General features: G+C 57.0%; 48 protein-coding genes (2 of these 48 cut by a window edge). 19 read left to right on the forward strand and 29 right to left on the reverse strand.

From position 1 onward, the window contains the following. Positions 1–33, forward strand: partial view of a peptidase domain-containing ABC transporter gene (locus ACA373_RS16890; protein WP_301730564.1) — the final stretch only. The gene continues 2,064 nt to the left of window position 1, outside the view; 33 of the gene's 2,097 nt are visible here — the last part of the coding sequence; the start codon falls outside the window, past its left edge; its stop codon occupies positions 31–33. Between the two features lie 47 nt (positions 34–80). Here the strand turns inward: ACA373_RS16890 and ACA373_RS16895 are convergent, their stop codons facing one another. The 6 genes from ACA373_RS16895 to rpmH all read right to left on the reverse strand — a co-directional run bounded on the left by ACA373_RS16895 (position 81) and on the right by rpmH (position 4,889). Continuing rightward, positions 81–659, reverse strand: a complete 579-nt coding sequence (locus ACA373_RS16895; protein WP_253456791.1) for a hypothetical protein — start codon at positions 657–659, stop codon at positions 81–83. A gap of 389 nt (positions 660–1,048) precedes the next feature. Then, positions 1,049–2,413, reverse strand: a complete 1,365-nt coding sequence (mnmE, locus tag ACA373_RS16900; RefSeq protein WP_370734849.1) for a tRNA uridine-5-carboxymethylaminomethyl(34) synthesis GTPase MnmE — start codon at positions 2,411–2,413, stop codon at positions 1,049–1,051. Positions 2,414–2,504: 91 nt separating this feature from the next. Beyond that, positions 2,505–4,148 (reverse strand): membrane protein insertase YidC, encoded by a 1,644-nt coding sequence (gene yidC / locus ACA373_RS16905; protein ID WP_125289196.1) that lies wholly within the window; start codon positions 4,146–4,148, stop codon positions 2,505–2,507. Between the two features lie 11 nt (positions 4,149–4,159). Continuing rightward, a complete protein-coding gene (gene yidD, locus ACA373_RS16910; protein WP_125289197.1) occupies positions 4,160–4,408 on the reverse strand; it encodes a membrane protein insertion efficiency factor YidD in 249 nt (82 codons plus the stop codon). Then, positions 4,372–4,731 carry a ribonuclease P protein component gene (rnpA, locus tag ACA373_RS16915; protein ID WP_125289198.1) on the reverse strand — a complete coding sequence of 120 codons (360 nt, stop codon included), beginning with the start codon at positions 4,729–4,731 and terminating at the stop codon, positions 4,372–4,374. Before rnpA ends, yidD begins: the two co-directional genes overlap by 37 nt. 17 nt (positions 4,732–4,748) lie before the next feature. After that, complete coding sequence (rpmH, locus tag ACA373_RS16920) at positions 4,749–4,889, reverse strand: 50S ribosomal protein L34 (protein WP_003849659.1); 141 nt, start codon at positions 4,887–4,889, stop codon at positions 4,749–4,751. A gap of 603 nt (positions 4,890–5,492) precedes the next feature. Between rpmH and dnaA the strand changes: the two genes are divergently transcribed. The 6 genes from dnaA to ACA373_RS16950 all read left to right on the forward strand — a co-directional run bounded on the left by dnaA (position 5,493) and on the right by ACA373_RS16950 (position 14,171). Further along, positions 5,493–6,878 (forward strand): chromosomal replication initiator protein DnaA, encoded by a 1,386-nt coding sequence (gene dnaA, locus ACA373_RS16925; protein WP_253456786.1) that lies wholly within the window; start codon positions 5,493–5,495, stop codon positions 6,876–6,878. A gap of 4 nt (positions 6,879–6,882) precedes the next feature. Continuing rightward, positions 6,883–7,983, forward strand: coding sequence for a DNA polymerase III subunit beta (gene dnaN / locus ACA373_RS16930; protein ID WP_253456783.1), 1,101 nt, complete (start codon positions 6,883–6,885; stop codon positions 7,981–7,983). A gap of 146 nt (positions 7,984–8,129) precedes the next feature. Then, positions 8,130–9,215 (forward strand): DNA replication/repair protein RecF, encoded by a 1,086-nt coding sequence (gene recF, locus ACA373_RS16935; protein WP_370734850.1) that lies wholly within the window; start codon positions 8,130–8,132, stop codon positions 9,213–9,215. Positions 9,216–9,232: 17 nt separating this feature from the next. Continuing rightward, a complete protein-coding gene (gyrB, locus tag ACA373_RS16940) occupies positions 9,233–11,641 on the forward strand; it encodes a DNA topoisomerase (ATP-hydrolyzing) subunit B (RefSeq protein WP_370734851.1) in 2,409 nt (802 codons plus the stop codon). Positions 11,642–11,996: 355 nt separating this feature from the next. Then, positions 11,997–12,806 (forward strand): sugar-phosphatase, encoded by an 810-nt coding sequence (gene yidA / locus ACA373_RS16945; RefSeq protein ID WP_253456775.1) that lies wholly within the window; start codon positions 11,997–11,999, stop codon positions 12,804–12,806. A gap of 90 nt (positions 12,807–12,896) precedes the next feature. Beyond that, on the forward strand, positions 12,897–14,171 hold the full coding sequence (locus ACA373_RS16950) for a DUF3748 domain-containing protein (protein ID WP_370734921.1): 1,275 nt from the start codon (positions 12,897–12,899) through the stop codon (positions 14,169–14,171). On the opposite strand, the gene ACA373_RS16955 is transcribed toward ACA373_RS16950, so the two are convergent. Continuing rightward, complete coding sequence (locus tag ACA373_RS16955; RefSeq protein WP_301251579.1) at positions 14,143–14,520, reverse strand: YceK/YidQ family lipoprotein; 378 nt, start codon at positions 14,518–14,520, stop codon at positions 14,143–14,145. The two genes, ACA373_RS16950 and ACA373_RS16955, sit on opposite strands and share 29 nt — an antisense overlap. A 277-nt stretch (positions 14,521–14,797) precedes the next feature. Between ACA373_RS16955 and ibpA the strand changes: the two genes are divergently transcribed. Next, entirely contained in the window at positions 14,798–15,214 is a 417-nt protein-coding gene (gene ibpA / locus ACA373_RS16960) for a small heat shock chaperone IbpA (protein ID WP_125289205.1), read from the forward strand. A 301-nt stretch (positions 15,215–15,515) separates the two neighbouring features. Here ibpA and ACA373_RS16965 read toward each other — a convergent pair whose 3' ends face one another. Next, a complete protein-coding gene (locus ACA373_RS16965) occupies positions 15,516–16,784 on the reverse strand; it encodes a valine--pyruvate transaminase (RefSeq protein ID WP_253456769.1) in 1,269 nt (422 codons plus the stop codon). A gap of 347 nt (positions 16,785–17,131) precedes the next feature. On the opposite strand from ACA373_RS16965, the gene ACA373_RS16970 reads away from it, so the two are divergent. After that, positions 17,132–18,337: an aldose 1-epimerase family protein gene (locus ACA373_RS16970; protein WP_253456766.1), complete on the forward strand. Its 1,206-nt coding sequence runs from the start codon at positions 17,132–17,134 to the stop codon at positions 18,335–18,337. A gap of 227 nt (positions 18,338–18,564) precedes the next feature. Further along, positions 18,565–19,326, forward strand: a complete 762-nt coding sequence (gene kduD / locus ACA373_RS16975) for a 2-dehydro-3-deoxy-D-gluconate 5-dehydrogenase KduD (protein ID WP_370734852.1) — start codon at positions 18,565–18,567, stop codon at positions 19,324–19,326. Between the two features lie 139 nt (positions 19,327–19,465). Here kduD and ACA373_RS16980 read toward each other — a convergent pair whose 3' ends face one another. The 8 genes from ACA373_RS16980 to ACA373_RS17015 all read right to left on the reverse strand — a co-directional run bounded on the left by ACA373_RS16980 (position 19,466) and on the right by ACA373_RS17015 (position 29,615). Next, the gene (locus ACA373_RS16980; protein WP_370734853.1) at positions 19,466–22,207 is read right to left on the reverse strand and encodes an inverse autotransporter beta domain-containing protein; all 2,742 of its coding nucleotides are present in this window, start codon (positions 22,205–22,207) and stop codon (positions 19,466–19,468) included. 593 nt (positions 22,208–22,800) lie between these two features. Continuing rightward, on the reverse strand, positions 22,801–23,775 hold the full coding sequence (gene ghrB, locus ACA373_RS16985; RefSeq protein WP_301251571.1) for a glyoxylate/hydroxypyruvate reductase GhrB: 975 nt from the start codon (positions 23,773–23,775) through the stop codon (positions 22,801–22,803). Positions 23,776–23,822: 47 nt separating this feature from the next. Next, on the reverse strand, positions 23,823–25,106 hold the full coding sequence (locus tag ACA373_RS16990) for an MFS transporter (protein ID WP_301251569.1): 1,284 nt from the start codon (positions 25,104–25,106) through the stop codon (positions 23,823–23,825). A 103-nt stretch (positions 25,107–25,209) separates the two neighbouring features. Beyond that, on the reverse strand, positions 25,210–26,163 hold the full coding sequence (locus ACA373_RS16995) for a sugar kinase (protein WP_301251568.1): 954 nt from the start codon (positions 26,161–26,163) through the stop codon (positions 25,210–25,212). Between the two features lie 3 nt (positions 26,164–26,166). Beyond that, positions 26,167–26,895 carry a sugar phosphate isomerase/epimerase gene (locus ACA373_RS17000; RefSeq protein ID WP_301251566.1) on the reverse strand — a complete coding sequence of 243 codons (729 nt, stop codon included), beginning with the start codon at positions 26,893–26,895 and terminating at the stop codon, positions 26,167–26,169. A gap of 189 nt (positions 26,896–27,084) precedes the next feature. After that, positions 27,085–28,107, reverse strand: coding sequence for a LacI family DNA-binding transcriptional regulator (locus ACA373_RS17005; RefSeq protein WP_370734854.1), 1,023 nt, complete (start codon positions 28,105–28,107; stop codon positions 27,085–27,087). 171 nt (positions 28,108–28,278) lie between these two features. Next, a complete protein-coding gene (locus tag ACA373_RS17010; protein WP_370734855.1) occupies positions 28,279–28,941 on the reverse strand; it encodes an OmpA family lipoprotein in 663 nt (220 codons plus the stop codon). Positions 28,942–29,051: 110 nt separating this feature from the next. After that, on the reverse strand, positions 29,052–29,615 hold the full coding sequence (locus ACA373_RS17015; RefSeq protein ID WP_370734856.1) for a DNA-3-methyladenine glycosylase I: 564 nt from the start codon (positions 29,613–29,615) through the stop codon (positions 29,052–29,054). 154 nt (positions 29,616–29,769) lie between these two features. Here ACA373_RS17015 and ACA373_RS17020 point away from each other — a divergent pair, with 154 nt between their 5' ends. Continuing rightward, the gene (locus ACA373_RS17020; protein WP_370734857.1) at positions 29,770–31,755 is read left to right on the forward strand and encodes an autotransporter outer membrane beta-barrel domain-containing protein; all 1,986 of its coding nucleotides are present in this window, start codon (positions 29,770–29,772) and stop codon (positions 31,753–31,755) included. On the opposite strand, the gene torA is transcribed toward ACA373_RS17020, so the two are convergent. The 5 genes from torA to fdhE form a co-directional block, all read right to left on the reverse strand. After that, positions 31,739–34,234 carry a trimethylamine-N-oxide reductase TorA gene (gene torA / locus ACA373_RS17025; RefSeq protein WP_370734858.1) on the reverse strand — a complete coding sequence of 832 codons (2,496 nt, stop codon included), beginning with the start codon at positions 34,232–34,234 and terminating at the stop codon, positions 31,739–31,741. The two genes, ACA373_RS17020 and torA, sit on opposite strands and share 17 nt — an antisense overlap. Then, positions 34,224–35,369: a NapC/NirT family cytochrome c gene (locus ACA373_RS17030; protein WP_253456727.1), complete on the reverse strand. Its 1,146-nt coding sequence runs from the start codon at positions 35,367–35,369 to the stop codon at positions 34,224–34,226. Before ACA373_RS17030 ends, torA begins: the two co-directional genes overlap by 11 nt. A 106-nt stretch (positions 35,370–35,475) precedes the next feature. Next, entirely contained in the window at positions 35,476–37,314 is a 1,839-nt protein-coding gene (gene selB / locus ACA373_RS17035; protein WP_370734859.1) for a selenocysteine-specific translation elongation factor, read from the reverse strand. 70 nt (positions 37,315–37,384) lie between these two features. Beyond that, complete coding sequence (locus ACA373_RS17040; protein WP_301251558.1) at positions 37,385–37,993, reverse strand: glutathione S-transferase; 609 nt, start codon at positions 37,991–37,993, stop codon at positions 37,385–37,387. 42 nt (positions 37,994–38,035) lie between these two features. Next, complete coding sequence (fdhE, locus tag ACA373_RS17045) at positions 38,036–38,962, reverse strand: formate dehydrogenase accessory protein FdhE (protein ID WP_253456717.1); 927 nt, start codon at positions 38,960–38,962, stop codon at positions 38,036–38,038. A gap of 555 nt (positions 38,963–39,517) precedes the next feature. Here fdhE and fdhD point away from each other — a divergent pair. Continuing rightward, positions 39,518–40,333: a formate dehydrogenase accessory sulfurtransferase FdhD gene (fdhD, locus tag ACA373_RS17050; protein ID WP_301730573.1), complete on the forward strand. Its 816-nt coding sequence runs from the start codon at positions 39,518–39,520 to the stop codon at positions 40,331–40,333. Position 40,334: 1 nt separating this feature from the next. Here fdhD and ACA373_RS17055 read toward each other — a convergent pair whose 3' ends face one another. Beyond that, on the reverse strand, positions 40,335–40,997 hold the full coding sequence (locus ACA373_RS17055; RefSeq protein ID WP_370734860.1) for a hypothetical protein: 663 nt from the start codon (positions 40,995–40,997) through the stop codon (positions 40,335–40,337). 58 nt (positions 40,998–41,055) lie between these two features. After that, the gene (locus tag ACA373_RS17060; RefSeq protein WP_370734861.1) at positions 41,056–41,832 is read right to left on the reverse strand and encodes a DeoR/GlpR family DNA-binding transcription regulator; all 777 of its coding nucleotides are present in this window, start codon (positions 41,830–41,832) and stop codon (positions 41,056–41,058) included. Between the two features lie 160 nt (positions 41,833–41,992). On the opposite strand from ACA373_RS17060, the gene ACA373_RS17065 reads away from it, so the two are divergent. Further along, a complete protein-coding gene (locus ACA373_RS17065) occupies positions 41,993–43,333 on the forward strand; it encodes an aspartate aminotransferase family protein (protein WP_370734862.1) in 1,341 nt (446 codons plus the stop codon). A gap of 106 nt (positions 43,334–43,439) precedes the next feature. Here the strand turns inward: ACA373_RS17065 and alsE are convergent, their stop codons facing one another. Genes alsE through ACA373_RS17085 form a run of 4 tightly spaced genes read right to left on the reverse strand, consistent with a single transcriptional unit; the run spans position 43,440 to position 46,163 of the window. Then, the gene (gene alsE / locus ACA373_RS17070; protein ID WP_253456703.1) at positions 43,440–44,120 is read right to left on the reverse strand and encodes a D-allulose 6-phosphate 3-epimerase; all 681 of its coding nucleotides are present in this window, start codon (positions 44,118–44,120) and stop codon (positions 43,440–43,442) included. A gap of 23 nt (positions 44,121–44,143) precedes the next feature. After that, positions 44,144–45,406 carry a PTS ascorbate transporter subunit IIC gene (locus ACA373_RS17075; RefSeq protein ID WP_253456701.1) on the reverse strand — a complete coding sequence of 421 codons (1,263 nt, stop codon included), beginning with the start codon at positions 45,404–45,406 and terminating at the stop codon, positions 44,144–44,146. 32 nt (positions 45,407–45,438) lie between these two features. Then, positions 45,439–45,705, reverse strand: coding sequence for a PTS sugar transporter subunit IIB (locus ACA373_RS17080; RefSeq protein WP_253456698.1), 267 nt, complete (start codon positions 45,703–45,705; stop codon positions 45,439–45,441). Next, on the reverse strand, positions 45,702–46,163 hold the full coding sequence (locus ACA373_RS17085; protein WP_370734863.1) for a PTS sugar transporter subunit IIA: 462 nt from the start codon (positions 46,161–46,163) through the stop codon (positions 45,702–45,704). Before ACA373_RS17085 ends, ACA373_RS17080 begins: the two co-directional genes overlap by 4 nt. Positions 46,164–46,476: 313 nt before the next feature. Between ACA373_RS17085 and ACA373_RS17090 the strand changes: the two genes are divergently transcribed. From ACA373_RS17090 to ACA373_RS17115, 6 genes are all read left to right on the forward strand, one after another. Continuing rightward, positions 46,477–47,502 carry a LacI family DNA-binding transcriptional regulator gene (locus ACA373_RS17090; RefSeq protein ID WP_301730578.1) on the forward strand — a complete coding sequence of 342 codons (1,026 nt, stop codon included), beginning with the start codon at positions 46,477–46,479 and terminating at the stop codon, positions 47,500–47,502. 812 nt (positions 47,503–48,314) lie between these two features. Beyond that, complete coding sequence (gene sodA / locus ACA373_RS17095) at positions 48,315–48,932, forward strand: superoxide dismutase [Mn] (protein ID WP_253456685.1); 618 nt, start codon at positions 48,315–48,317, stop codon at positions 48,930–48,932. A 1,503-nt stretch (positions 48,933–50,435) separates the two neighbouring features. Then, positions 50,436–51,941, forward strand: coding sequence for a sugar ABC transporter ATP-binding protein (locus ACA373_RS17100; RefSeq protein ID WP_301730580.1), 1,506 nt, complete (start codon positions 50,436–50,438; stop codon positions 51,939–51,941). Beyond that, complete coding sequence (locus tag ACA373_RS17105; protein WP_253456679.1) at positions 51,938–52,942, forward strand: ABC transporter permease; 1,005 nt, start codon at positions 51,938–51,940, stop codon at positions 52,940–52,942. The genes ACA373_RS17100 and ACA373_RS17105 overlap by 4 nt, the downstream gene beginning before the upstream one ends. Before the next feature lie 8 nt (positions 52,943–52,950). Next, positions 52,951–54,012, forward strand: coding sequence for a sugar ABC transporter substrate-binding protein (locus tag ACA373_RS17110; RefSeq protein ID WP_370734864.1), 1,062 nt, complete (start codon positions 52,951–52,953; stop codon positions 54,010–54,012). Between the two features lie 438 nt (positions 54,013–54,450). Further along, entirely contained in the window at positions 54,451–56,835 is a 2,385-nt protein-coding gene (locus tag ACA373_RS17115) for an autotransporter outer membrane beta-barrel domain-containing protein (protein WP_370734865.1), read from the forward strand. A gap of 32 nt (positions 56,836–56,867) precedes the next feature. Here the strand turns inward: ACA373_RS17115 and ACA373_RS17120 are convergent, their stop codons facing one another. Further along, positions 56,868–57,230, reverse strand: a complete 363-nt coding sequence (locus ACA373_RS17120) for a YibL family ribosome-associated protein (protein WP_253456670.1) — start codon at positions 57,228–57,230, stop codon at positions 56,868–56,870. A 70-nt stretch (positions 57,231–57,300) separates the two neighbouring features. After that, positions 57,301–57,671 carry the 3' portion of an MltR family transcriptional regulator gene (locus ACA373_RS17125; protein WP_253456667.1) on the reverse strand. It continues 169 nt past the right edge of the window, so the window shows 371 of its 540 coding nt (coding positions 170–540); its start codon lies off the right edge, out of view; its stop codon occupies positions 57,301–57,303.

Here is a 57,671-nt window from a genome sequence, read left to right on the forward strand (position 1 = left end):
ATCGCCAGCGCGGACAGGGTGATTGAGCTGTAAGCTTTAGCAAAAAACGCCTGTAATTACAGGCGTTTTCTATGTTGCCCTTATTCTAAGGTAATCGCTTTTTTGATGTTATTGACCTGAAACTGCAAATCTGTGCCGGGGATTTTAGACCCGACAGCAAACGGATTAACATAGTTTCTCAACGCCGAATAGGGCGCTGTTGACATAGCGGTTCTGACAATTTTAAAGGGAACGGAAAGTTCAACCTCCGTATAGGTACCCACTGTGCCGCCGCTGGTATAGGCATAGGTAGAAACTTTTTTCCCCGTAGGGATATTAACGGGGGCTGCTCCCGGCTCGGTATCGCCGTAGCCAACATAAATGGTCAGCCCATACCCCAACTCGCCTGCAGCATTACGTTTGAAGTAGACTTCCGCGTCTTGCCCATACTGCTTAAGCTGATCTAACGCACAATTAAATTTTACGTCCATTTTTCCGCTATAGATTACGGTGTCGACAGGCGTATCTGCCGATAATTTCAAGCCTAATGTTTTTAAATTAAGCGCTGTTATCGTACTCGAATTTTTACAATTTAGCGTCGTGTCATCAGCTGCACAGGCCGTCATAGTAACAGAGCAAAAAAATAGTGCGGCCAGGCCATTAATGAAGGTTTTTTTCATGAGGATTGTCCTTAATATATCATATGGAAAATTTATCTTTATTTGTAAGGTGTTTTTAACTTATTCTTCCCTATAAAATACAGCCTCCTTTCTTTATGAGTATTCTATGTAATTCATTGTTTTTATTGTATAAATACAATAAAAATATTAATTTCTTTCTTTATATTAATAAATTATCCCGGCGGTATCTCACCGCTTTGTCTGGCCTGAATGCATAAGTGAAGCTGATGCAATAATAATTACTTTAACGCTAAAAAATTGCGACATTCGTCTGAGTAATGGTAAAAAATTATTCTGTCTTAATGAGTGAAAGTAAAAAGATATAAGTTCAGGTGGGAGTGAAATATAAATAAAAACGGTGCCCACAGCAGGAGCACCATTTTAAATGATTATTTACCAATACAAAAACTGGAGAAAATCCGTCCCAGCAGATCGTCGGAGGTGAACTCGCCGGTGATCTCGCTTAACGCCTGCTGCGCGACGCGCAGCTCTTCCGCCAGCAGCTCGCCCGCTTTGGCGCCCAGCAGCTGCTCTTTGCCCTGAAGTAAGTGAACGGCCGCTAACTCCAGCGCCTGAAGATGGCGACGGCGCGCCAGGAAGCCGCCTTCGGTATTGCCTGCAAAGCCTATCGTTTCCTTCAGATGCTCGCGTAGCACCTCAACGCCTTCACCCGTACGCGCGGAGAGACGAATAAGTGAGTGATCGTTTACTTGCGTCAGCCCCAGCGTTTCGCCTGTAACATCCGCTTTGTTGCGCACCACGGTAATCGGCAGGCTGGCGGGCAGACGGGCGATAAAGTCCGGCCAGATTTCCGCCGGTTCGGTCGCGCCGGTGGTGGTGCCGTCAACCATAAACAGCACGCGGTCGGCCTGCTCGATTTCATGCCAGGCACGCTCAATACCGATCCTTTCCACCTCGTCGCTGGCTTCGCGCAGCCCGGCGGTATCGATAATATGCAGCGGCATCCCGTCGATATGGATATGCTCACGCAGCACGTCACGCGTGGTACCGGCAATGTCGGTAACGATGGCCGCTTCACGGCCCGCCAGCGCGTTGAGCAGGCTGGATTTTCCGGCGTTGGGGCGGCCGGCAATCACCACCTTCATGCCTTCGCGCAGCAGGCTGCCCTGACGCGCTTCGGCGCGCACGCCGTCCAGATCGGCTATCACCTGATTCAGCTGGGCTTCGATTTTGCCGTCCGACAGGAAGTCTATCTCCTCGTCGGGAAAATCAATCGCGGCTTCCACGTAGATGCGCAGGTGAGTAAGTGCTTCCACCAGCGTGTTGACGCGTAGCGAAAAAGCGCCCTGAAGCGAGTTCAGCGCCGAGCGTGCCGCCTGCTCCGAACTGGCGTCAATCAGATCGGCAATAGCCTCCGCCTGCGCCAGATCGAGCTTGTCGTTAAGGAAGGCGCGCTCGGAGAACTCGCCGGGACGAGCGATACGCACGCCGGGAATAGCCACAATGCGCTTCAGCAGCAGATCCAGAATTACCGGCCCGCCGTGGCCCTGCAGCTCCAGCACGTCTTCGCCGGTAAAGGAATTCGGGCCGGGGAACCAGAGCGCAATTCCCTGATCCAGCGTGGTGCTATCGGCGTCGCGGAAGGGCAGATAGTCGGCGTAGCGGGGCTTCGGCAGCTTGCCCAGCAGCGCCTGGGCCACCTCGGCGGCTTTGGGGCCGGAAACGCGCAGAATACCCACGCCACCGCGGCCTGGCGGCGTCGCCTGGGCGACGATAGTCTCGCTATGACTCATGTTCGACTCTCTTTTTAAGGCAAAAAAATAAGGCGGTCAGTTGACCGCCTTATGATAACCCTTGTCCGCGCCGTTGGCGACGGGACGTCGGTTAAGCTTTTTTCTTGTCGCGGCTGTGCAGACCGCGTTTTTCCAGCCCGCGGTAGATCAGCTGCTGCTGCAGAATGGTCACCAGGTTGCTGACGATGTAGTACAGCACCAGACCAGACGGGAACCACAGGAAGAACACGGTGAAGATAACCGGCATAAAGGTCATGATCTTCTGCTGCATCGGATCGGTCACGGTGGTCGGCGACATCTTCTGAATGAAGAACATCGTTACGCCCATCAGGATCGGCAGGATGTAGTACGGGTCCTGAGCAGAAAGGTCATGGATCCACAGCGCGAACGGCGCATGACGCAGCTCGATAGAGCCCATCAGCATGTAGTACAGCGCAAGGAAGATCGGCATCTGGATAACCAGCGGCAGACAGCCGCCCAGCGGATTCACCTTCTCTGCTTTATACAGCGCCATCATTTCCTGGCTCATGCGCTGCTTGTCGTCGCCTAAGCGCTCGCGCATCGCCTGAATCTTCGGCTGCAGCATACGCATCTTAGCCATCGAGGTGTACTGCGCTTTGGTCAGCGGGTACATGATGCCGCGCACGATAAAGGTGATGACGATAATGGAGAAGCCCCAGTTACCGATAAAGCTGTGCAGGAACTTCAGCAGCTTAAACAGCGGCTGAGAGATAAACCACAGCCAGCCGTAGTCCACGGTCAGATCCAGGTGTGGGGCGATAGCCGCCATTTTATCCTGAATTTCCGGGCCAACCCACAGCGTGGCGTTGAGGTTCTGCTGCGCGCCTGCCGCAACGGAAACCGGCGTAGACTTGTAGCCTACCGCAGCGATGCCGTTACCCAGATTGCTGGTGTACAGCGTGTTGGCGCCGTTGGTGCGCGGCACCCAGGCGGTAGCGAAGTACTGCTGCAGCATCGCCACCCAACCGTTGTTGGTATTGACGCTCAGGTTTTCGTTATCGCTGATTTTATCGAACTTGTACTTCTCGTAGTTGGTCTCACTGCTGGAGTAAGCCGCGCCACGGAAGGTGTGCAATGCAAAGTTATTGCTGCCGGTATCGCGATGCTTAGGCAGATCGATAGTCTGCTTCAGCTGGCCGAACATCGCCACTTCCAGCGGCTGCTGGGTAGTGTTGTTGATCTGGTAATCGACGTCGATGGCAAACTCGCCGCGCTTCAGCACGAAGGTTTTGGTATAGGTCGCGCCGTTTTCCGCCGTAAAGGTCATTGGAATACGCAGCTCGCTCGCGCCGTCAGCCAGCTCAAAGCTGTCCTGGGTCGTGGTGTAAAGCGGGCGGGCGCCGTTGGCCGGGTTATCCGGGCCGTTGCGTCCGGTCAGGCCGCTTTGTGCCTGATAGAGAAAGCCTGGCGAGGTTTCCAGCAGCTGGAAAGGCTGTGAAGAACCCAGTTTGTCCGGGTAAGTCAGCAGCTGCGCCTGCTCAATATCGCCACCGCGAGTATTGATCTGTAAAGACAGGACGTCAGTCTTAACGGTGATCGTTTTGCCCTGGCCGCTGGCGGGTACACCCTGGTTTGCGGCATCACCGGCTGCTGTCGTGTTTTGCGTGGTCTGGGTTTGCTGCGGCTGCGGAGCATGGTCCGTCTGCCAGGTCTGCCAGATCATAAAAGACACGAACAGAAAAGCGATGAGAAAAAGATTGCGTTGCGAATCCATCGTTAATGTTCTCAGTTATCGTCGGTTTTTGGCGGCACCGGATCGTCACCACCCGGGTTCAAAGGGTGGCATTTTAATACGCGTTTCATCGTCAACCAACTGCCTTTTACCACACCAAACCTGCGCAATGCCTCAATACCGTATTGCGAACAGGTTGGGTGGAAACGACAGTGGGGTCCTAAAAGCGGGCTGATCGCGCGTTGATAAACGCGGATCAGCGCAATCAGGAGCCGCGAGCCAGGCGACAGTGACGACGCCACATCTTCTCCAACGCTTCCATCAGCGCACGGTTATCCAGATCGGCCACGCCTTTTTTCGCCACCACTACAAAATCCATAGCGGGCAGGTCGTGCTGACGCAGACGAAAGCTTTCGCGGGTCAATCGCTTGATCCGGTTGCGTTCATGCGCGCGCTTAACATGTTTTTTGGCGACGGTAAGACCGATGCGGGGATGCCCCAGCGAGTTAAGGCGGCCGAGGATGGTGATTTGCGGCGTACCGGCTCTTTGTGGCTGCTGGAAGACGAAAGTGAAATGAGTGGGAGTTAACAAACGTAACTCCCTGGGAAATGCGAGCTTAACCACTCAGCGGTTAGCTTTTATTACTTAGAAACGGTCAGACGTGAACGGCCTTTAGCACGACGACGTGCCAGAACCTGACGACCATTTTTTGTTGCCATACGAGCACGGAAACCATGTGAACGGTTGCGCTTCAGTACGGACGGTTGAAAAGTGCGTTTCATGGCGATTTCTACCTAAACTTGGAAAATTTCACTTAGTGACGCGCTTGAAAGGTCCGAAAACCAACCGACGCCTCAGTGTATCTTTAATAAAGAGGCGGGATTGTAATAATTGTACAGTCCGGAGTCAATTTACTTCGCTTTTAAAGGCGCGTCTGGATATCCCGTTCGACCGCAAAACCAGCCGGTACGGGCCAGAGCGCAACACGCCGGGGCACGAATTATACGGCCTCTGTCGTAAAGCGCAAGGATCGTTCAGGATCTTCCGCCGATCTTATTGCAAGCGCGTTGCGTAAATAACGTGACGGCGCCTTAAATTTTCATCTTATGCGCAGGATCCTGAATGTCTTTTGAGCGCGAACGAGTAAACTTGTCCCTGCGCGCTTTGCCCTGTGGATAAATTGGAACAAAACTGTGTAGAAAGTGAAGATCTCTGCTGCGCTTTGCGCTATGATCCGCCCTTCCGTTAGCGATCCTTCGGGTCAGTCAGCGGCGGAGAAACCGCGGACAGCGGTTCGTATGTGCGTCATCTGCATGCGTCAACAATGATGAATTTATCGCTTCAGCGCCTTTTTTCTTATCGAATATTTTCGAGTGGAGTCCGCCGTGTCACTTACGCTTTGGCAACAGTGTCTTGCCCGTTTGCAGGATGAACTACCTGCCACCGAATTCAGCATGTGGATACGTCCGCTCCAGGCTGAATTGAACGACAACACCCTGGCCCTGTATGCACCAAACCGCTTTGTGCTCGACTGGGTTCGTGACAAATACCTTAACAATATCAATGCGCTGCTTAATGATTTTTGCGGCGCCGATGTGCCGCTGCTGCGCTTTGAAGTCGGCAGCAAGCCGGTAACGCGTCCGGTCAGCCAGCCGGTGATGAGCAGCGCCAGCGCGCCGCCGCCGATGAACCGACCGGCACCGGTACGTCCAAGCTGGGACAGCATGCCTGCGCCTGCGGAACTGTCGTATCGTTCAAACGTGAACACCAAGCATAACTTCGATAACTTCGTTGAAGGTAAATCGAACCAGCTGGCGCGTGCGGCCGCTCGTCAGGTCGCCGACAACCCCGGCGGCGCCTATAACCCTCTGTTCCTCTATGGCGGCACTGGCCTGGGGAAAACTCACCTGCTGCATGCTGTGGGTAACGGCATTATGGCGCGCAAGCCCAACGCCAAAGTGGTCTATATGCACTCGGAACGTTTTGTGCAGGACATGGTGAAGGCGCTGCAAAACAACGCCATTGAAGAATTTAAGCGCTACTACCGTTCGGTAGACGCGCTGCTGATCGATGATATTCAGTTTTTCGCCAACAAGGAGCGCTCGCAGGAGGAGTTTTTCCACACCTTCAACGCGCTGCTGGAAGGCAATCAGCAGATCATCCTGACGTCGGATCGCTATCCTAAAGAGATCAACGGCGTCGAAGATCGTCTGAAATCCCGCTTTGGCTGGGGCCTGACGGTGGCGATCGAGCCGCCAGAGCTGGAAACCCGCGTGGCTATCCTGATGAAAAAGGCGGATGAAAACGATATTCGCCTGCCGGGCGAGGTCGCCTTCTTTATTGCCAAGCGCCTGCGGTCCAACGTGCGTGAGCTGGAAGGCGCGCTGAACCGCGTGATCGCCAACGCCAACTTTACCGGCCGCGCCATCACCATCGACTTTGTGCGTGAAGCGCTGCGCGATCTGCTGGCGCTGCAGGAAAAGCTGGTCACCATCGATAATATCCAGAAGACGGTGGCGGAATATTACAAGATTAAGGTAGCCGACCTGCTTTCCAAGCGGCGTTCGCGCTCCGTCGCGCGTCCTCGCCAGATGGCGATGGCGATGGCGAAAGAGCTGACCAACCACAGCTTGCCGGAAATCGGCGACGCTTTCGGGGGTCGTGACCATACTACGGTGCTGCACGCCTGTCGCAAGATCGAGCAGCTGCGTGAAGAGAGTCACGATATTAAAGAAGATTTCTCAAATCTAATCAGAACATTATCTTCCTGACGCTATGAAATTTATTGTTGAACGTGAGCAGTTACTTAAACCTTTACAGCAGGTCAGCAGCCCGCTGGGCGGACGGCCGACGCTGCCGATCCTCGGCAACCTGCTTTTACAGGTTAACGACGGCAGCCTGCTGCTGACGGGAACGGACTTAGAGATGGAAATGGTGGCCCGCGTCGCGTTGACGCAGGATCACGAGCCGGGCGCGACCACCGTGCCCGCGCGTAAATTTTTCGATATCTGCCGCGGGCTGCCTGAAGGCGCAGAGATCACGGTGATCCTGGATGGCGAAAGAATGCTGGTGCGCTCCGGCCGCAGCCGCTTCTCGCTTTCCACGCTGCCGGCCAGCGACTTCCCGAACCTGGACGACTGGCAAAGCGAGGTGGAATTCACGCTGCCGCAGGCCACGATGAAGCGCCTGATCGAAGCCACCCAGTTTTCTATGGCCCATCAGGACGTACGCTACTACCTGAACGGGATGCTGTTTGAAACGGAAGGCGAAGAGCTGCGCACCGTCGCCACCGACGGCCACCGTCTGGCGGTTTGCTCGATGCCGGTAGGCCAGTCGCTGCCCAATCATTCGGTGATCGTGCCGCGTAAGGGCGTGATTGAGCTGGTGCGCCTGCTGGACGGCGGCGAGACGCCGTTACAGGTGCAGATCGGCAGCAACAATATTCGCGCGCACGTCGGCGACTTTATCTTCACCTCCAAGCTGGTGGATGGCCGCTTCCCGGACTATCGTCGCGTGCTGCCGAAAAACCCGGACAAAACGCTGGATGCCGGCTGCGATCTGCTGAAGCAGGCTTTTTCGCGCGCGGCAATCCTCTCTAACGAGAAGTTCCGTGGCGTTCGCCTGTATATCAGCGAAAACCAGCTGAAAATCACCGCCAACAACCCGGAACAGGAAGAAGCGGAAGAGATCCTGGACGTCACTTATGGCGGCACCGATCTCGAAATCGGCTTTAACGTCAGCTACGTGCTGGACGTGCTTAACGCGCTGAAGTGCGAAAACGTACGTCTGCTGCTGACCGACTCCGTTTCCAGCGTGCAGATTGAAGACGCGGCCAGCCAGTCGGCGGCCTATGTCGTCATGCCAATGCGTTTGTAGTAAAATTATCGGGCTGACTTGGTCCGGCGCCCGCCGCCCTCGCGTGCTTTCACGCGGCGGCGGCTCGCCCGCACCGTAACGCTCTGGCCTTGTATAACAGCACGTGCCGTTTTATCCGATCTACTGCCCGCGGAATGACTCCACTTATGGCTTTAACCCGCCTGCTTATCAAAGATTTTCGCAACATTGAAAATGCCGATCTGGCGCTGGCGCCCGGCTTCAACTTTCTGGTCGGCGCTAACGGCAGCGGCAAAACCAGCGTGCTGGAAGCGATCTATACGCTGGGCCACGGCCGCGCTTTCCGCAGTTTGCAGGCAGGCAGAGTGATCCGCCACGAGCAGGACGCTTTTATTCTGCACGGCCGCATTGAAGGGGCCGAGCGTGAAACCACCGTCGGCCTGACCAAAAATCGTGCGGGCGACAGCAAGGTGCGGGTTGACGGCACCGATGGTCATAAAGTGGCCGAGCTGGCGCAGATGCTGCCGATGCAGCTGATTACGCCGGAAGGCTTTACGCTGCTTAACGGCGGCCCGAAGTACCGGCGCGCCTATATCGACTGGGGTTGTTTTCATAACGAACCGGGCTTTTTCACCGCCTGGAGCAACCTGCGGCGGCTGCTGAAGCAGCGCAACGCGGCGCTGCGCCAGGTCACGCGCTACCAGCAGATCCGCGCCTGGGATCAGGAGCTGGCGCCGCTGGCGGAGCAGATAAGCCAGTGGCGCGCCGCCTACAGCGAAGCCATTGCTGAGGATATCACCGCCACCTGCGCGCAGTTTCTGCCTGAGTTTGCGCTGAATTTCTCTTTCCAGCGTGGCTGGGATAAAGAAACGGACTATCGCGATCTGCTGGAGCGTCAGTTTGAGCGCGATCGCGCCTTAACCTACACGGCCAGCGGCCCGCACAAAGCGGACTTCCGCATTCGCGCCGACGGCACGCCGGTGGAGGATCTGCTGTCGCGCGGCCAGTTAAAGCTGTTGATGTGCGCCCTGAGGCTGGCGCAGGGTGAGTTTCTCACCCGACAGAACGGGCGACGCTGCCTGTATCTGATAGATGATTTTGCCTCCGAGCTGGATGAGATGCGGCGCCACCTGTTGGCATCGCGCTTAAAGGCCACTCGGGCCCAGGTTTTTGTCAGCGCTATTAGTGCCGATCATGTGTTCGATATGGCTGACGAAAAGGGCAAGATGTTCCACGTGGAACAGGGTAAAATAGCGGTTCAACCTGAAGATTAAACGAGCGAGAAACGTTGATGTCGAATTCTTATGACTCCTCAAGTATCAAAGTTCTGAAAGGGCTGGATGCGGTACGCAAGCGCCCGGGTATGTATATCGGCGATACGGATGACGGCACCGGTCTGCACCATATGGTATTCGAGGTTGTGGACAACGCCATCGACGAAGCCCTCGCAGGTCACTGTAAAGACATTCTGGTCACCATCCATGCCGATAACTCCGTTTCCGTGCAGGATGACGGTCGTGGTATTCCAACCGGCATTCACGAAGAAGAAGGCGTTTCCGCTGCGGAAGTGATCATGACCGTGCTGCACGCAGGCGGTAAATTTGATGATAACTCCTATAAAGTGTCCGGCGGCCTGCATGGCGTAGGCGTGTCGGTGGTTAACGCCCTGTCTGAAAAGCTGGAGCTGACCATCCGTCGCGAAGGCAAAGTTCACCAGCAGATCTACGTTCACGGCGTGCCTCAGGCCCCGCTGCAGGTAACCGGCGAAACCGACCTGACCGGGACGCGCGTGCGTTTCTGGCCAAGCCACGAAACCTTTACCAACGTTACCGATTTCGAGTACGAAATCCTGGCGAAGCGTCTGCGCGAGCTGTCGTTCCTTAACTCCGGCGTCTCCATCAAGCTGGAAGACAAGCGCGACGGCAAGAACGATCACTACCACTATGAAGGCGGCATCAAGGCGTTTGTGGAGTACCTGAACCGCAACAAAACGCCTATCCACCCTAACGCGTTCTATTTCTCTACCGAGAAAGACGGCATCGGCGTGGAAGTGGCGCTGCAGTGGAACGACGGTTTCCAGGAAAACATCTACTGCTTTACCAACAACATCCCACAGCGCGACGGCGGCACACACCTGGCCGGCTTCCGCGCGGCGATGACGCGTACCCTGAACGCCTACATGGATAAAGAAGGCTACAGCAAAAAAGCCAAGGTCAGCGCCACCGGCGACGACGCGCGCGAAGGCCTGATTGCCGTGGTTTCCGTTAAGGTACCGGATCCGAAGTTCTCTTCGCAGACCAAGGACAAGCTGGTCTCTTCCGAGGTGAAATCAGCCGTTGAGCAGCAGATGAACGAGCTGCTGGCAGAGTACCTGCTGGAAAATCCGGGCGATGCCAAAATCGTCGTGGGTAAAATCATCGATGCAGCCCGCGCGCGTGAAGCAGCGCGTCGCGCTCGCGAAATGACCCGTCGTAAAGGCGCGCTGGATCTGGCCGGCCTGCCGGGCAAGCTGGCGGACTGCCAGGAGCGCGATCCGGCGCTGTCGGAAATCTATCTGGTGGAAGGGGACTCTGCGGGCGGCTCCGCCAAGCAGGGCCGTAACCGTAAAAACCAGGCTATCCTGCCGCTGAAGGGAAAAATCCTGAACGTGGAAAAAGCGCGCTTCGATAAGATGCTCGCTTCGCAGGAAGTGGCGACGCTGATCACCGCGCTGGGCTGCGGCATTGGCCGTGACGAATATAACCCGGACAAGCTGCGCTACCACAGCATCATCATCATGACCGATGCGGACGTGGATGGCTCGCACATCCGTACGCTGCTGCTGACCTTCTTCTATCGTCAGATGCCGGAAATCATCGAGCGCGGCCACGTGTATATTGCGCAGCCGCCGCTGTACAAGGTGAAGAAAGGCAAGCAGGAGCAGTACATCAAGGATGACGAGGCGATGGATCAGTATCAGATCGCCATCGCGCTGGACGGCGCAACGCTGCACACCAACGCCGATGCGCCTGCGCTGGGCGGCGAGCCGCTGGAAAACCTGGTAGCCGAGTTCAACAGCACCCGCAAGATGATCAAGCGTATGGAGCGCCGCTATCCGCTGGCGTTGCTGAACGCGCTGATCTATCACCCGACGCTGAGCGATATCTCCGCAGAGGCGCCGGTTCAGCAGTGGATCGACGAGCTGGTGGCGCGTCTGAACGAGAACGAGCAGCACGGCAGCACCTATGCCAGCCATGTGCGCCAGAACCGCGAGCAGCATATCTTTGAACCGGTAGTGCGTATCCGTACGCACGGCGTTGATACCGATTATCCGCTGGACAGCGAATTTATCTCGGGCGGCGAATACCGCAAGATCTGTACGCTGGGCGAGAAGCTGCGTGGCCTGATTGAGGAAGATGCCTTTATCGAACGCGGCGAGCGTCGTCAGCCGATCGCTAACTTCGAGCAGGCGATGGACTGGCTGGTGAAAGAGTCGCGTCGCGGCCTGTCGGTACAGCGTTATAAAGGACTGGGCGAGATGAACCCGGAGCAGCTGTGGGAAACCACGATGGATCCGGACAGCCGCCGTATGCTGCGCGTTACGGTGAAGGATGCGATTGCCGCTGACCAGCTGTTCACCACGCTGATGGGCGATGCGGTGGAGCCGCGCCGCGCCTTTATCGAAGAGAACGCGCTGAAAGCCGCCAATATCGATATCTGATAAAGCAGGACGCAGGCCCTCCGGCCATGCAACAGCGTTTGAAAGGCAGATCGTTCGATCTGCCTTTTTTTTCAGCTTTTCTGCTGTGCCGGATCGCCAAACGCGCGCTGATAAAACTGACCATTATTTTCATTTCCGGCCTGCGCGCTTATGGGCAGTGAGGGTTTTACTGCTACTTTTCAGGGCTTAGCTGACAGGCCCGTTTCCCGCTTTTTTCGCCCAAAGGCCGTAAGCGCGAGCACATTTACCGGAAGATTTACCAAATCGAACTTAAAATTACCGGGCATGATTCGTCTGGTCATGGCTGGCTGAATCGCGTTAGCATGAAAGAAACCGTGAAGCTCAAGAGGAAGTTATGGCGATAAAACTGATTGCGATTGATATAGACGGCACGCTGCTTAATCCTCAGCATGAGGTGACGCCTGGCGTTAAGCGGGCTATTCAGGCAGCCCGTGATAAAGGAATAGCGATTGTACTGGCGAGCGGCCGGCCGTTTATCGGCGTGGAGCGTTATCTGATGGAGCTGGATTTACAACGGGAAGGGCAGTATTGCATTACCAATAACGGCGCGCTGGTGCAGAAAGCGGAATCGGGCGAGTGCGTGGCGGAAGTCACGCTGAACTTTGACGACTACCTCTATGTGGAAAAGCTGGCGCGCGAGCTGGGCGTACATTTTCAGGCGCTGACGAAATCGCTGCTGTTTACGCCCAACAAGGACATCAGCGAATACACCGTCCACGAAGCTTCGCTGACCGGGATGCCGCTGCGTTACCGCGCGGTGGAAGAGATGGATAAAACCGCCACTTTCCCTAAAGTCATGATGATTGATACGCCAGAAACGCTGGATGAGGCCATTACCCGCATTCCGCAGGAAGCTTACGATCGCTATACCATTATGAAAAGCTCGCCTTATTTCCTGGAAATCCTTAATAAGAAAGTCGATAAGGGCGCGGGCGTCAAAGCGCTGGCCGAGCGTTTAGGGCTTTCCCGCGATGAAGTGATGGCCATCGGCGATCAGGAAAACGATCTGGCGATGCTGACCTTCGCCGGCACGGGCGTGGCGATGGGCAACGGTATCGACAAGGTAAAAAACATTGCGCAGTTCGTTACCAAAACCAATATGGAAGACGGCGTGGCGCACGCTATCGAAAAATTCGCGCTCTGACAGGGCGGCGGTATCACGCTTTAAGCGCCAGTACCGCAAAAGCGCGTAATGCATTACCCTTAGCAGCAAACCTCGCTAAGGGTAAGCATGATGACGGAAAAACAGCTCACTTTTGCTCAGCGCAATCACCAGCTCACCAATATCAACGTCTGGACGGCCGACAGCCACTGGCTGGTCTACGACGTTCGCAGCAATGCCTCCACCTTCAACAGCTTAACCGTCGAGCGCGTTAATCTCAGCGGCCAGACGGAAATCCTTTACCAGGCGCAGGCGGGCGCGCACGTTGGCGTGATCACCGTCAGCCCGGATTTGCCGCCGCGCTACGTTTGCATTCACGGCCCGGAACATCCTGACAGCCAGTGGCGCTACGACTTTCATCATCGTCGTGGCGTTATTATTCAGAACGGCCTGGTGGAAAATATGGACGCCTGCGATATTACGCCGCCCTTTACGCCCGGCGCGCTGCGCGGCGGCTCGCACGTGCACGTGTTCAGCCCCGACGGCACCAGGCTGAGTTTTACCTATAACGATCATGTGATGCACGAGCTGGACGTGAAACAAGATTTGCGCAACGTCGGCGTGGCCGTGCCGCTACATGCCGTTTGTCCGCCGTTGCAGCATCCCCGAGAGTATGCAGGCAGCCATTTCTGCGTGCTGGTCAGCGCCACCACCGCCACGCCGACGCCCGGCAGCGATGAGATCAATCGAGCCTATGAAGAGGGTTGGATCGGCGAAGAGGGCTACCTGAAAAGCGACGGCCACCGGCAGCGTTGGGCGCTGGCGTTTATCGGCGATACGCTCAGCGAAAAAGGCGAGAAGGTGCCGGAAGTGTTTATTGTCGATCTGCCGGAAAAGATGGCCGACTATGCGCTGGAAGGCGACGCTCCGCTGGCTGGCACCGCCGCCACGCTGCCCGCTCCGCCGCTGGGCGTCAGGCAGCGTCGGCTGACTTTTACGCACGATCGCCCCTTTCCGGGCCTGGCGACCTCGCCACGCCACTGGCTGCGTAGCTCACCCGACGGTCGCGCCATCGCCTTTTTAATGAAGGACGACGAAGGCGTGGTGCAGCTGTGGACCATCGCGCCCGGCGGCGGCAAGCCTCGTCAGATCACCCACGCCGCCAGCGATATTCAGTCCGCCTTCAGCTGGCATCCCGACGGCAAGTCGGTGGCTTTTATTAACGATAACAGCGTGGTGTTATGCGATACGGGCAGCGGTAAAATGCGGAGGCTGACGGCCCGCACCGCCGAAGCGCCTTTGCCGGAAGCGGTCGTCTGCTCGCCGGACGGGCTTTATGTAGCCTATTTGCGTAACGTGGCAGGCTTTCAGCAGATTTTTATTGCTGATGTCGAGGCGACGTATTGATCACCAGCGGCGCGGCCTGCGAAAGGCTGTCGCTGGTATGGTTCTGCTGCTCGCTGCGCAACACGCGTTCACGCGGTGAATCGCCGGTTTTATCGCGGCCTGAGCGGTAGTAGTCAAACGGCAGCAGCAGCGTATCCAGCACGGCGGAGAAAGGCAGGTCAATAGCCGCCAGCGGGCGCATGACCCAGCCGCTGTCGCTGTCGCTAACAATTTTTGCGCTGGCGCGCGTACCGGGATAATAGCCCTGATCGGGGCCGGAATGGGACATAAAGCTGGAGCAGCCACCCGTGCCGGCCAGTGACAGACAGGCCAGCAGGCCAGCGAAACGACTTTTTTTTAGTACCATCATATTCTTTATCCCTTCAGCAGCGGCAAAACCGCTCTGCTTATCATGATCAGCATGTGCCCGCTGCTTTAACGCTCCGATTAATCTCTTTCTGAGTGTATGACATTCGCACCGGATTGGCCGAAAAATTTCCTGAACGGGCCCTTGAAAGCGATCTTAATGTCACCATTTTATGTTCAGGGTCACAAAACGTATGCCGACAGGATACCGCTTGTAGCCCGACGATCTGTCCATAGTGGAAGGTCGCATTACACCCTCGCTGATAATCAGGAGCTATACCATGCGTAATTTCGATCTCGCCCCGCTGTACCGTTCTTCTATTGGTTTCGACCGTCTGATCAACCTGCTGGAATCCAACCAGGGTCAGAGCAACGGCGGCTACCCTCCTTATAACGTGGAGCTGGTGGCGGAAAACCAGTACCGAATCACCATTGCCGTGGCAGGGTTCGCGCAGAGCGAACTGGAGATCACCTCTCACGACAATATGCTGACCGTGCGCGGCGCCCATCCTGAAGAGCAGCAGGAAAAAACCTATCTCTATCAGGGTATTGCGGAACGCAACTTCGAGCGTAAATTCCAGCTGGCCGAGCACGTCAACGTGCGTGATGCACGCCTGGAAAACGGCCTGCTCTACATCGATCTGGAGCGCATCGTGCCGGAAGCCAACAAACCGCGCCGCATTGAAATTCTGAAATAAGACCGCGCGTAAAATTAAGGCCGCACTTTGTGCGGCCACATACTGCTGACAAAGACAGAAGGGTTGTGCGGGCTGGATTTTTTACAGCGAAATGGTAGCTTCGCAGCAGCAGAGGCTGAGCGGATAAGCGGACCGTTTTCGCGCATGGACGCGCGAAACGAGCCTACAGGGACGTATCTACGGCGTGTCCGTGTTCCGATCTGCCTCTGCTGCTTTTCACCGGCCCGAACGCGCCTTGATGACAGAGGATGAGTTTGTCAGCAGCCTAAGGCCGCACTTTGTGCGGCCTTTTTCGTTTGCATCAGCAGAGGGCTCTGCCGCCCGATTCGCTGTGCGCCCGCTCAATCTCTTCCGCCAGAATGGCGATCCCTTTCTCAATTTTGTCGCTGTCCGGCACATAGTTCATGCGCATGCACTGGTGCGTGTGCGGCCATTCGTGCTCCAGTCCCGGAAAGAAAAAGTGGCCCGGCACCATCAATACGCCGCGCGCTTTTAAACGCTGATAAAGGATCTCCGTCGAAATGGGCAGATCTTTAAACCAGAGCCAGAGGAAAATAGCACCCTCCGGCTTGTGGATAAGGCAGCGTTCTTCGGGTAAATAGCGCCGGATAACGGCGATAGTCTGCTTAACCCTTTCCTGATAAAACGGCCTGATCACCTCTTCCGACAGGCGCAGCAAATCACCACGCTGGATCATCTCATGCGCGATGGCCGGGCCGATGCTGCCCGGCGCCAGACTGATAATGCCGTTCATATTGCCGATGGCGGTAATCACTTTTTCATCAGCAACAATGATGCCGCAGCGTGAGCCGGGCAGGCCCAGCTTGGAAAGGCTCATGCACAGAATAATATTTGGGTTCCACAGCGGGCGAACGTCGCTAAAGATGATGCCGGGAAAAGGCACGCCGTAGGCGTTATCAATCAGCAGCGGTACCTCATGCTGCTGCGCCAGCGCATCCAGCTTCATCAGCTCTTCGTCGGTAATCACGTTGCCGGTTGGATTGGTCGGCCGGGAAACGCAAATCAGCCCGGTATCTTCGGTAATATGCAGCTGCTCAAAATTAACGTGATATTTGAACTGGCCTTCAGGCAGCATTTCGATATCGGGACGGGCGGAAACAAACAGCTCTTCGTCCAGCCCGGCGTCAGCGTAACCCAGATATTCGGGAGCCAGTGGAAACAATACGCGCTTTTTGCGCCCGTCTGCGCGGCGGCCCGCGTAAAGATTAAACAAATAGAAAAAGGCGCTCTGGCTGCCGTTGGTCAGGGCGATATTCTGCGGCCCTACCTGCCAGCCCAGCTCGTCGCGCAGCAGCGTGGAAAGCGATTCCAGCAGCGTGCTTTTTCCTCTTGGGCCGTCGTAGTTGCAAAGCGCATCGGCCAGCTTGCCCTCGTCATGCATCTGCTGCAGCAGCTGCTGAAAATAGTCGTTCATCGCCGGGATCTGGGCCGGATTACCGCCGCCCAGCATCACCGAACCGGGCGTGCGCAGCCCTTCGCCCATATCTTCCATCAGGCGGGTGATCCCTGAGGCGCGTGTGAATTTGTTACCGAAAGCGGAAAAGCTCATAACGTATTAACTGCTTATCGTAGGCAAGTGAAAGCTAACCTTAACGCCACGCCAGGCGTGATGCAACGTCAGCGGGCAGCCGTGTCGGCCAGCAACAGCAGGCGGTGGTCAGGCAGGCAGCGAAGGCTAAAGGTGAATCGTTTCAACTGATTAGCTTTTTTTCGCCGTTAGCCCTGCCGCTTTTTTCCTTCAACCGGCTATTTCAGTTAATAATTTGTGATGAACTGCACGACTTATTGATAAAAATTTCTTAAAAATCCGTGCGGTGACGCCAGTCACAGTCCTGATACCGCATGCTTTGTAGGCTGGCTGCTCTTCAGCTTAATCATTTCAGCAAGGACAACAAAATGCATAAGACTCTTCTGGCGGGCGCGGTGATAGCAATGTTCAGCGGGCAGGCGGCGGCGCAAAGCTGGGTGTTAACCGATACGCAGGGCACGGAAAAAGGCGACTGGCGGATCGACAGCAGGCAGCTCAAGCTGAGCGGCGAACCCTTTACGCTGGAACAGCAGGTGCTGCACGGCGGCAAGCAGGAAGGCTCGAAGGTGCTGACGTTGACCAGCAAAAACGGCCTGACTATCGCGCTCAGCCCGACGCGCGGTATGGATCTGCTGCACGTTAACGGTCACGGCGTGCGGCTGGGCTGGGATTCGCCGGTTGATGAGGTGGTGAACCCGGCCTATATCAATCTGGAAAGCCGTAACGGCCTGGGCTGGCTGGAAGGATTTAACGAGATGATGGTGCGCTGCGGCTTTGAGTGGACCGGCCATCCGGTCACCAAAGACGGGCGTATTTACACGCTGCACGGTAAAGCGGGCAATACACCAGCGTCGAAAGTGGAAGTGATCGTGGATGACCAGGCGCCGCATGAAATCCGTATTCGCGGCCTGCTGAAAGAAAACACCTTTAAAAAAGCGCGTCTGGAAACCTGGACCGAGCTGCGCTACGTGCCGGGCGCGGACTCCTTTACCATCCACGACGTGCTGACCAACCAGGCTGACTACCCGCACGACTATGAAATTATCTATCACAGCAACTTCAGCACGCCGATCCTGGAAGAAAACGCCCGTTTCCTGGCGCCGGTAAAATCCGTTTCGCCGTTTAACGACTATGCGAAAAAAGGGCTGGAAAACTGGCAGACCTATGGCGCCCCAACCAAAGATTTCGATGAAATGGTGTTTAACCTGCAGCCCATTGCCGACAGCAATGGCAAAACCGTGGCGGCCGTGGTTAACAGCAAAGGCGACAAGGGCGCGGCTATCGAATTCGATACGCGGCAGCTGCCGGTGCTGACGATGTGGAAAAACACCGATACGCTGAAGCAGGGCTACGTGACGGGGATCGAGCCCGGCACCAACTATGCCTATCCGGTAACGATTGAAAAAGAGCAGGGCAGGGTTAAACAGCTGCAGCCGGGCCAGAGCGCGGAGTTTACGCTGACCTATTCGCTGCTGAAGGATGCCAGCGCGGTACAAAAAGTCGAAGAGCGTATCAAAACGCTTCAGGGCGAGACCAAAATCAACGTGGAGCAAACGCCGATAGCCGTAGAATAAGCCAGCCAGGGCGGACGCCGTTTCGCCCTTTAAAATGAAACATTGTTTTATTTTTTATAAATAGCGATTTCATTATCCCCCTTTTCCTGATTTCGATCACGGCGTGCGTGCTTTTCCCTCCGCTATAGTGTGCGCTCGAAAACCGGGCAGGGCTGCCCTGTCTCGGATAACAGGCCACTTTCCCGGCTTCTGACACGCAGTCCGCCCTCTGGCTTACAGGAGCAGTTATGATTTTGAATGCATTTGATTTAAAAGGCCGCGTGGCGATGGTCACGGGATGCGATACGGGACTGGGTCAGGGTATGGCGCTGGGGCTGGCGGAAGCGGGATGCGATATCGTTGGCGTGAATATTGTCGAGCCGAAAGAAACCATTGAGCGCGTCACCGCGCTGGGCCGCCGTTTTTTCAGCCTGACCGCCGATCTGGGCAAAACCGAATGTATTGAAGGCGTTGTGGCAAAAGCCGTGGCGGAATACGGCAGAATCGATATCCTGGTCAACAACGCCGGTATCATTCGTCGTGAAGATGCGATCGACTTCTCAGAAAAAGACTGGGACGACGTGATGAACCTGAATATTAAATCCGTGTTCTTTATGTCGCAGGCGGTAGCGCGTCAGTTTATCAAACAGGGCAAGGGCGGGAAAATCATCAATATTGCCTCCATGCTCTCTTTCCAGGGCGGCATTCGCGTGCCTTCTTATACGGCATCAAAAAGCGCCGTGATGGGCGTGACGCGTCTGCTGGCCAATGAATGGGCGAAGCACGGTATTAACGTTAATGCCATCGCGCCGGGCTATATGGCGACCAACAATACCGCACAGCTGCGTGCCGATGAAAAGCGCAACGCCGATATTCTGGAGCGTATCCCGGCAGGCCGTTGGGGACTGCCGGCCGATCTGATGGGGCCTGCGGTATTCCTGGCCTCTCCGGCTGCCGACTATATTAACGGCTACACCATTGCCGTAGACGGCGGCTGGCTGGCTCGTTAAAAGTAAAAACCGCCCCGGATAGCTGTCAGGGACGGTTTTATTGGTCTGCGGCGCTACCCGCGCCAGCCGGTCAGTTGAAAGGCCCCGTTTTTGGCGTACGCGCTCAAAATGGGGCCTTTCCGATCTTACCCTGGCAACATTACCGGGCCGGAGGCGTAAAAGTTACGTTAATCGGCATCACGCCACGGCGAAGCATCAAATTAACCGCAATCTTTCCGCTCATCGCTTTAGTTGAGGTCAGCTGAGCGGTATAGACGTTACCACTGACCTTAACCGCGCTGATATGGCAGCCAGGCAGGCCGCTGGTATCAAAGTTAATTAAGTTCGGCAGCGTTTTCACCGCGTTATTGCGCATATCCCGGGCGACGAGGGTAAGCGTGATGGCGCTGACGCCGTCAGCCGGCACGCTCGTGGCGCTTACGGTGAAAGAAGAGTTATTGACGGTTGGATAGCCCGCGTAAAAATAGACAATCACCGAGCCTTTGAGGCCATCAATAGTTCCTTCTACTTTCCAGCCGCCATCGTGATTGCTGGAGGTCGGGAAACGCGCCGCGCCATATTTATCTAAAGTAACTTCAGAAGGAATGTTGACGCGGTCGTCAGTGGCCGTAATGGCGACTTTTCTGTTGGTGACGGGATTGCCGTTGCTATCTTTTACAAAGATCTCAACCACGCTGGTATCTGTACCATCCGCAACGGCGCGGCCCGTGACCCGATGCATGTAAACCGATGCCGCCTTGCCTGCCACAAAATTCACTTCGGCTTCTTTACGGGCGGAGCCCATTTGCGCCACAACCTTACTCTGGCCGGTTTTGGTATCGCTAACGGGAACGGACGCTTCGCCCCGGTCGTCAGTTACCGCGCTTTGCGGGATGACGGCGCTATTGTCGGCGCTGAAGGTTACGGTTTGTCCGGCCAGCGGATTGCCCTGCGCATCCGTTACCAGCGCTGTAACCCGATCGGCTGCTTTACCGTCGGCTACCGCATCGTTGCTGACCACGGTCAGGCTTGCCAGCCGTGCGCTTGCGTTATCCGCCGCGATAGTTACCGTTGCACCAGGAAAAGTCATATTGCGGGCAACAGGCGTAATGGTCAGCGTTTCCGGATGCGTGCCCGCCGTCACCACGGCGGTATAACGGCCTGCGCTCTGGCGAGTAAAGGCAGACACTTTGGTATCGTCGGCGGCCTGCGCGCTTTTGGTCACGCTAATCTCTTTTTCATTGATATCAACCGGATTGCCCAGGCTGTCTTTTACCGTCAGGGTCAGCGTCTGCTGAGCGTGGCCGTCTGATACCAGCGTGCTGCTGACCGGCAGCAGTGAACTGCTGTTAACGTTAATAGCGGCTTCGGTGACGGTAATTTGCGTTTCCGTACGCTTTGAGGCGTTACCTTTTTTATCGATCGCCACGCCGCTGAGGGTGTAGCTGTTGGTACCGGTGGCGTCAGCATGATAGGCCGGCAGCACCACGCTGAAATCGGTAGGGCCGTTAGCGATAATTTTCCCGCCGTTAGCCAGCAGCGACGACGCGGACCAGTTGATGCGATCCAGGCCGTATTTGCTGTTGACCGAAACGTTCAGCGTTTTTTGCTCGCCGGCCGTGCCGCTGATGAGCTTCGCGGTGCTCAGCCTGATCGTCTCTTGTTTGCGGTACTCAAGCACAATGTTGTTATTACGGTTCACCAGATCGTAGCGGTTGCCGGCCAGGCTACGCATCGCCGCTACCGCATCGCTGTCCAGCTGTTTGCGCCACGGCATCCCGAGCTGATAATTGAGCGTCAGGCCCAGCCGCGTATCGTGTTCTCCGGCTTTGCCCTGGCGCTGTTCCGCTTCCAGCGACAGCAGCGGGAAGGGCGTAAAGGTGACGCCTGCGGTAATGGCGTGCGGATTTTTCTGGCGGTTATCCTTATCAAACAGCGCCACGTCGTTACCGTAATATTGTTCGTAGTTAAACTTCGCGCCCAGCTGAGGCAGGGCAGGCAGGAAGGCTTCCGTACGGATATCCCAGCCGTTGGCCGGACGCTCTTCGTAGCCGGAAAAATCTTTAGAGTCTTTCCAGCTGGTGAGCCGCACATAGCCGTTTGCCGCCACTTTGATAAAGTTGCGCCAGTACTCGACGCCCATGCCGGAACGGGCATGTTGACGGGAAAGATCGTAATCAAAGAAGGCATTAGCGCCGGTCATAAAGTCATGGCCGAAATGACGCATCCCGAGACCAAGATTCGCCTGGTTGCGATCGTCGGTGCGGTGGAAGTTTCCCTGAGTGAAGATCAGGCGGTCGCTACGATCGCTTAAAGGCAGCAGCAGGTCGAACTGCGAGTTTTTCAGCGAGAAGTTTTTATCCGCGTCCAGCTGCACGCGCGCGGTACCGAAACGGCCCAGCCACTGCTGCGCCTGCGCGCCCGCTTCGCCTGCGGCCATGCTGGCGGCGGCAGAGGCGGCGCCGTTGCCGTTGCGGCTGTCGAGCGAGGAACCCGCCTGCGTAGCAAGACCGGCGGCTTTCATCTCCAGGCCGTTGTCGGCGTTGTGCCAGTGCACTTTTGGCAAAGGAGAAAGCGGCACGTCCAGCTCGTCGCCCGGCTGTAGCCGATCAAAGCCGTGAGCGAAAGTGCGCAGCTGGTTCAGCTTGCGCAGCGCTTCCACGCTCATATTGTATTTTTGCGCCACGCCCGCTGCCGTTTCCGCCTGGCCCAGGGTATAAACCTGCGTTCGGATAGCGACGGCATCCGCCGACTGCGTCAAAAAATGCTGGCGGGCAACGGCCAGCGCGGGCGTAAACGCACAGGCAATCGGGAAAGCGCCCTGAATCGCTACGGTCAGCCAGGTTAAACGGTGCCGCCACGGCGACTTATTTTCTTTATTAAGGTCAGGTTTATTTTTCATGGTTTCTTTATATTAAATAAAAGAGAATTTCAGCCAGCGTGAGCGTGCTGTATTAATTCAGGGGAGCCCATGAATAATAAACCTGTCACTCGTGATTGCTGGCGCTACGGATAATTAAACATCTTTAAGTCGTTGAAGATTCTCCCCTTATTAATGTGGTGCTTATTACGGGCAAAATAATACCCTCGGCATAATTTATGCCGATAAGCGAGTTTCCGAATGAGCGTAGTTATATCACAATATTAAGTTGGCACAATGCCCGCCCCTAAGGGGGAAGAAAGGCCAGGTAACAAAAAGGGATCTTTACATTTCTATTGCTTTCTTTATGTTGAGCATTTAATTAACAATATGACCGCTTTTTTTTAATTAAAAAGCCGCAGGATCTCATTTTATATCATCTTAATTAAATAATGATTTAGCTTATGGTTACCTGAGTGGATCAACTAAATAACAACAGGGCACTGAGGCGTTCAGGAACGAACAGGCTATTTGTTTAGCGCCTGTTTAGGCTAAGAAGGGAATTTTTGCGGGATAAAGAGGTCGGCAGGGCGCTGAAAAACGTGCCGACACGCAAAGCGCATCGGCACAGAAAATTATTTTGCTACTTCAGGATTAACGCAGTTCTTGTCCACTTTACCGTTCAGGGCGGCAATCAGATTTTCCACCGCGTCTTTTGCCATGCCGTAACGGGTTTCATGCGTCGCAGAGCCAATATGCGGCAGCGCCACCACGTTAGGCAGCGTCAGCAAAGGCGAATCCTTTGGCAGCGGCTCTTTCTCAAACACGTCCAGACCGGCGGCGTGGATAGTGCCCTCTTGCAGCGCGGCGATCAGCGCTTCTTCATCGATAACCGGGCCGCGTCCGGCATTGATCAGCACGGCGGAAGGCTTCATTTTCGCCAGCTCCTCGCGGCCGATCAGGTGATGCGTTTGTTCAGTCAGCGGCAGGCTGATGCACAGGAAATCGGACTCTTTCAGCAGCGTATCCAGATCGCAGTATTGCGCGTCGAAACGCTGCTCCGCCTCTTCGTGGTGCTTACGAGCGTTGTAAAGGATCGGCATGCTGAAGCCCAGGTGCGCGCGCTGCGCCAGCGCCAGTCCGATACGACCCATGCCCAGGATGCCCATTTTTTTATGGTGCACGTCAATGCCGAACCAGTCCGCGCCGATGCTGCCCTGCCACTCACCTTTTTTCACGCGCTCGGCGGATTCCACCACGCGACGCGCGCTGGTCAGCACCAGCGCCATCATGGTATCGGCGACGGTTTCCGTCAGTACGGTCGGGGTGTGCATCAACAGCACGCCGCGTTCGCTCAGCGCGGGAATATCAAAGTTGTCCACGCCCACGGAAACGGAAGAGGCGACGCGCAGCTTCGGCGCTTTTTTCAGGAACTCAGCGTCCACTTTGCCGCCGGAGCCTAAAATACCTTCGGCCTGCTGAAAGGCCTCCGCGTGTTGGCTAAGGGTTTCCGGGGTCAGGCCGTTGATTTCGGTAACGTTAAAATGCTCGTCGAGCTGCGAACGCAGATCCTGCGGCAGCTTCTTATACAGCACCACGGATGGTTTCATGCTTGTCTCCCTGTTTCTTTAAGGCACGGGCCAGGCGGCCCGCACCGTTAAGCGTGTTTAGCGCCATGCGGCATCGGGGGTTGCTTATTGGCTGCTGGCTTTACGATCAGCGTCAGCCAGACCGAGATAAGCAGCGATACCCCCATAAAGATATACGAAGCGGAAGGGCTGCCCGTCGCGCCGTTCAAATAACCCACGACCCAGGAGCCCAGGAAAGAGCCTAGCGCGCCCATCGCGTTAATCAGCGCCATTGCGCCGCCCGCTACGTTACGCGGCAGCATTTCCGGGATAATGGCGAAGAACGGGCCATAAGGCGCGTACATCGCGGCACCGGCCACCACCAGCAGGCTGAACGACAGCCAGAAATTATTCGCCCCTACAAGATATGAACCTAAAAACGCCAGCGCGCCAATTAACAGCAGCGGCCAGACAAAGAGTTTACGGTTTTGCAGCTTGTCGGAAGCCCAGGAAGCCAGGATCATCGCCACGGTGGCGGCCAGGTAAGGCACCGCAGAGAGCCAGCCCGCTTCCACCATGCCCATCTGCATCCCGTTGCGCAGGATAGAAGGCAGCCACAGCACAAAGCCATAGACGCCGATGCTCCAGGTAAAATACTGAATGCAAAGGATAATGACATTGCGCGAGCGGAACGCCTCGCTGTAATTGCGCACCGCCTTGATGTTTTCCTGCTCTTTTTGCAGCTGTGCCGCCAGCGCCGCTTTTTCCTCTTCGCTCAGCCATTTCGCCTGAGCGGGCTTATCCTGCACCATAAACCACCAGGCCACGGCCCAGATCACCGCCGGAATGCCCTCAAAAATAAACATTTCGCGCCAGCCGAAGGCATTGATCAGATAGCCGGAAACCACGGACATCCACAGCACCGTGACCGGGTTGCCCAGGATCAGGAAGGTATTGGCGCGGGAGCGCTCCGATTTGGTAAACCAGTTGCTGATATAGATCAGCATGGCCGGCATCACGGCCGCTTCCACCACGCCCAGCACAAAGCGGATAGCCGCCAGCATCGGGATATTACTGACCATGCCGGTCAGCGAGGCGCAAATGCCCCACAGCACCAGGCAGACGAAAACCAGTTTTTTTACGCTGCGGCGTTCGGCGTACACCGCGCCGGGGATCTGGAAAAAGAAATAGCCAAGAAAGAACAGGGCGCCCAGCAGCGACGACATGCCGTGCGTGATGCCCAGATCTTCATTGATGCCGGCGGCCGAGGCAAAGCTGAAATTGGCCCTGTCGAGATACGCCAGGCTGTAGGTGATAAACACGATGGGCATGATGTACCACCAGCGTTTAGGCGCGATTGTCTGCTTATTCATCGTCTGCTTCCTCTGTTGGAGGTGGCCGCACTCTGCATTGTAGGGTGGGTGCGGCTCATTATGGTTCGGTTAGAAGCCTGGTCCGGTTCGTGTCGCCCGCTGTTTAAAAATCGCCGAGCGTTTCGCGCGTGGGCAAGCCTTCGCTGTCGCCGCTGACCTGGATAGCCAGCGAGCCGATGCGGTTGCCGCGCTTAATCGCCTGCGGCAGGGTTTTCCCTTCCAGCAGCGCGCTGATGACGCCAACGGCAAAGCCGTCGCCCGCGCCAACGGTATCCACCACGTTAGCGGTTCTGATCGCGTCGACTTGGCCTTTTTCGCCCTCGGCGGTTTTATACCAGGCGCCTTCGCAGCCCGTTTTAATGATGACCGCTTTGACGCCCATCGCCAGATAAAAATCGGCGATCGCTTCCGGCTGGTCGTAGCCGGTCAGGATTTTGCCTTCGCTGATGCCTGGCAAAACCCAGTCGGCAAAGCCCGCCAGCGCGTTGAGCTGGGTAGCCATTTCGCGCTCGCTTGACCACAGCACGGGACGCAGGTTCGGATCGAAGGAGATGGTTTTGCCCATCCGCTTCATCTCCTGCGCCGCATGCTTTGACAGCGCCAGCGAACTGTCGGAGATGGCCGCCGCCACGCCGCTCAGATGCAGGTGGCGCGCTGCGCCAAAATAGTCGCGGTTGAAATCCTCAACCGACAGATGGCTGGCCGCAGAGCCTTTACGGAAATATTCCACCAGCGGATCGGAGCCGTCTTCCACGCGGGATTTCAGCTGGAAACCAGTAGGATAGCGAGCATCGGTGGTCACCTGACGGCTGTCGACGCCCTCTTTTTCCAGCTGCTGGCGCGTAAAGCGGCCAAAGGAATCATCGCCGACGCGGCTGACCCAGCCTACCTTCAGGCCCAGGCGAGCCAGGCCGATAGCGACGTTCAGCTCGGCCCCGGCGATACGTTTGGTAAAATGCTCCGCCGCCGCCAGATCGCCGGTGTCGCTGGCGATAAACATCGCCATCGCTTCGCCGATGGTCACCGCATCCAGCGTGCCGTTTTCATGAAGGGTCATGATTTATACCTCTCGCAGCAAATCTACATAGTGACGGGTGACGGCCACCAGGTCGTCGCCTTCCAGCGGGAACTCAATACCGCGCGGCACGTCGGAGGGCAGCAGCGCCAGCGTTTCCCGCCACAGATTATCAGCCTCGTCCAGCGCGATGGCGCGCCAGCCGTCAGCGGTCGGCGCAGCGGCTTTGACGTGCACGTAGCTGACGAAAGACGCCAGCTTTCCCGCTGCCCGGATGGGGTCGTCGCCCACCCATAGCCAGTTGCCCATATCAAACGTCATCCCAACAGGCGCGTTGTCAGAAAAATAGCCGTTGAGGGCGGCAAGCGTGCCGCAGTCGGTCTGATCGTTTTCCACCACCAGCGTTAACGGCAGCCCGTCGCGCAGCGGCGAGTCGTCCGAACCGGGCTGATAATGGCCTAATGAATATTTTATCAGGCGGGCGTTTAACTGCTGCGCCTCGTTGAGGTGGCTTGCCAGCCGAGGATTCAGCGCGCCCTCTTCAGTATAAAGCGCTTCCGGGACCGAGTAGAACGCCGTCAGCCCGGCATCGCTGATTGCCTTGCCCAACGCGGGCAGCTGCTGGATTTCCGCTTCGCTGCACAGCTCGCGGCGGATCTCAATGCCGTCTGCGCCGGCGGCGGCGACAATCGGCACCACGGCCTGCTGACCGCCGAGTTCGCCGATCCGATCGCGGCCATAGGCGGCGGTCACTACAATAATTTCAGGTTTCATCTTTTCCTCCGGGCGGTGGCCCTGACGTTACAAAAACGTTAACTGGAACCGGTTCCAACCGAAAGGGGCGGAGCGCGGTTTTATGATCGCGCTCACGATGTGGACAATTATTTGGAAATTTACTGGAAAAGCGTCAGAACGAAGCGGGTCAGGCCGACCGCTGCGTTAATACGGTGAAAAGAAGGGAAATCAGGCGAACTTCGTGGAACTGCGGATAATCAACTCGCCGGAGTAGAGCTGCTCGCACGGCGGCGCTTCGTCACCTTCAATACGGCGGATAACCTGCTCCAGCGCCGCATAGCCAATCTGCCAAGTAGGCTGTTTCAGCGTAGTGATGCCGCCGCCCGCCAGTTCCGACCAGACCAGCTCGTCAAAGCCCAGCAGCCCTAAATCTTCGCCCCAGCGCAGATCCAGGCGTTTGAAGCTGCGCGCGATTTGCAGCGTCAGCGCGCCATTAACGGCCAATACGGCGCAGCGCTGGTGGCGATGGCGCTGATAAAAATCTTGCAGGATGCTATCCAGCCGCGCGCTGTCGTTTAAGGCGACCTCAGCCTGTTCGGCCTCGCGCTGCGGATGCTGCGCCATTGTTTCCCGGAACGCTTTCAGGCGCTCGTGGCGGGTATTGACGGTGCCCAATGGCTCGGTAACAAACAGAATGGCGTCAAAGGCTTCTTCAAGCAGATGCGTTGTGACCTGCGCGGCGGCCTCGTGGTTATTCAGCCCTACCACGTCGCAGGCGAAATCAGGGATCTTACGGTCAATCAGCACCATCGGCAGCAGCGACTGCTGGAGATGGCTCAGCGCTTCCTCGCGCATCCCCACGGCGTTAACCACGATCCCTTCCACCTGATAGCTGCTGAGCAGATTCAGATAGTGCTGCTCCTGGTCCACCTCGTTATTGGTGTTGCACATCAGCAGCGTAAAGCCCTGCGCGCGGCAGGCCGCCTCAATGCCGCACATCACATCAACGGAGTAAGGATTGGTAATATCCGCGATAATCAGGCCGATTAAGCGGGTGCGCCCGCGCTTCAGGCCACGCGCCATCTGGCTGGGTCGATAGTTAAGTTCGGCAATGGCGGTTTCAATCCGCTGCTTTAAATCGGCGGACAGAAGGTGCTGCTCGCCGTTGAGATAGCGAGAAACGCTGGTTTTGCCCGTATGGGCTTTTCTGGCAACGTCGCTGATTGTCGCGCGTGCGGCCTTGCGGTTCATAGCGATCCTTGAACGAGTAAAAATGAAAGCAGCCATCACGGGCTTAAATCTTAAGATAGCGGGTAATGGCGGAAAGCGGATCCGGCCATCATAAAGCATAAGGGCGGTCTCGCCCACAGTCAGGCGGTTGGGCAGGGAAACAGCCGGACAAAGATTGTCCGGCTGGCGGGATTACTGCAGCGGGCTGAGGGTGATTTCCACGCGACGGTTCTGCGCTTTACCTGCGGCCGTGCTGTTGGTCGCGACCGGGTTGTCCGGCCCCATGCCGCCGGTGCGAATGCGATTGGTCGCCACGCCCTGGGTGATCAGCGAGCTGGCTACGCTGTCGGCGCGCTGCTGCGACAGGTTCATGTTCAGCTGGCGGCTGCCGGTGCTGTCGGTATAGCCGACGATGTTAACGGCGGTTTTTGGATACTCTTTCAGCACCATTGCCACGCCGGTCAGCGTGTTGGCACCTGCAGGCTTCAGCGAGCTGCTGCTGCTGTCGAAGGTGACGCTGTTCGGCATGTTCAGCACGATATTATTGCCTTCACGCGTCACGCTGACGCCGGTGCCGCGCATTTTTTCACGCAGCTTGGTTTCCTGCACGTCCATATAGTAGCCCGCGCCGCCGCCCAGCGCCGCGCCTGCCGCTGCGCCAATCAGCGCGCCTTTGCCGCGATCTTTTTTGGAAGAGGAGAGCACGCCGACGCCTGCGCCCAGCGCGGCGCCCAGGCCCGCGCCGATACCGGCTTTACCCGCCTGGCGTTCGCCGGTGTAAGGATTCGTGGTGCAGCCCGACAGGGCGATGGTACCGCTCAAAAGCAGAGCAAGAGTAACAAAACGTTTTTTCATGGATAGCGTTTCCTGAACAGCGACTGGCGAAAATAGCCTGAAAAGAAGCGATTATGCCGACCCCGCGCCGAAAAAAAACCGTGTTGTCTTCCTAAATTTGTAAAGAGACGCTACCTGAGGTTATCCGGATGACAGAAACAGCTGGTCGTGTGGTCGCTAATCAGCCCGCAGGCCTGCATAAACGAATAACAGGTAGTGGTGCCGACAAATTTAAAGCCGCGCTTTTTTAGCGCTTTAGAAAGGGCATCGGAAACGGTGCTGAAGGTTGGCGCAGCGCGATAGTCGCTGTAGCGGTGGATTTGCGGCTGGCGATCGACAAACTGCCAGATAAACTCAGCAAAGGTCTCGCCCTGCGCCGCCATCGCCAGCAGCGCGCGCGCGTTGGCGACAATAGCGGAAAGCTTGCCGCGATGGCGGATCAGCCCGCTGTCCAGCATCAGCCGATCGAGGTCGCTTTCCGTCATCAACGCCACCTGCTCAGGATCGAAACCGCAGAACGCCCGCCGGTAGTTTTCCCGCTTTTTTAAGACGGTCAGCCAGGAAAGGCCGGCCATCTGACCTTCCAGGCACAGCATTTCAAACAGCGCCTGCGCGTCGGTAATCGGCACGCCCCATTCCGTATCATGATAGGCCAGATAGATCGGATCCTGAGTCACCCAACCGCAACGCTGCATAAGTAAAGTTCCTTATCTGAATCGGTTAAAAAATACACGTAAAAGGCTTGACGCAATGCCCGGAAAGGCAATAGTTATCTGACAGGTTGACGATGATAGCAACAAAATAACCGGCGTTATGCCGCCGCTTTCAGGCTCTTTCTGGAGTCACGCCATGCTAAAAAAATATTCGCGCCTGCGCGCTGCCGGAAGCGCGTGGCTCTTTTATGCCGTCTCGACTTTTCCGGCGCTGGCCTGGGATAGCTACACCGTCTTTGGCGACAGCCTGAGCGATGGCGGTAATAACGGCCGCTATACCTGGGACAGCAGCCGACATCCGCTCTATGACGAAATTCTGGCCGCAAAAATCGACCAGTCGCTCCAGCCTTCCAATAACGGCGGCAGCAACTATGCCGCGGGCGAAGCGGTGGCGCTGCCGCTGCTGAATGCCGACAACAATACGTCTAACCAGCTCGCCGCTTATCTGGCGGCCAGGGGCGGCCAGGCGGATGCCGACGGCCTCTATATTCACTGGATCGGCGGCAACGATCTGGCGGCGGCCGCGCTGAATCCGCAGCAGGCGGCAGGGCTGGTCAGCAACAGTGCTTTTGCCGCCGCAGGCCAGGTACAGCAGCTGCTGGCTGCCGGAGCCGGAACGGTTATCGTGCCGACCGTGCCCAATATCGGTGCGGCGCCGGTGCTGCTGGAGGCGGTCATCCAGACCGGCCTGGCGCCCGTTGCCGGTACGGCGCTGGCTGCGGCCTTCGCTTCCCTGAACGGCCAGACGACGCCGGATCTGAACAGCCGCAATCAGGCGATTTACCAGGCGCTGTACGCCGCCGCCGGTGAGGCCAGCAGCGTGACCGCCGTGCGGCAGGCTATCGCCGATCGGCTGTTTGCCGCGTGGCAAAGCCTTAGCGAGCAGGGCAGCGCGTTGACCAACCGCTATAACCAGCTGGAAGACGATCGGCTGGCGCAGCTGGGCGGCAACATTGTGCGCGTGGATATCAACGGTCTTTTCAGCGAGATCCTCAGTGACCCGGCGCGCTATGGCTTAAGCAATACGGCCGGCATGGCCTGCCCGCCCGGCGTTTCAGCGGCGGTCTGCACTTCGGCTACGCCCGGTTTTTCCGACGAGCAGGCTTTGCTGTTTGCCGATCGTCTGCATCCCGGCCCCGCTACGCACCAGCTGATCGCCGATTATATTGAGGCCGTGCTGAACGCGCCCGCGCAGGTGGTGGCGCTGGATCAGGCGATGCTGGCGCTCTCTCGCGATGCGCGCGCCACGCTCGACAGTCGCTTGCAGCAGCAGCGCCACAGCGACAATCCGCAGGGATCGCTTAACGTGTTCGGCGGCTACGCCGGTCAACATTACGACTATGCCGCCAATCTGGCGGCGGGCGACGGCAACGCCACCACCCATAACCTGACGCTGGGCGTGGACTATAAGCTGACCGATTCACTGCTGGTGGGCGCGCTGGTTTCCGGCTCGGATGACACGCAGCATCCTTCATCTCGCTTCGATTACAAGCTGCGCGGCTGGCTATTTTCGGCCTGGAGCGAGCTCGCTTTTCTGGACAACGGCTGGATAAATACGGATGTGCACTACGCTTTTGCCCGCTATGACGATATCCAGCGGCGTTTTGCCATCGGCCCGGCGACGCGGACGGAAAAGGGCGATACCGACGGTAAACAGCTCGGCGCGCGTATTACCACCGGCTGGGATTTTCCGCTGGGCGCGTCGCTTACCACCGGCCCGACGGCACAGTACGCGCTGGATTACAGTTCGGTAGAGGGCTACAGCGAGCGGGGCGAGAGCAGCACCGCCATGCGCTTCGCCGATCAGAACTACCATTCGCAGATTGGCGCGCTGGGCTGGCGGCTGGATGCCACGCTGGGCGGGATCAATCCCTGGGCGGCGGTCAGCTATAACCACCAGTTTGGCGATAACGTCTGGCGCGCCGGCGGCGGGCTGAAGTCAACGCAGACCCGCTTCACGCGCGATACCGCCCGCCAGGACAGCAACTGGGCGGACGTGACCGTCGGCGCAAACTTGCCGCTGGGCGACAGCGCGGCGGCCTTCGCCTCGGTGTCGCAAACCGGCGGCCTCAGCACCGGCGAGCAGTTTATCTATAACCTGGGCGTCAGCGCGCGTTTCTGATCGGCTGGCGTGCGCTTTCCGGCACGGCATGAGCGGTATTGGGCGGCGGCGCGCCCGTAAATTTCTCCACCTCCAGCTGCGCCATCTGCCCGCAGTTGCCCTGCGCCAGCCGTGAGGTGCCGATATCGAAGGTCAGGCAGTTTACGTTGCCGTTCCTGCACAGCGTTTTCGGCTCGGCAGGCTCGGCGGGATCGTACCAGGCGCCTTCGCTGATGCGCACTACGCCGGGACGGATCGCTTCCGTTACCAGCGCGCCGACCAGGATCTGACCCCGATCGTTAAACGCTCTGACCAGATCGCCGGACTGGATCCCTCGGGTGACGGCATCCTGCGGATGGATCAGTATCGCTTCGCGATCGCTGACGGCATATTTTTGCCGCAGCGGCGTGTTATCCAGCTGGGAATGCAGACGATGGGCAGGATGCGCGGTATTCAGCGACAGGGGATAGCGCTGCGCCTGCGGGCTGCCGTGCCACTCCTGCGGCGGCTGCCAGCCCGGCAGGCCCGCGCAGTCGTCGTAGTGCATCGCCGCGATAGTTTTAGAGAAGATTTCAATTTTCCCGCTGGGCGTGCCGAGCGGATTCAACAGCGGATCGGCGCGATAGTCAGCAAAGCGCACCCACTTTTTATTCTCTTCCGGTACCGGAAAGCGAATGTAGTTATTGGACTGCCAGAACAGATCGAACGGCGGCAGCGGGACGCCGGCGTTTCTGGCCTGCTGCTTCATATCGTCATACAGCTTTTTCAGCCACAGCATTTCATCGCGGCCTTCGGTAAAAGCCTGTTCGACGCCGAGCCTGGCCGCAATGGCCTGAAAAATGGCGAAATCGCTGCGCGCCTGGTGCTGCGGCGGCACGCACTGGCGCATCGGGAACAGATAGCGCTGCGAATAGTCGCCGCCCATATCCATATCGTTGCGCTCATAGCTGGTGGTGCAGGGCAGCACGATATCGGCGTGTCTGGCGGTGGCCGTCCAGTAAGGATCCTGCACCACGATGGTTTCCGGGCGTTGCCAGGCCAGCAGCAAATTGTTGGTGTCCTGATGGTGGTGGAAAGGATTGCCCCCCGCGACGTAGACCATTTTGACGTCGGGATAAGTCACCTCTTTGCCATTAAAAGCGATAGTTTTGCCGGGATTGGCAAGGCAGTCGGCAATGCGCGCTACCGGGATCGGCGGCGGCGAACCGGCAGGCGCGACGCCCGCGCTGATGCCCGACAGGATCCCGCCTCGCGCCGTTGGGCTGCCGCCGGAAGAGTAGTGGTAGCTGAAGCCGAAACCGCCGCCCGGCAGGCCGATTTGCCCGAGCATGGCGGCCAGCGTTACCAGCAGCCAGTGCGGCTGCTCGCCGCGGTGCTGGCGCTGAATGCCCCAGCCGGCCATGAGCATGGTGCGCTGACCCGCCATCCTTCTTGCCAGCTGGCGCAGCTGCTCCGGCGCGATGCCGCAGATCTCGCTGGCCCATTCCGCGCTTTTGACAAGGCCGTCGCTTTCGCCCAGCAGGTAGGCGCGAAACTTTTCAAAACCCGTGGTATAGCGGGCAAGAAAAGCCTCGTCATGGTGCTTTTCTGCCAGCAGCGTATGCGCCAGGCCCAAAATCATCGCGGCGTCGGTATAGGCTTTCGGCGCGATCCATTCCGCATTCAGCGCTTTGGCGCTGTCGCTAAATACGGGATCGATGCAGATAACCGGCGTGCCTTTGGCGGCCAGCGCCGCAAATCCTTCCAGCCCGACGTGATCCGGCACGTTCCAGCTGTTTTTCAGCGTCACCAGCGGATTGCAGCCCCACAGCACCACCAGCTCGCTGCTTTCCACCACCACCGGCCAGCTGGTTTGCTGCTCGTAAACCTCCATTGAACCGACCACGTGCGACATAATCACCTGCGCCGCGCCGGTAGAGTAATCGCCGCTGTAGCCCAGAAAGCCGCCCGCCAGGTTCATCAGGCGGTGCAGCAGCGCGCGGGAGTTGTGCAGCATCCCGGTGCTTTTCCAGCCGTAGGATCCGGCGTAAATAGCGGACGGGCCGTGCTCGCGCTGTAGCCTGCGGATGTCGTTGGCGACCAGCTCGGTGGCCTTTTCCCAGCTGACGCTGACCCACTTATCGCGGCCGCGCAGCGCCGTATTGCTGCCCGGCCCGTGCTCCAGCCAGCTTTGCCGCACCATCGGCGCGGTGATGCGGTTGGCAGCGTGAACCTGATAAGGCGCCATGGTGATCAGCTCGTTGGGCGCGGGATCGTCCTCCACGGGCTGTACGCCGACCATTTTTCCGTTCTCTACCAGCGCTTCAAAAGCGCCCCAGTGGGCGGCGGTCAGGATGCCTTTTCTGGCGGGCCTGAGCGCAGTAAACAGCGGCATTGCCTGGCTGATGGCCTGAGCCAGCGCGGAGCGGGCGTATAGCAGATCCAGCGAGCCGGCGGCCAGCAGCGTGCCGCCTGCGGCGAGAAACTGGCGGCGGCTGAGGCCGAAACGATTATTTTTCATGGGGTTCTCCCTGTGCGGTCGACTTCATGTCGCTGGCGTACTGCTGTGCGTAGCGCGTCAGCAGGCGCAGCTGCTCCGTATCCAGCGAAGTGCGCGAGGCCATGCCTTTTATCACCCCCGTCCACTGGTTCGCCGTGTAGTGGTCGGGCGCGGTGAGTCCGTGGCAGCCCGTGCAGTTGGCGGTCATCAGGCTGGCGGCCTGCTGCCAGAGCTTGTCCCGATCGGCGATCAGCGCGTCGCTGGCGACCGCTATATCGAGCGAAACGCGGTGCCAGCTTGTTTCCGTCTGGCTGTCTTCCTCCGTGGCGAGGATTTTTATCTGCGGCGCGGCTTCCGGCGCGACGATGGCGCTGATAATGCGTTTGCCTTTGGCCGCGTAGATCGCGCCGGTCGAGCCATCCTGCTGCCAGCCTTTCAGCTGTGCTTCAGTACGGCCATTTTTATGCCGGTACGGCAGCAGCTCCGCCGCCGGAAACAGCGTGCCTGCGGCAGGCCCGTCATGGGATGCCAGGGTGAAAGGCTGCGTGCTGATGGGATACAGAGGACGGTTATCGGTTTTGGCTGCGGCGGCCAGCGCGGTTAGCTGAGCGGCGCCGGAAGCGTTGCTGGCGCGCATATCGGGCAGGATATGCGCCACGCCACGATGGCAGTCGATGCAGGTTTCGCCGCTTTTCAGCGCGACAGGGTGCGCTTTCCTGGCTTCCGGCCGCTGGCCCAGCATATCCATCGCGGCAAAACTGTGGCAGCTGCGGCAGGTCGCAGAATCGCTGGCCTTCATCTTTTGCCATACCGACTCCGCCATCGCCAGCTTGTGGGCATTGTACTGCTCTTCGCTGTCCAGCTTGCCGGTCAGTTCGCCCAGCAGATCCTTGCTCGCGCCCAGCTTGGTCGCCATCCAGGCCAGCGGCTCGTTGGGAACGTGGCAGTCGGCGCATTCCGCGCGGATGCCGGCATGGTTCTGAAAGTGAATGCTGCCCTGATATTCCGCCAGCGGCCTCGACATGCTGTGGCAGGAAACGCAAAAAGCAGTGTCGCTGGTTTTGTGCAGCACTACCGCGCTGCCGGCGACGACCAGCAGCGTGGCGATAGCAATCAGCGCGATAAACGGCCAGCGGCGCTTACTGAAAATTTTCATATAAGCTCAAATCCCTTTGTTTAAAAAACAGGCTTATTTATCCCACAAAATCAGCGGGCTAAATTTGTGTCGCATCAATAAGGGAAGCGTTAGGGAAAAAGGAGGATTAGGGGAACATGCTGTCGTCGCGCAGCAGATGATCGCTGCCCTGACGATGGGTAAAGCCGCTGTGGTCGAAAAATTCCAGGATCTGCACCGCCAGCTTGCGGCCCATAGCGAAAAGGCGGCGAAAGTCCGCCGCGCGGGTGGCAAGCCCCTGCTGATGCTGCTGGCGAATGGTGTCGGCAAACCGTTCAATCAGCGCGCGGGAGTAGTAGCGATCGTGAACAATCGCCGCAATTTCGCCGCTGCTGGCGGCTTTTTGCAGCGTCAGACGCATCAGCGCCTCGTCGGCGTTCAGGCAGGCTGCCATATCGCGTACCCACCCGCTATCCTGCGCCAGCAGCGGTTTGGCCTGCTGCCACAGCGCCTGCTCTTCTGGCGTAAAGCTGACGGAGAAAGCAGGCAGACGCAGCCAGCCATAGCGAAACGCCAGCGCGCCGTCGGCCAGCAATAAGTCGATAACCGCCAGCCCGATTGCTTCCGGCAGGCCGGGCAGCGCCATCCTTCTGAGGCGGCTTCGCCCCAGCCCCGGCCTGTCTTCGTGCTTGCGATGGTAGCCCGCCAGCGTATCCAGCACCTGCCGCCGCCATCCTGCGGTAACCTCTGCCAGCAGCAGATAGTCGCCCGCTTCAACCGGCGCAATGGCGCTGAGCGCAGCGGAAAAACCTTCGGCAGTCAGCTGGCGCGCCCAGGCCAGCTGCGTTTTGTGCCAGGGACGGGCCTGAAGCAAAAGCCGCAGCGTTGCCTCATCGTCCTGCGCATTGGCCAGCTGCTGTAGCCAGCGCGTCGCGTCGGGCTGTGGCATACAGCCTTTTTTCTGCATCAACAGCACCACGCGAGCGCCCGCCAGCGTTTGCCGGGCCGTGATATCGCGCAGGATCAGCCGATCGTTATCTGCCAGCCACAGCGGTTTATCCAGCGTCAGCTCGGCCAGGTTATCCTGCATCGGCGTCACGCTGCCGGTGATATGGCTGGCGGCATGATGAATATGCAGCCGCTGCGCCTGTTTTAACGGCTGAAGCGGCTGGAGCGCCACCACCACCCGGCTGGAAAGCACGGCGGGCGGCTCTTGCAGCAGCCAGTCGCCGCGGGACAGCTCGCTTTTTTCGACGCCGCCAACAAGGTTAAGCGCCAGCCGCTGGCCGCCGCAGGCGACGCTGGCAGGCTGGTTTTGCGCCCGCAGACCCTGCACGCGGACGCTTTTATTCATGCCGGTCAGCCAGAGCCTGTCACCGACGCGAACCTCGCCGCCCAGCGCGGTGCCCGTGACTACAGTGCCCGTACCCGGCACGCTGAAGGCGCGATCGATAGCCAGGCGAAAGCGTTTACAGGGCGCGATCGCGCGCGGTGGCAGCTGGCTGATATGGTCGGCAAGGGCGCTGATGCCGGTGGCGTTCAGCGCGCTGGTGACAAACAGCGTGACGTCCGGCCAGCCCATCAGCGCGGCCAGCGTACGGATTTCCCGCTCGGTGTCGCTGATGCGTGCGGCGTTGGCCAGGTCGGCTTTGGTAATTGCGATGGTCAGCGGCGGCTGCCCGCTCAGTTGCAGGATCGCCAGATGTTCGCGGGTTTGCGGCATGATGCCGTCATCGGCCGCCACGGCGAGCAGCGCGTGATCCGGGCCGGTGACGCCGCTGAGCATATTAGCGAGGTGCTTTTGATGGCCCGGCACGTCGATAAAACTGAAGATCCGTCCATCCGGCCTCGGCCACCAGGCGTAGTTGAGATCGACCGTGCTGTCCTGAGGCTTTTCACCCGGCAGCCGATCGAGCGCCGCGCCGGTCAGCGCCTGCAGCAGCGTAGTTTTACCGTGTGCGGCATGACCTGCGCTGACGATGACCATCAGCTTGCCCCGGCGCTAAGGCGCCGCGGCGGAGGCGCCGTTATCCGGGCGGCGGTAAACGGGTTCACCATCAGGCCGATGGCGGCACCGTGCGGGCGAAGCTTTCCCGCTGGAACATTTTTTCCGCCAGTTTGACCAGCGCAGGCCGTTCCACGCACCAGTTAGGGATCACGCGGCGAAAATTCAGGAAGCCTATCAGGCAGGCGACAGCTATATCCGCCACGTTGATGGCCTCGCCGTTGATCGTAGTGCCTTTGGCCGCCTCTTGTTCCAGCGCGTCGAGACCGCGCGCGATTTTTTCGCGCTGGCGCAGCAGCTGGCTCTCCATCTGTAGCTCCGGCGGCCTCATCTGTTCGCGCAGCAGGATCACTGCCGCATCGCCGATCCCGTCCGCCAGCGCCTCCAGCTGCTGTACCTTCAGCGCCGCCAGCCGATCATGCGGCATCAGCGCCGGGGCGATATCCAGCTGCTCCAGGTAAGCGGCGATGATAGGCGAGTCGTACCAGGTATCTTCCCCAGCCACCAGCGCCGGGACTTTACCCAGCGGATTGTAGTGCGGAACGTGGCTCTCGTCGGTCCAGGGCGATTCGTTGATAAATTCAAAGGTGATGCCTTTTTCCAACAGAATGACCGAAATTTTCCGTACAAAAGGACTGGTGTAGCTGCCAATTAATTTCATTACGCGAATTCCCCTTCAAAACCGAATGGCCTGTTTATCACGTTATTCTCCCGGAAACAGGAATGGATTCAGGCTGCTGCGTGAAAAGCCCTCCTGCTCCATTCGCGCATCCAGCACCAGCGAGGCGAGATCGTCGGCAACCGCTTCTACGGCCGGATCTTTTGCCTGATAGAGCAGTTTCATATAGGTGCCGCAGTCGCCGCAGCTCTCGGCCTTAATGGACGCGAGATTGCCTTCCAGCGACCAGGCGTGCAGGTCCTGCGTTTGCTCACAGTTGCTGCATCGCGCGCGCGCCACGTGCCATTCGCTTTCGCACAGATTGCAGTGCAGATAGCGCAGGCCGTCCTCCTGCTGGTCCATATGCACTACGCCGGAAACCGGCACGCTGCCGCACACCGGACAAAACTGCCGCTGTTCGCCATATTCGGCGCGCGCGCGGCCGGGGATCAGCGCCGCCATCTGCGCCCAGTACAGCGAGAGCGCCGCCCAGACAAAAGGCGATTTGTCGCTGGCTATTTGTGAAAAGTCATTTGCGAACAGCGCGTTAGCCATGGCTTCCAGCTCCGGCGCAGAGGCTTTTTCCAGATTCTCCAGTACCGCCAGCGCCTGACCGGACATTTCCGGCTTCATTTCAGCGATCAGCGAATGGAGCAGACGCTGCCAGTGCGGATCGCGGGGCAGCGTGTTGATATCCAGCGGCGGTTTGCCGATGCGTGCGGCTTCCGCCAGGCGCGCCTGCAAATCCAGCCGCAGCGGATGATCGTAAAGCACTATCTCCTGCGCGCTGGCGATAACGGCCGCAAAGCGCAAATAGTCGCCCAACGGATTTTTCTCTGCCAGCTGACGCAGTCTCGCGGCGCGGCGGGCATACAAATTTTTCAGCCTGGGGAAAAGTAACGGCGGGATCGTCTCCGCCATTTTTGTTTCGCTTTTCTCCAGCGGATCCTGCGGGATTATGCGAATAGTCATCAGGAATTCCTGTTATCTGGCGCGCTAATATCGTCGGCGGAACGCGCATTAGCCGCACTTTTTGCCCGGTAGTCGGGCACCCGGTCTTCAAATAGTCTGTTTCGCCTCTAAAGCGGCGTAAACCCGCATGGCGCGCGGTGGTCAATCTCCTGTCACGCTCAACTTACCGGTAAAGCAGGGCCGCCGCATCGCGTATTGCGCGCCTGCGGCGGCCTGAAAAATGCGCTTATGGCTAAAATTATAGCGTCCGCTCTCGTCAACTTCCTTGTTAAGCGTAATTTAAGGGATGTTTTTTAACCACGACGGTTTGCTGCACGCAGTAAAAAAGCCTCTACGGCATGTCCGTGTTCCGGTCTGCGACCGTCGCTGTCCACCAGGCCGGTTGCAACCCGAGGCCCTGGCAGCGATTGGTTATCCGTTTCTTTTTGTGCTTTTTGCCGCCGGAAAACACCGTTGCGCGGATTATTGTTTTGCGGTCGTTCTCTTGCGGGTTCAAAATTACAGGCGAAAAAATTAGCGGCGCGGCTTGAGTGACGGGAAAGACAGGTGAGTGAAATGAGCAAGGCGGGTGAACAGAGCATGGCCGGCGTCAGTCAGATTGAGGTCTGGCAGCGCGGTACGCTGGAGACGGCACAGGAGGACTGGCTGGCCGATGAGGTGCCGGTGGCGCTGGTGTATAACGGCATTTCGCATGTGGTGATGATGGCAACGCCGAAAGATCTCGAGGCATTCGCCATCGGTTTTTCCCTCTCCGAAGGGATTATCAGCTCGCCCGGCGATATTTACGGCATTGATATTCAGCCTTCCTGCGGCGGGCTTGAGGTGCAGATAGAGCTGTCCAGCCGCCGTTTTATGGGGCTGAAAGCGCAGCGCCGGGCAATGGCGGGCCGCACGGGCTGCGGCGTCTGCGGCGTGGAGCAGCTGGCGGAAATCGGCAAGCCCGTGCAGCCGCTGCCTTTCAGCCAAACCTTTTCGCTGGATCGGCTGGACGGCGCGCTGTCGCAGCTGAAAAGCTACCAGCCCGTCGGGCAGCTGACCGGCTGCACGCACGCGGCGGCCTGGATAGCGCCAGACGGCAATCTGGCGGGCGGCTGTGAAGACGTAGGTCGCCACGTGGCGCTGGATAAGCTGCTCGGCCTGCGCAGTCAGCAGGCCAGCTGGCAGCAGGGCGCGGTGCTGGTTTCCAGCCGCGCCAGCTACGAGATGGTGCAGAAATCCGCCATGTGCGGCGTGGAAATTCTCTTTGCGGTTTCCGCCGCGACCAAACTGGCGGTTGAGGTGGCGCAGCGCAGCAATCTGACGCTGGTCGGCTTCAGCAAGCCGGGCCGCGCCACGGTTTATACCCATCCGCAGCGGTTAATAGCTGGTTGAGTCAGGGTGTGTAAGAAGAAGTATTTGACCCCGGCTCTGGCGGCTTTGGTTGGTAAGAAGGCGTCAGGTTATATCCTTTGGTGAAGTCATCCTTGCTCATCATGGCGGCTACGTTGCCATCGGCATCAATACAGGCTACCTGTTCATAAACAGCAGCGGTCAGACCCCGGCCGCTGCTGCCTGATTTCTTGTCATACTTAAAGGCAGTAAACTGCTCAAGATAATTGAAAAAATCCTGATAATTTTTGCCGTGATTAACCATTTCCGGATAATTTGTCCTGGCTTTGCCAGAAAAATAGGTGCGACATACCAGTTCCAACGGTGCACCATTTTTCATAGCGGAGGAGTTTTCTGAATTTTTACCAATATGTCCGTAGATAATGACATGATGATTGTCGTGTTCATTAAGCGCTTTTAGCGCCTCTTTATAGCGTACGGCAGCGGTTTTAGCGTCGGCACCAAACTTGCTTTTTTCTGAATTTACGCTGCTCGCATCTTTTTTAAATTCGATCAAAATCCATCGATTGCTATCGTTAAATATTGTATCGCCGCCTTTTTCATAGAAATCCTCTAATGGGGAAAGAAATTTTAAATGGCGCTGAAATTGGAGGATAAAAGTGTATTCGACAGTTTTCTCCCACCAGGTCATTTTCTGCTGAGTCATCAATTTGCCCTTTTTTGCACACTACTTTTTTTAAAAGATAGCAGGTCTGTTTAAAGCGTTACGCCACCACCACCTGCGGCAGTACCGTTTCCAGCGAGGCGAAAGCCTGAACGCCCGCCGCGCCGCTGTCGGTGACCAGCAACGCGATCTGTTCAGGCCGGGCATACTGCATCCGGCTGCTCACGCCCAGCTTGCTGTGATCGGCCAGCAGGATCGATCGCGCCGCCTGATGCACCATCGCGCGCGCGATGGCCGCTTCGTAAGGATGAAAGCTGCTGGCACCGTTTTTGCTGTCGATGCCGGTCGGCGACAGCATCGCCACGTCGGCGCGGTAGCGATAAATTTCCGCCACCGTCAGCTCGCCGCGCGTTTCCTGCGCACCGGCCAGCATCGCACCACCCAGCAGAATAATGCTGTTGTTCAGCTGCTCGCCCTCTTCGGCAGCGGAAAGTTTTAGCGCCGCCTGCAGGCTGTTGGTGATGATGGTCAGACCGGACATGGTGCGCAGCTCTTCCGCCAGCATGGTGGTGGTGCTGCCAGCGTCGATAAACAGCGTCTGGCCCGGCGTTAACAGCCGCGCGGCGGCACGCGCAATAGCGCGTTTTTCTCTGGCGCGGACTTCGCTGCGCACCGTCAGCGGCGGTTCCGGCTCCGCCGTCAGCGACATCAGCCCGCCGTGTACGCGACGGGCCGCGCCCAGCGCCTCCAGCTCAATAATGTCTCTTCTGGCGGTTTCGCGTGAAACGCCTAACTCTTTGATAATGCGCTCGGTGCTGACATGACCCAGCGTAGCCAGCAGCGCGCGAATGCGATGCAGACGCGATTCCTGAAGCATGATTGCGTTCCTTAACCGGACAAGGGCACCAGCCTAACCGACAAACGATCGCCGTGCATGTGTATTTTATTGCATATGTGTATTTTGTTGCATTAAAACAAAAAAGAGTCATTATAAAAAGACGGCTGCACGCCTTCATCCTTTCGCAACGGGAGTTATCATGGCTACACGTTCGACCATCATGGATACCAACAGTTTTCGCGCAGAGCACGCCGCCGGTCTGGACGCCGACGTGCGGAAACTTACCGATAAACGCAGCCGGGTGCTGGGCGAATCCTACCGGCTGTTTTACCGCAAGCCGGTGCATCTGGTGCGGGGCGAAGGGCAATATCTATGGGATGCCGCCGGAGAAAAATATCTGGATGCCTATAACAACGTGGCGAGCATCGGCCACTGCCATCCTGCGGTCATTGATGCGGTATATCAGCAAATGCAGCAGCTTAATACCCATACTCGCTATCTGCATGAGCGCATTCTCGACTATTCGGAAGCGCTGCTGTCGACGCTGCCCGGCAAAATCGATCGGGCGATGTATATGTGCACCGGTTCGGAGGCGAACGACCTGGCTATCCGTGTGGCGCGGGCCTTCAGCGGCGGCACGGGTATTATCGTCAGCCAGGAAGCCTATCACGGCACCAGCGATCTGACCTCCGGCGTTTCGCCTGCTTTAGGCTCCGGCCAGCCGCTGGCCGCCACCACCCGCCTGGTTTCGCCGCCCGATCGCTATCGCGTCACCGCGCCGGATTTGGGCGACTGGTTCGCCAACGAAATCCAGCGGCAGATCGACGATATGGCCGCGCACGGTATTAAATTCGCCGGCTTCCTTGCCGACTCGATTTTCTCCTCCGATGGCGTGCTGCCCGGCCCGAAAGGCTTTTTGCAAAAGGCGATTGACGTGGTGCACAACAACGGCGGCATCTTTATCGCCGACGAAGTGCAGCCCGGCTTTGCCCGTACCGGTGAGGCGTTCTGGGGCTTTGCGCGGCACGGCGTCGTGCCGGATATCGTTACCACCGGCAAGCCGATGGGCAACGGCATTCCGGTATCCGGACTGCTGGCGAAAAGCGACGTATTGGCCGCTTTCAGCGACGATATTCCCTATTTCAATACGTTTGGCGGCAATCCGGTGGCGATGGCGGCGGCGCAGGCAGTGTTACAGGTGATTAAAGAAGAACAGCTGCAGGAACACAGCCGCGTCGTGGGCGAAAAACTGCTGAAAGAGTTGCTGACGCTGAAAGAGAAGTACGAATGCGTAGGCGACGTGCGCGGCGCGGGGCTGTTTATCGGCTTTGAGCTGGTCAAAGACAAGAGTAGCAAAACGCCGGACAAACAGCTGGCGCTGGATGTCACCGAAAAGCTGCGTGAAAACCGCGTGCTGACCTCGGTGGCCGGGCCTTACGGCAACGTGTTAAAGCTGCGTCCGCCTTTGGCTTTTCAGGAAAGCGATATCGACTGGCTGGTCGGCGCGCTGGATAACTCCCTGCGGGCCGTACTGCGCTAACCACAGCGGCGGCCCGCGCGCCGTCTGCTGGCCAGAAAGCTTACTCATGGACTGAACAGCTCACTCAGGCGGCAGTCAAGCTCCTTCAGGCAGCCGGAAAGCTTGCTCAGGCAGCGGCGATCTGCTGAGAAAAGTTAGCTTCCATCCGCGCCCAGGCGTCGTTCATATCGTCCGCCAGGCTGAACAGTCCGGAGGTGCCGACGATAAACACCTCGACGCCGGAAGCTGCAATCTGCCCGAAGGTGGCCGCATTGCAGGAGCCGTCGATTTCCGTGAGGTAGCGCCAGCCATGCTGTTCGCGAAGCCGGATCAGCTGACGAATTTTATCCAGCGTTTGCGGAATAAATTGCTGCCCGGCAAAGCCCGGATCCACTGACATTACCGTAACTTTATCCAGCAGATGCGCATATTCCATAATGGCTGCCGCGGGCGTGGCCGGATTAAGCACCACGCCGCAGCGTTTACCCGCTTCTTTAATCTGCATCAGCAGGCGGAATATTTTGTTATTCGCCGTTTCGGGATGAAAACTGATAATGTCCGCGCCCGCCTCCAGGCACATTGGAATAATATCTTCCGGATGATTAACCATCAGATGCACATCAATCGGCACATCGGTTATTTTGCGCAGGTTCTCGATAAAGAACGGCGACAGCGTAATATTTTTTACGTAACTGCCGTCCATAATATCGACATGATAAAAAGCGGCTTTATCATTCATTGCCTCTATTTGCTCACGGAACCGGGTTAAATCCATACACATTAAAGAAGGTGAAAATTTCGCGTTCATGGAAGTTGTCCTGTTATGCGGCCTTAATGGAACAGAGCGATAAGCTTGCCGAGGATAATGCCGATTACGCCGAAATCCGCATCGCCAAAGGTGGTGGAAGCGAAGCCAAGCTCGCCCATCAGCGGCAGCAGGATGGCCGGCAGGAAAGAGATCAGCAGGCCCTGCACGAAAGCGCCAATCATCGCGCCACGGCGGCCGCCGGTAATGTTGCCATAGACGCCGGCCGTTGCGCCGCAGAAGAAATGCGGCACCAGGCCCGGTACGATCACGCTCAGGCCGAACAGCGGGCAGAGGAACATGCTGATCAAACCGGCGGCAAAACTGCACAGAAAACCGATAATTACCGCATTGGGCGCGAAGGGGAACACCGTCGGACAGTCCAGCGCCGGTTTAGCGTCCTTCACCAGTTTGTCGGCGATGCCTTTAAAAGCCGGCACGATTTCCGCTATGACCATCCGCACGCCCGCCAGGATGATATAAACGCCTGCGGCAAAAGTAATGGACTGGATAACGGCAAAAACCAGGAAGTTCTGACCGCCGCTGACCTGGCTTTCGGTAAAGGTTTTGCCGGCCACCAGCACCAGCGCCACAAACAGGATCATCATGGTAAGCGAAATCGCCACCGATGAGTCGCGCAGGAAATTCAGCGTTTTCGGCACCTTCAGCTCTTCTGTGGAAGGACTGCCTTTGCCCACCACCTTGCCGACCAGCGCCGCCAGCAGGTAGCCGGTCGAGCCAAAGTGACCCAGCGCCAAATCATCGGAACGCGTAATCTTGCGGGTAAAGGGCTGCAGGATAGCCGGACTGATCACCATCATCGCGCCCAAAATCAGCGAGCCGGTCGCCACCAGCCAGAAACCGCTGAAGCCGCCGACCGACAGGATCACCGCCAGCATCGCAGACATATAAAGCGTATGGTGGCCGGTTAAAAAGATATATTTCAGCGGCGTAATGCGTGCCAGCAGAATATTAATCAGCATCCCAAACACCATAATCATCGCCGTAGCCGTGCCGTAGCTTTTCTGCGCCAGCGCGGCCATTGCATCGGTATTGGGCACCACGCCCTGAATATTAAAAGAGTGCTCAAACAGCTGGCTGAATATCGTCAGCGTTGTCGCAATCAGGTTAGCGCCGGCAATCAGGATTAAAAAGCCCATGATAGTTTTCAGCGTGCCGGAAATGACTTCTGAAAAAGCTTTCTTTTGCAGCAATAAGCCGATCAGGGAAAAAAGGCCGACCAAAATCGCTGGCGTTCCGAGAACGTCATTAATAATAAACTGAAGCATAAACGACTCCGTGCGTTTGAGTTGCCGCGTTTTTATAAGTGCTCGGCCAGGATCTCTTTAATTCTGGCGTTATCGAGCAGGTTGCTCAGGCCAAATACCTGCGCCTCGTGATCGGCAAGCCGATCGGCGATATCCTGGGCGCTTAAAATTAAATCTGCCGGTTCCGAGCGCGCGGTCGTTAAATCCGTATGGCTGACCTCCGCCGTCTTTCCCAGTTCCGCCAGGATTTTTTTCACGTTCATTTCGACAATAAAGCTGCTGCCCAAACCATTGCCACACACAATCAGCACTTTTTTCATGAGGTTTTCTCCAGAGAGGGATCGCTAACGGCGGCCGCAAGGGCCGACAGCGTGGTCGCCGACAGCAGCTGCTGTAGACGGAAGTCGTCGCTGAACAAACCGGCCAGTTCGCCGATCATTCTGATGTGCTCTTCGCCGGAGACGGCGCTCAGCAGGATCACCACGTATACGGGATCGTTTTCAGCACTGTCGAAGCTGACTCCCTGATTAATACGCAGCAGAGAAAGCCCGTTTTTCAGCGCACCGTCTTCGGGGCGCGCATGAGGCATGGCGAGGCCGGGCGCCAGCACGTAGTAAGGGCCAAGCTGAGCATGAGAGCGGAAAATCGCCTCCAGGTAGTCCGGTGTAATAGCCTGCTGCGCCAGCAGCGGCGCGGCAGCCTGGCGGATTGCTTCCTGCCAGTGGCCGACGCTTTCGGTCAGCTGAATATTTTCAGGTTGAAGCCAGTTCGACAGCATGTTCGCTCTCCGGTAAGGGTCTGCCTGCACTTTAGGCGGTTTTCTGTACGCTTTTCCGTGATTGTTGTCGCAAAAGTTAGCGCTAACATCAGCAATGTTAAAATATGTGTTATCGCTAACATTTCTGCTGCACACGAAGCTTGATCAATGGCGCTTTATGCCGCCTGGCCCGGAGGGAAATAAGGATGAGCGCCGCCTGCAACCTTTCTGCGCCGCCTCGCATAACAAGGTGAAGGATCGCTTTTAACGTGGCGCGACCGGGCTTTTGGTTTTAAGCTGCGTCCAGTTGAAACAGCTGGCTGCAGGAGAATGCATGGCAGAAAAACGGCGGCGCAGTACCGGGAAAAGTACGCTGGCCGATGTCGCCCGTCTGGTTGGCGTCAGTACGATGACCGCATCACGCGCGCTGCGGATGCCGGAAAAAGTCTCTTCCGATATTCGTGAAAGGATTGAGGCGGCGATAGCCGAACTGGGCTACGTACCTAACGTGCAGGCGCGCAATCTGGCGTCGGCTTCCTCAAAGCTAATCACGATGGTGGTGCCTTCTTTCGTTACGCCAGGCTGCGCGGCGGTGTCGGAAGCGTTACAGGCGATACTGCGGCCTGAGGGATACAACGTCATGCTGGCAGAGGCCAACCATTCTGCGGCGGGCGAGAACGAGCTGATAGAAATGTTGCTCTCTTACAATCCTGCGGCGATGGTGCATTTTAACTTTGATAACGTGGAGGCGGCGCATCGGCTGCTGAGCAACTCCGGCCTGCCGGTTATCGACATAGGCGGCGTGCATCATGATTCGGCGGGCATCAGCGTGGGCGTCGACTATGCCAAAGCGGTACGGCTGCTGGTACAGGCGCTGGTGGAGAAAGGGTTTCGTCATCCCGGTCTGCTCTGCACGCAAACCAGCAACACGCTGTTCAGCCAGCTGCTGAACGGCTGGCACAGCGGGATGCTGGCGCATAATTTGTCGCCGCATCGCGTCGTAACGTCGCCCTTGCCGCCCGGCTTTGCCGCTGGCCACGCGCTGCTGGCGGATATTCAGCTTACCTGGCCCGAAATCGACGTGCTGATCTGCACGGCGGAAGAGGTAGCCTGTGGTGCGATGATGGCCTGCCACGCGGCGGGGATTGCGGTGCCCAGCCAGCTGGCGATAGCCAGTATCGGCGGCGGACAGCTTTCCGCCGTCTGCTCGCCACCGCTAACCACGGTGACGCTGCCCTACAGCGAAATGGGCAAGCTGGCCGGTAAACGCCTGCTGGCTGCGCTACAGGGAGAAGATCCGCCGGTCTGGAACGAGCTGCCGGTAACGCTACAGCTTCGTGCCAGCACGGAGAAAATATAAAGCCCGGCTTGGGGTGCGGTGGAAAAGCGAAACGAACATTTTTCCTGCTCAAAATCAGGTAAAAATGCCGTGGGCGAGGCTGAAGATTAACAGCGCCAGCAGCAGCCCGCCTGACATCAGTAACGCAAACTGGAAAGCGACAACGCTTATCCCAAAGAGTATTGCGGCGCCTGCGGCGTGCCTGTTTTCTCTTAACCAAATTTGACCAACGCATCAAATCTGGTAATCTTTATGCGTAGTACTTTGGTACTGCAAAGGATGCAGCAGACTGGTTAGCCCAGACATCCCGCTACCCCAATAAGGATGGTTCCGAACCATTTTTAACAGGGTCAGGCCAGGTCCGGTAAAGGCGATTCTGAATACCAGAAGAAATTCTGGCGAAACCCACCTTAAGGTGGGTTTTGTTATTTCAGGGGTGGGGTAAAGGTTTGTTGAGAAAAGAGAGATCCCACACTGTTCCTTCAGAATCAACGAAGGGATGCCATTTTGATACCTCACCGATCTTCACTTTTGCAAAACTCCCTGTCCTGAAAAAAGTTATGTGGAAAGTTATCCTGTCTTATCAATGCCACAGACGATAGCCGCAGCCGTCGGCTCTGTTTTGTCAGGCGTAAACGGCTTAGACCATTTTGCTCTGTAGGTCATCAATAAGGTTCTGACGCCCTTCACCGGCGTGCTGTCTATAATAACCTTATAAAGATCGGGGCATTGATAACCCTTTTCCAGATCATTAATTTAACTATAATGATCCGACTGCTTACGCGGCACTCCATCGGGACGTGCTGCCAAAAAAACCAATGGAGATGATGAACATGAGTTATTCACTGCCATCCCTGCCTTACGCATACGACGCACTGGAACCGCATTTCGACAAGCAGACGATGGAGATCCATCATACTAAACATCACCAGACTTACGTGAACAACGCGAACGCCGCGCTGGAAGGCACCGAGTTCGCTGACCTGCCGGTAGAAGAGCTGATCACCAAACTGGATCAGGTGCCTGCCGATAAGAAAACCGTACTGCGTAACAACGCGGGCGGCCACGCTAACCACAGCTTTTTCTGGAAAGGTCTGAAAACCGGCACCACGCTGGGCGGCGAGCTGAAAGCGGCTATCGAAAAAGATTTCGGCAGCGTTGATGCCTTCAAAGAAGCGTTTGAAAAAGCGGCCGCTACCCGTTTCGGCTCCGGCTGGGCGTGGCTGGTTAAGAAAGACGGCAAGCTGGCTGTAGTCTCTACCGCTAACCAGGACAACCCGCTGATGGGCGAAGCGATCGCTGGCGCTTCCGGTACCCCAATCGTGGGCCTGGACGTGTGGGAACACGCTTACTACCTGAAATATCAGAACAAACGTCCTGACTACATCAAAGCGTTTTGGGAAGTGGTTAACTGGGACGTGGCGGCAGAGAATTTCGCTGCGGCTAAATAAGCCCGTTCCGGACGAAAACGACAGGCGTTTGTAGGCTAAGCGTCTGATAAATACCCTGCTGGCGCTAAGTTAGCGGGGTATTTTTTTGCCGTAAAAATCCCCCGCCAGCCTTTCTTTCCTGACTGCTTTCTAATTTTTTATTAAGAGCGGCGTTAATTTGATCCTGAAGCGCCATTATTAATCGTCCTTTTTTTGTGACCGGAACTTTTTTTAAGGAGGTTTTAATCTGCTGTTGTTAAGACGATATTAAAAATTAAGCTTTTGTAACTGGCATTCGTCCCTTATCTCGTTAAAAAAGGGACGGCTGTATGAAAATGGCTGATGCGTTGCAATATCATAATTTTTATCGGCATAAAAGCTATGCATTTACCAGATGGTACGTAAGATTAACGCCTGTTAAAATAAATGGTTGTTAAGGAATTTAATCTGTTAACACAGAAATTAGCCTATACGGAGCGTACATTCAACTGCTACAAACAATAGCTTCCTGCACCATCTCGATTTTTCATTTTTTACAGTAAGTCCGCCACTTTATAAGAACATTGTTCGGTGCCCTTTTGACAGATATAAAATAATAATATAAGTAAGGCGCTGTTATTAAAGAAGAATAAAGGTGATCTGGATTTTATCAACCGAGCATAAAGCCCTTCGCCTCATTGTGGTATCAGGCAAGTGTTTAGACACTGTTCATACTTATTATGCTAATAATTTTATTGATTTTAGGTACTTTAAACTCTGGAGGAAATATGAAATTAGTAAAATTATTGTTACTCGGTGCATGTCTGTCTTTTGGGGTATCAACCTTGTCATATGCCACGGTGTCTTCATCTCAAACGCAATATAAAGCTGGTCAGTGTGGTACTGATGGTATTTATGTCCCCGGATATGGTTGCGTTTATCCTGGCGATTCCGGATCCCGCCCCTGATAACTTAAGACACCACAAGTCCTGAAGCTATAGAGAGGCCGCGGTTATCCAAAGTTATGTAAATAATCCTGGATAACTGCGGCCATATTCAAGGCGGAATTAATACGCCTTGTTAAGTAACCAGTGGATATAGCCTGGCTGCTATTTGCCCGAAATTACTCGCCGTTTTCTGAAAAACGAACGCGCGGCTATATGAAAACCATCATTAAAATTCTTTTACTGTTAACGGTGCGTCCATACTGCGGTTGCCGCAATGACTGGCGAATGTACGCCAGCGACGGCTGATGGGGTGACCTGCGTCTGTTTCCCCGATCCTGTTGGATGCTGGCGGTCTTTTGTTTTCACCTTTTTCTTTTCTGTACTTTTCCTCGCCGTCCTGACCGAGCGAAACCCTGCTTAATCTTCTGATTACCTCTGTTCATGCTGCGTAACGGGATGCCGCTGGTTTTAACCGCTTAAATGGCTGGGCGTCTGGATGGCTAATAACATTTCGTGTTAGCTTATCTCCTTTCGTTCGTTGCCTGTCGTGATAATCCATTAAAAAATAAGGCAGCTTACCCTTCAGAGAGCGCTCGCTATGACCGCAGTGAACCATCTTGAAATGCGGCAGATCGCCATCGCTTTTGGCGGTTTTGCCGCGCTGACCGACGTCGACTTTCGTCTTGACGGCCACAGTATTCATGCGCTGACCGGCGCTAACGGCGCAGGAAAATCAACGCTGATGGCCGTGCTGTCGGGTGCCCATGAGCATTACAGCGGCGATATCCTGCTGGATGGCGAGCCGGTATCGATTCGTTCTCCGCGTGATGCAAAGAAGCTGGGCATTCATCTGGTGCAGCAGGAAGTTGATGTGGCGCTGGTTTCCACGCTCAGCGTGGCGGAAAACATCATGCTGGATCGCCTGGCCGAAGGCGGACAAATTTATCGCTGGCGTGCTATCCGTCGCCAGGCTCGCGCGCTGCTGGCACAGCTGGAGGTGGATATTGACGTCAATCGCCGCGTCGATCGCTGCACGCTGGCGGAGAAACAGCAAATCCTGCTGGCCCGTGCGCTCTCCCATCACTGCCGCTTTTTGATCCTGGATGAACCCACCGCGCCGCTGGATCGGCATGAAAGCGAACGCCTGTTTGCGGTGGTTCGCCGCCTGCAAAAAAGCGGTATCGGCGTAGTGTTTATCTCCCACCGTATCCACGAACTGCGCGCGATTTGCGATCGGCTTACGGTGCTGCGCGACGGGCGCCTGATTGAAACCGTGCCGATGAGCGCGCTGAGCGGCGAACAAATCGTGGAAAAGATGCTGGGTCACCAGCTGGCGGATATCTATCCGCCGCGTCGTCCGGCCAGCAACGGCGCAACGCTGCTGCATGTCGAGGCGCTGCACGACGACGCGCTGCTGCACAATATCTCTTTAACGCTGCGCAAGGGAGAGATCCTGGGTATCGCCGGCCTGGCGGGCGCGGGAAAAACGGAGCTGTGCAAAGCGCTGTTCGGCGCCAGCAAAAGCCGCATCGGCCGGGGCGAGCTGCATGGCAAACCGTGGCGGCCCACTTCGCCTTCCGCTGCGGTAGCGAACGGCATGGCGCTGATCCCGGAGGAGCGCCGCAAAGAGGGCATTTTTATCGACGAGTCGGTGGCAATGAACCTTAGCATCAGCGCGGACACCAGCTTTTCCCGCTGGGGGCTTTTCGGTCACCGGCAGGCCTGGCGCTGGGCCGAAGAGATTATTCAACAGCTGGGCGTGCGCACTCTCGGCCCGGAACAATCCCTGCGCCGTCTTTCCGGCGGTAATCAGCAGAAAGTGGCCATCGGCAAATGGCTGCGCAACGACGCTGACGTCCTGATTTTTGATGAGCCAACCAAGGGCGTTGATATCAAGGCCAAAACCGATCTCTTCACGCTAATCGACGCGCTGGCCCGCCAGGGAAAAGGGGTTATTTACGCCTCGGGCGAGTTTGCCGAACTGGTAGGGCTATGCGACCGCATCTGCGTGCTGTGGGACGGTAAAATCGTGGCGGAGATGGATGCGCGTCAGGCCGATGAAGAAACGCTTTTACTTTATTCCACCGGAGGAACCCCTGCGTGAGCAGCAAAGAACTTTCCCTGAAGGCGACGCCTGGGCTGCGTCACCAGCTGTTTGAATTCCTTTATAAATGGGGAATGTTGTTAACGGTGGTGGCGCTGATCGCCGCCTTCGGCCTGGCTTCGGACAGCTTTCTGGAGCCAGCCAATATCATCAATATTCTGCGCGCCATCGCCATTGTGACGGTGATTGCCGTAGGCGTCTCGATCTCGTTGACCATCGGCGGCTTCGATCTCTCCGTGGGATCTACTGCATCGTTGGCAAACTCGCTGGTGATCTCGCTGTTTGTCTGGTACGGCTTTGGCCCGACAGCCGCGATAACGCTGACGCTGCTGCTCTGCACGCTGGTCGGGCTGTTTAACGCCTTTCTGATCGTAGTGCTGAAAATTCCCGATATGCTGGCCACGCTGGCAAGCCTGTTTATCGTGCAGGGCGTGGCGATGACCTGGAGCTTCGGCGGCTCTGTCACGGAGAATATGGTGATGCCAAGCGGCGAGATGGCCGAAGGGATCGTGCCGCCGGACTTTTCGCTACTGGGCCAGGTGCCAACCATCGTTATCATTATGCTGGTGGTTACCGTGGTGGCGCAGCTTGGCCTGTCGCTGACAAAGCATGGCCGCCGCATGTATGCCATCGGCGGCAACCCGGAAGCGGCGCGGCTTTCCGGCATTCGCACGAATCGCTATCGCGTACTGGCTTACGTGCTCGCCTCGCTGCTGGCGGGACTGGGCGGCATTCTGCTGGCTTCGCGCATTGGTTCGTCGCAGGTGAATGCCGGCGGCGGCTATCTGATGGATGCCGTTGCGGCGGCGTGGATCGGCCTGTCGCTGGCCGGCTCCGGCAAGCCGAATGCGCTGGGCACGCTGCTGGGCGCGGTGATCCTCGGCGTGCTGCAAAACGGTCTGGTCATGCTTTCCGTGCCTTATTACGCCATGGATATTATCAAAGGTCTGGTGCTGGCCGCTGCGCTGGCAATCACTTACATTCAGCGCCGCCAGGCGTAGGGATAACGATGAAAAAATTAACGCTTTCACTGCTGGCCGTCAGCCTGCTGACCAGCACTACCGCCTTTGCCGATACGGTTGCGGTGCCTGCCGCTATCGCCAGCCATGACGGCCCCGTTCGTGTGGCGGTGATCCGCAATCTGGGATCTGACGACAACACCACCCAGTTTGTCGCGGGCGCTATCCAGCAGGGCCGCCAGCTGGGCTTTAAGGTCAGCGCCTTTCTGAGCAACGGCGACGACGCCCGCTTTCAGGATTTTGTGGAGCAGGCCATCAGCCAGAAGTATGACGGCATCATTCTGTCGCACGGCAAAGATCCCTACGCAACGGCGCTGGTAAAGCGTATTGCCGATGCGGGCATTAAAGTGTCGGTGTTCGACACGCCGGTTAATCAGCCGATAGCGGGCGTAACCGTGACCGCGCAGGATGACGCGTCGCTGGCGCAGCTTTCGCTCGATCGCCTGGTGAAAGACAGCGGCGGTAAAGCCAATATCGTCAAGCTGTGGGTCGCGGGCTTTCCGGCCATGGAGCGCCGTCAGGTGGTCTATGAAAAAGTGCTGAAGGCCAATCCGGGCATCCATCAGCTGGAATCTATCGGCGCGGTCTCTTCTGACGTGCAGGGCGATACCGCGAACAAGGTGGGCGCGATCCTGGCTAAATACCCTAAAGGCAAAATTGACGCGATTTGGGGAGCCTGGGACGCTTTTGCCCAGGGCGCTTATAAAGCGCTCCAGGAAAACGGCCGGACCGAGATCAAACTCTACAGCATCGATGCCTCTAACCAGGATCTCCAGCTGATGCGAGAGAAAAACAGCCCCTGGAAGCAGACGGTCGCGGTGGACAGCAAACTGATTGGCGCGGTCAATATGCGGCTGATAGCGAACAAGCTGGCAGGCGAAGCAACGCCCGCGACTTATCAGTTCAAGGCATCGGCTATCACGCAGGAGCAGCTGGCCGGACAGGCGGTGAATGTCGCCACGCTGAATAAGCTTATTCCTGGCTGGGGCGAATCAACCGATTTCGTCGCACCGTGGTTTACCACGCTGGCGGCACAGCAGACGAAAAAATAAAGGCGATAAAAGCCCGCCCGTGCGGGTTTTTTTACGATAAAAATTGCCAGGAGTTTTCCTGGTAATGACGTTAATCTCCTTTCTTTTTCTTATCTTATCTTTTTTCTCCGAAAATAAACGCCGTAAAAGCGCGCTTTTCTTTCCGCCCTGTTTTGGTATAAAGATACTCTGTTAAAATAAAGTTTCCTCTGTGATAGGCGGATGTCTTTAATTTGTTTTGTTTCAGGGTGATTATATCGCGCATATCAGGAAATTATCTTTCTTTTATATAAGGATAAGAGTGGGGGTTTATGAATAGTATTTACGCTTAATTTGTAGCGTTAAAACAATCGAATGAAACATTCTGGCCGGTAGCAAGCGGGTGGGAAGCGGTATGTGCGTCAACACATACCGCGCGTCGTTTCATTCATTTTATTTTCTGATGGAAAATGAGCAATCATGAAAACGACAAAATCGATATTATCAGGTGTCGCGGCTTCGTTCATCCTTTTGCTGCTTCCTGAGGTATCCGTGGCGTTTATGGAAAACGTCGCCGCTGGCGTGCTGGTGGAGGGCGAAATCATCGGCAGTGCCGATGGGGAAAGCACGCAGCAGGTATACGGGACCACTATGCATACCACTATCGATGCCGGAGGCGTGCAGATAATCAACGCTGGCGGCGTTACTGACAGTACCGTGGTGAACAACGGTGGGAAGTTACAAAACAACGGCGGTAAGGATAGCGCGACGACGGTAAAATCGGGCGGCGCCTTTTTGCTGGCAGGCCAGGCGAACAGCTACGCCCTGTCGAATAACGCGCTGATTGAAAGCGCTGCGCTTGTTGTTATTAATAATTATGTGCAGACGGAGGGCTGGACGATTAATGCCGGTAAGCTGGACCATATTTATATGGAAGGTTCCAGTTCGGTAATGAAAAACACCACTGTTAATGCCGGACGTTTCTGGATGGAGACCGGGAAAACGCTAAATACAACGCTAAACAGCGGCTATTTCGTCAATGTTGAAGGCAGCGATATCGATACCGTTATCAATGGCGGGACGTACTTTCTGGGCGGCACCCGGCAGGCCTACTCGGAAAATTTAACCATAAACAGCAATGGATATGGAAATCTGAACTCCGGGACTATTAATAATGCCACCATAAATGGCTCGCTGATTGTTACGCCTAATAATATCAATCCTGAAGTTTTGTCCTCATTACAGGGGAATATTACGGTAAATGACGCAGGGCGCCTTATTATCGTTACCGGCGCCGATACGGATAAGGCGAGCTATCACGTGTCCGGCTCGGTCTACCTTTCCAGCAACGCTTCCTTTAGCGGCGAGTATTATTTTGCCCTGGGCGATGTCGCCCTGGCAGGCGGCACGGTTATTTACGATCCCAAAGGCTATTCCACGCTAACCCTGAAAACGCTGTCCGGCAGCGGCACGTTTCTGATGGATACGAAAATTTCCGCCTTGCAGGGCGATTTTTTGACGGTGACGGGCCGCGCGACCGGTGATTTCGCGCTTTATGTGATCGACAACGGCGTCAGCCCAACCCACAGCGACAGCCTTCAGGTTATCCAGATTGGCGATGGCGACGCGACGTTTGCGCTGGCGAACAGCGGTGAGGTCGTGGATCTGGGCACTTATCAATATTATCTGGTTGCTGACGGCCAGGGCGGCTGGTCACTGACGCCGCATAAAGCGGAGGACGAAGACGATCCAGATCCAGATTCGGATGAGGAGGCGGAAAAACCTTCCCCGGCTGACGACGCGCAAACGGACGCGCCGACAGAGGATGAAGACGCGCCGGATAATCAGGCAGACGTTTTACCTGATAACCAGCCGGATGTGACGCCAGACGAGCAGGACGGGACGTCCGGAGAGGAGGCGGCCGTAGAGCCGTCGCCGCCCGCTGACTATGACATTACGCCTGCCGCAGCGGCGGTGCTGTCGGTAGCGACCGTCGATCCGCTGATATTCCGTCAGGAGCTGGAAACGCTCAGCGAGCGCCTTGCCAATAGCGACTCGCCTGAACATGACCATAATGTCTGGGGCACGGTGCGCAACGGTCGACTGAACGTCAGCAACGAGGCGGGCGCGGATTATCGGCTCAGCCTCAATTCGCTGACGATCGGGGCCGACCGCGCGCAACAGGCGACAAACAGCGTGGCGCTTCAGGGCGTCTTTTTCAACTATGGTCACAGCGATATGCGTTTTCGCGGCAAGGGAAGGGGCAAAGCGGATATCAATAGCTGGTCGGGCGGCTTTTACGGCGGCTGGCAGCATAATACCGGCTACTGGCTGGATGGCGTTCTCAAGCTCAACCGCTTTACGCACGAGGTGCGCGCGCGCATGACCAGCGGCGGCGCGGCCAACGGCAGCTTTAATACCACGGGCATCGGCACCGGCATCAGGGCGGGCAAACACTTTCTGGTCGGGACGGCGAAAGTGACGCCGTGGATCGGCGTAACCGGTTTTACGAGCAACAGCAGCACGCTGTCGTTGAATAACGGCATGAAGGCGCGCATCGGGCCGCAGCGATCGCTGACGGGCGCTGTCGGCGTCAGCACGGAGTATGCGATACAGGTCAGGGAAACGCTGCTGCATCCCTGGGCCAGCATCGGCCTGGAAAGGGAAACGGTGACTAAAAATCGCGTCAGGATAAACGGCGAGTCTTTCAAAAACGAGTTGAGCGGCAGCCGGGGCGTTTATCAGGCAGGGGTCAGAGCGGCGCTGTCATCAACGCTTTCGCTGCACGTTAGCGCAGGTTATATGCAGGGACGTCATATTGAATCGCCGTGGAGCGCGACGGCTGGCGTTAACTGGCGGTTTTAAGAAAGCGGGCGCGGCTGGCGCCCGCCTGAGGATTAAAAAGCGGCTTTCGCGAAGCCGGTTACCTCGGTCAGTCCCATTTCGCGGCCCAGCGCGGTCATCGGGTGCACCACGATCAGGCCGCGTACGCTTTTCTTCAGCGCGCCCATATTGGCCTGCTCTTTTTTGGTGATGGCACGGTTAAAAGGCAGCTGTTTCAGCTTCTGCGCCTCTTTGCTCAGCTTCTCTTCGCGTGCGCCGCGCAGGCGTTCCAGCTCGATAACCAGCTTCTCTTTTTCTTTCAGCAGCTCGCCGAGTTTTTCCGCATCGCCGGATTCCAGCAGCAGCGGCTCCTTACGCGTCAGGGCATCCAGCTTGTCGCTGAGCATTTTAATTTCTGCCTGGATTTGTTCTTTCATTATCATTAACCGTAGAGTGGATCATGGGGCAAGGATACACGAAAGCGCAGGGAAGAGCAGGAAGCGCGGGTTACTTTTTGAAAGCCTGACGGGTGCCGATAGGGGAAATCAGCGCCGTCAGCGACAGCACCAGCGTCGATCGTACCATCTGCTGGTAGCGCTGTTGCAGCATGGCGCGCAGTTCGGCATCGGCGCTGCTGAAATCGGGGCGGGGCGGCAGCGCGTCAACGCAGTGCAGCTCGCCAACCGGGCCAAGCAGCTCGTCGTCGGTAAAGCGGTAGTCGGTGCCGTCGTCGTTCAGCGCCTCACGCAGCGCCAGCAGCAGCTCGGCATCTTCGTACTCATGTCGGCCGATCACGCCCAGACCATACACCAGCTTCAGCCGAACCGACAGCTCGCCCAGCGGGCCGTTGCCCAACAGCAGCGGCTCTACCGCGTACT

It is taken from the genome of Erwinia sp. STN24, assembly GCF_041320675.1.
In the GTDB taxonomy this organism is placed as follows: domain Bacteria; phylum Pseudomonadota; class Gammaproteobacteria; order Enterobacterales; family Enterobacteriaceae; genus Erwinia; species Erwinia aeris.

What these genes read in the sequence shown, in the direction of transcription:
- ACA373_RS17060 (WP_370734861.1), bottom strand. Translation starts at nt 41,832, where the DNA reads ATGCTTCAGGAATCGCGTCTGCATCGCATTCGCGCGCTGCTGGCTACG.
- fdhE (WP_253456717.1), bottom strand. Translation starts at nt 38,962, where the DNA reads ATGACTATTCGCATAATCCCGCAGGATCCGCTGGAGAAAAGCGAAACA.
- ACA373_RS16950 (WP_370734921.1), top strand. Translation starts at nt 12,897, where the DNA reads ATGACGGAAAAACAGCTCACTTTTGCTCAGCGCAATCACCAGCTCACC.
- recF (WP_370734850.1), top strand. Translation starts at nt 8,130, where the DNA reads ATGGCTTTAACCCGCCTGCTTATCAAAGATTTTCGCAACATTGAAAAT.
- ACA373_RS17075 (WP_253456701.1), bottom strand. Translation starts at nt 45,406, where the DNA reads ATGCTTCAGTTTATTATTAATGACGTTCTCGGAACGCCAGCGATTTTG.
- ACA373_RS17030 (WP_253456727.1), bottom strand. Translation starts at nt 35,369, where the DNA reads ATGAAAATTTTCAGTAAGCGCCGCTGGCCGTTTATCGCGCTGATTGCT.
- ACA373_RS16990 (WP_301251569.1), bottom strand. Translation starts at nt 25,106, where the DNA reads ATGAATAAGCAGACAATCGCGCCTAAACGCTGGTGGTACATCATGCCC.
- ACA373_RS17040 (WP_301251558.1), bottom strand. Translation starts at nt 37,993, where the DNA reads ATGAAATTAATTGGCAGCTACACCAGTCCTTTTGTACGGAAAATTTCG.
- yidA (WP_253456775.1), top strand. Translation starts at nt 11,997, where the DNA reads ATGGCGATAAAACTGATTGCGATTGATATAGACGGCACGCTGCTTAAT.
- ACA373_RS17000 (WP_301251566.1), bottom strand. Translation starts at nt 26,895, where the DNA reads ATGAAACCTGAAATTATTGTAGTGACCGCCGCCTATGGCCGCGATCGG.
- torA (WP_370734858.1), bottom strand. Translation starts at nt 34,234, where the DNA reads ATGAAAAATAATCGTTTCGGCCTCAGCCGCCGCCAGTTTCTCGCCGCA.
- alsE (WP_253456703.1), bottom strand. Translation starts at nt 44,120, where the DNA reads ATGAACGCGAAATTTTCACCTTCTTTAATGTGTATGGATTTAACCCGG.
- ACA373_RS17115 (WP_370734865.1), top strand. Translation starts at nt 54,451, where the DNA reads ATGAAAACGACAAAATCGATATTATCAGGTGTCGCGGCTTCGTTCATC.
- ACA373_RS17010 (WP_370734855.1), bottom strand. Translation starts at nt 28,941, where the DNA reads ATGAAAAAACGTTTTGTTACTCTTGCTCTGCTTTTGAGCGGTACCATC.
- selB (WP_370734859.1), bottom strand. Translation starts at nt 37,314, where the DNA reads ATGGTCATCGTCAGCGCAGGTCATGCCGCACACGGTAAAACTACGCTG.
- ibpA (WP_125289205.1), top strand. Translation starts at nt 14,798, where the DNA reads ATGCGTAATTTCGATCTCGCCCCGCTGTACCGTTCTTCTATTGGTTTC.
- rpmH (WP_003849659.1), bottom strand. Translation starts at nt 4,889, where the DNA reads ATGAAACGCACTTTTCAACCGTCCGTACTGAAGCGCAACCGTTCACAT.
- fdhD (WP_301730573.1), top strand. Translation starts at nt 39,518, where the DNA reads ATGAGCAAGGCGGGTGAACAGAGCATGGCCGGCGTCAGTCAGATTGAG.
- ACA373_RS17005 (WP_370734854.1), bottom strand. Translation starts at nt 28,107, where the DNA reads ATGAACCGCAAGGCCGCACGCGCGACAATCAGCGACGTTGCCAGAAAA.
- ACA373_RS17015 (WP_370734856.1), bottom strand. Translation starts at nt 29,615, where the DNA reads ATGCAGCGTTGCGGTTGGGTGACTCAGGATCCGATCTATCTGGCCTAT.
- ghrB (WP_301251571.1), bottom strand. Translation starts at nt 23,775, where the DNA reads ATGAAACCATCCGTGGTGCTGTATAAGAAGCTGCCGCAGGATCTGCGT.
- ACA373_RS17080 (WP_253456698.1), bottom strand. Translation starts at nt 45,705, where the DNA reads ATGAAAAAAGTGCTGATTGTGTGTGGCAATGGTTTGGGCAGCAGCTTT.
- dnaN (WP_253456783.1), top strand. Translation starts at nt 6,883, where the DNA reads ATGAAATTTATTGTTGAACGTGAGCAGTTACTTAAACCTTTACAGCAG.
- ACA373_RS17090 (WP_301730578.1), top strand. Translation starts at nt 46,477, where the DNA reads ATGGCAGAAAAACGGCGGCGCAGTACCGGGAAAAGTACGCTGGCCGAT.
- ACA373_RS17020 (WP_370734857.1), top strand. Translation starts at nt 29,770, where the DNA reads ATGCTAAAAAAATATTCGCGCCTGCGCGCTGCCGGAAGCGCGTGGCTC.
- sodA (WP_253456685.1), top strand. Translation starts at nt 48,315, where the DNA reads ATGAGTTATTCACTGCCATCCCTGCCTTACGCATACGACGCACTGGAA.
- kduD (WP_370734852.1), top strand. Translation starts at nt 18,565, where the DNA reads ATGATTTTGAATGCATTTGATTTAAAAGGCCGCGTGGCGATGGTCACG.
- ACA373_RS17085 (WP_370734863.1), bottom strand. Translation starts at nt 46,163, where the DNA reads ATGCTGTCGAACTGGCTTCAACCTGAAAATATTCAGCTGACCGAAAGC.
- ACA373_RS16970 (WP_253456766.1), top strand. Translation starts at nt 17,132, where the DNA reads ATGCATAAGACTCTTCTGGCGGGCGCGGTGATAGCAATGTTCAGCGGG.
- ACA373_RS17120 (WP_253456670.1), bottom strand. Translation starts at nt 57,230, where the DNA reads ATGAAAGAACAAATCCAGGCAGAAATTAAAATGCTCAGCGACAAGCTG.
- mnmE (WP_370734849.1), bottom strand. Translation starts at nt 2,413, where the DNA reads ATGAGTCATAGCGAGACTATCGTCGCCCAGGCGACGCCGCCAGGCCGC.
- ACA373_RS17065 (WP_370734862.1), top strand. Translation starts at nt 41,993, where the DNA reads ATGGCTACACGTTCGACCATCATGGATACCAACAGTTTTCGCGCAGAG.
- ACA373_RS16980 (WP_370734853.1), bottom strand. Translation starts at nt 22,207, where the DNA reads ATGAAAAATAAACCTGACCTTAATAAAGAAAATAAGTCGCCGTGGCGG.
- ACA373_RS16955 (WP_301251579.1), bottom strand. Translation starts at nt 14,520, where the DNA reads ATGATGGTACTAAAAAAAAGTCGTTTCGCTGGCCTGCTGGCCTGTCTG.
- ACA373_RS17100 (WP_301730580.1), top strand. Translation starts at nt 50,436, where the DNA reads ATGACCGCAGTGAACCATCTTGAAATGCGGCAGATCGCCATCGCTTTT.
- ACA373_RS16995 (WP_301251568.1), bottom strand. Translation starts at nt 26,163, where the DNA reads ATGACCCTTCATGAAAACGGCACGCTGGATGCGGTGACCATCGGCGAA.
- yidC (WP_125289196.1), bottom strand. Translation starts at nt 4,148, where the DNA reads ATGGATTCGCAACGCAATCTTTTTCTCATCGCTTTTCTGTTCGTGTCT.
- gyrB (WP_370734851.1), top strand. Translation starts at nt 9,233, where the DNA reads ATGTCGAATTCTTATGACTCCTCAAGTATCAAAGTTCTGAAAGGGCTG.
- ACA373_RS16965 (WP_253456769.1), bottom strand. Translation starts at nt 16,784, where the DNA reads ATGAGCTTTTCCGCTTTCGGTAACAAATTCACACGCGCCTCAGGGATC.
- ACA373_RS17055 (WP_370734860.1), bottom strand. Translation starts at nt 40,997, where the DNA reads ATGACTCAGCAGAAAATGACCTGGTGGGAGAAAACTGTCGAATACACT.
- ACA373_RS16895 (WP_253456791.1), bottom strand. Translation starts at nt 659, where the DNA reads ATGAAAAAAACCTTCATTAATGGCCTGGCCGCACTATTTTTTTGCTCT.
- ACA373_RS17110 (WP_370734864.1), top strand. Translation starts at nt 52,951, where the DNA reads ATGAAAAAATTAACGCTTTCACTGCTGGCCGTCAGCCTGCTGACCAGC.